At 63.7% G+C, this 56,158-nt stretch carries 52 protein-coding genes, 2 pseudogenes and 1 riboswitch (2 of these 55 only partly in view); of the genes and pseudogenes, 31 read left to right on the forward strand and 23 right to left on the reverse strand.

The features are described 5' to 3' along the window. From BLV18_RS06880 to BLV18_RS06905, 6 genes are all read left to right on the forward strand, one after another. Positions 1–382, forward strand: the final stretch of a protein-coding gene (locus tag BLV18_RS06880; RefSeq protein WP_090357223.1) for a HAMP domain-containing sensor histidine kinase. 980 nt of this gene lie to the left of the window's left edge; only the last 382 of its 1,362 coding nucleotides appear in the window; its start codon lies beyond the left edge, outside the window; it ends in the stop codon at positions 380–382. 81 nt (positions 383–463) lie between these two features. Continuing rightward, positions 464–1,366, forward strand: coding sequence for a cysteine synthase CysM (gene cysM, locus BLV18_RS06885; RefSeq protein WP_056843139.1), 903 nt, complete (start codon positions 464–466; stop codon positions 1,364–1,366). Then, a complete protein-coding gene (rlmD, locus tag BLV18_RS06890) occupies positions 1,366–2,757 on the forward strand; it encodes a 23S rRNA (uracil(1939)-C(5))-methyltransferase RlmD (protein ID WP_090357227.1) in 1,392 nt (463 codons plus the stop codon). Before cysM ends, rlmD begins: the two co-directional genes overlap by 1 nt. A gap of 76 nt (positions 2,758–2,833) precedes the next feature. Continuing rightward, a complete protein-coding gene (relA, locus tag BLV18_RS06895; RefSeq protein ID WP_049859052.1) occupies positions 2,834–5,077 on the forward strand; it encodes a GTP diphosphokinase in 2,244 nt (747 codons plus the stop codon). Between the two features lie 37 nt (positions 5,078–5,114). Continuing rightward, the gene (mazG, locus tag BLV18_RS06900; RefSeq protein ID WP_090357229.1) at positions 5,115–5,948 is read left to right on the forward strand and encodes a nucleoside triphosphate pyrophosphohydrolase; all 834 of its coding nucleotides are present in this window, start codon (positions 5,115–5,117) and stop codon (positions 5,946–5,948) included. Between the two features lie 26 nt (positions 5,949–5,974). Then, the gene (locus BLV18_RS06905; protein WP_090357231.1) at positions 5,975–6,517 is read left to right on the forward strand and encodes a DUF2058 domain-containing protein; all 543 of its coding nucleotides are present in this window, start codon (positions 5,975–5,977) and stop codon (positions 6,515–6,517) included. 54 nt (positions 6,518–6,571) lie between these two features. Here BLV18_RS06905 and BLV18_RS06910 read toward each other — a convergent pair whose 3' ends face one another. The 5 genes from BLV18_RS06910 to purM all read right to left on the reverse strand — a co-directional run bounded on the left by BLV18_RS06910 (position 6,572) and on the right by purM (position 11,122). Then, positions 6,572–6,754: a hypothetical protein gene (locus BLV18_RS06910; RefSeq protein ID WP_049859055.1), complete on the reverse strand. Its 183-nt coding sequence runs from the start codon at positions 6,752–6,754 to the stop codon at positions 6,572–6,574. 253 nt (positions 6,755–7,007) lie between these two features. Then, on the reverse strand, positions 7,008–8,366 hold the full coding sequence (locus BLV18_RS06915) for a dicarboxylate/amino acid:cation symporter (RefSeq protein ID WP_090357233.1): 1,359 nt from the start codon (positions 8,364–8,366) through the stop codon (positions 7,008–7,010). Between the two features lie 331 nt (positions 8,367–8,697). Beyond that, positions 8,698–9,408, reverse strand: a complete 711-nt coding sequence (locus BLV18_RS06920) for a DUF3108 domain-containing protein (protein WP_090357235.1) — start codon at positions 9,406–9,408, stop codon at positions 8,698–8,700. A gap of 8 nt (positions 9,409–9,416) precedes the next feature. Next, positions 9,417–10,064 carry a phosphoribosylglycinamide formyltransferase gene (gene purN / locus BLV18_RS06925; RefSeq protein WP_090357237.1) on the reverse strand — a complete coding sequence of 216 codons (648 nt, stop codon included), beginning with the start codon at positions 10,062–10,064 and terminating at the stop codon, positions 9,417–9,419. Continuing rightward, complete coding sequence (gene purM / locus BLV18_RS06930) at positions 10,064–11,122, reverse strand: phosphoribosylformylglycinamidine cyclo-ligase (RefSeq protein WP_090357240.1); 1,059 nt, start codon at positions 11,120–11,122, stop codon at positions 10,064–10,066. The genes purN and purM overlap by 1 nt, the downstream gene beginning before the upstream one ends. A gap of 275 nt (positions 11,123–11,397) precedes the next feature. On the opposite strand from purM, the gene BLV18_RS06935 reads away from it, so the two are divergent. From BLV18_RS06935 to BLV18_RS06955, 5 genes are all read left to right on the forward strand, one after another. Then, a complete protein-coding gene (locus BLV18_RS06935; RefSeq protein ID WP_090357242.1) occupies positions 11,398–12,441 on the forward strand; it encodes a DUF2066 domain-containing protein in 1,044 nt (347 codons plus the stop codon). Between the two features lie 95 nt (positions 12,442–12,536). After that, positions 12,537–13,610 carry an AI-2E family transporter gene (locus BLV18_RS06940; RefSeq protein ID WP_090357244.1) on the forward strand — a complete coding sequence of 358 codons (1,074 nt, stop codon included), beginning with the start codon at positions 12,537–12,539 and terminating at the stop codon, positions 13,608–13,610. A gap of 152 nt (positions 13,611–13,762) precedes the next feature. After that, positions 13,763–14,467 carry a DnaA regulatory inactivator Hda gene (gene hda / locus BLV18_RS06945; RefSeq protein WP_049859062.1) on the forward strand — a complete coding sequence of 235 codons (705 nt, stop codon included), beginning with the start codon at positions 13,763–13,765 and terminating at the stop codon, positions 14,465–14,467. Positions 14,468–14,779: 312 nt separating this feature from the next. Further along, positions 14,780–15,415: a C40 family peptidase gene (locus tag BLV18_RS06950; protein ID WP_090357246.1), complete on the forward strand. Its 636-nt coding sequence runs from the start codon at positions 14,780–14,782 to the stop codon at positions 15,413–15,415. Between the two features lie 108 nt (positions 15,416–15,523). After that, a complete protein-coding gene (locus BLV18_RS06955; protein ID WP_049859064.1) occupies positions 15,524–16,069 on the forward strand; it encodes a C40 family peptidase in 546 nt (181 codons plus the stop codon). Between the two features lie 39 nt (positions 16,070–16,108). Here BLV18_RS06955 and BLV18_RS06960 read toward each other — a convergent pair whose 3' ends face one another. Continuing rightward, a complete protein-coding gene (locus BLV18_RS06960; protein WP_090357248.1) occupies positions 16,109–17,422 on the reverse strand; it encodes a PQQ-dependent sugar dehydrogenase in 1,314 nt (437 codons plus the stop codon). A gap of 120 nt (positions 17,423–17,542) precedes the next feature. Beyond that, a riboswitch (cobalamin riboswitch) is annotated at positions 17,543–17,763 on the forward strand. A gap of 152 nt (positions 17,764–17,915) precedes the next feature. Here BLV18_RS06960 and cobO point away from each other — a divergent pair. The 12 genes from cobO to BLV18_RS22575 all read left to right on the forward strand — a co-directional run bounded on the left by cobO (position 17,916) and on the right by BLV18_RS22575 (position 28,149). Beyond that, positions 17,916–18,527 carry a cob(I)yrinic acid a,c-diamide adenosyltransferase gene (gene cobO / locus BLV18_RS06965; RefSeq protein WP_049859066.1) on the forward strand — a complete coding sequence of 204 codons (612 nt, stop codon included), beginning with the start codon at positions 17,916–17,918 and terminating at the stop codon, positions 18,525–18,527. Beyond that, on the forward strand, positions 18,524–19,858 hold the full coding sequence (locus tag BLV18_RS06970; RefSeq protein WP_090357250.1) for a cobyrinic acid a,c-diamide synthase CobB: 1,335 nt from the start codon (positions 18,524–18,526) through the stop codon (positions 19,856–19,858). Before cobO ends, BLV18_RS06970 begins: the two co-directional genes overlap by 4 nt. Beyond that, a complete protein-coding gene (gene bluB, locus BLV18_RS06975; protein ID WP_090357253.1) occupies positions 19,855–20,502 on the forward strand; it encodes a 5,6-dimethylbenzimidazole synthase in 648 nt (215 codons plus the stop codon). Before BLV18_RS06970 ends, bluB begins: the two co-directional genes overlap by 4 nt. 11 nt (positions 20,503–20,513) lie before the next feature. After that, positions 20,514–21,407, forward strand: a complete 894-nt coding sequence (cbiB, locus tag BLV18_RS06980) for an adenosylcobinamide-phosphate synthase CbiB (RefSeq protein ID WP_167375977.1) — start codon at positions 20,514–20,516, stop codon at positions 21,405–21,407. Further along, entirely contained in the window at positions 21,400–22,392 is a 993-nt protein-coding gene (gene cobD, locus BLV18_RS06985; protein ID WP_090357258.1) for a threonine-phosphate decarboxylase CobD, read from the forward strand. The genes cbiB and cobD overlap by 8 nt, the downstream gene beginning before the upstream one ends. Further along, positions 22,389–23,855, forward strand: coding sequence for a cobyric acid synthase (locus tag BLV18_RS06990; RefSeq protein ID WP_090357260.1), 1,467 nt, complete (start codon positions 22,389–22,391; stop codon positions 23,853–23,855). The genes cobD and BLV18_RS06990 overlap by 4 nt, the downstream gene beginning before the upstream one ends. Position 23,856: 1 nt before the next feature. Then, a complete protein-coding gene (gene cobU / locus BLV18_RS06995; RefSeq protein ID WP_090357261.1) occupies positions 23,857–24,378 on the forward strand; it encodes a bifunctional adenosylcobinamide kinase/adenosylcobinamide-phosphate guanylyltransferase in 522 nt (173 codons plus the stop codon). Continuing rightward, complete coding sequence (gene cobT / locus BLV18_RS07000) at positions 24,375–25,430, forward strand: nicotinate-nucleotide--dimethylbenzimidazole phosphoribosyltransferase (RefSeq protein ID WP_090357263.1); 1,056 nt, start codon at positions 24,375–24,377, stop codon at positions 25,428–25,430. Before cobU ends, cobT begins: the two co-directional genes overlap by 4 nt. Beyond that, positions 25,427–25,990, forward strand: a complete 564-nt coding sequence (gene cobC, locus BLV18_RS07005; protein ID WP_090357265.1) for an alpha-ribazole phosphatase family protein — start codon at positions 25,427–25,429, stop codon at positions 25,988–25,990. The genes cobT and cobC overlap by 4 nt, the downstream gene beginning before the upstream one ends. A gap of 11 nt (positions 25,991–26,001) precedes the next feature. Then, positions 26,002–26,721, forward strand: a complete 720-nt coding sequence (locus tag BLV18_RS07010) for an adenosylcobinamide-GDP ribazoletransferase (protein ID WP_090357266.1) — start codon at positions 26,002–26,004, stop codon at positions 26,719–26,721. A 127-nt stretch (positions 26,722–26,848) separates the two neighbouring features. Then, positions 26,849–28,027 (forward strand): MFS transporter, encoded by a 1,179-nt coding sequence (locus BLV18_RS07015; protein WP_167375914.1) that lies wholly within the window; start codon positions 26,849–26,851, stop codon positions 28,025–28,027. Further along, a complete protein-coding gene (locus BLV18_RS22575; protein WP_274603944.1) occupies positions 28,024–28,149 on the forward strand; it encodes a hypothetical protein in 126 nt (41 codons plus the stop codon). The genes BLV18_RS07015 and BLV18_RS22575 overlap by 4 nt, the downstream gene beginning before the upstream one ends. Positions 28,150–28,204: 55 nt before the next feature. Here the strand turns inward: BLV18_RS22575 and BLV18_RS07020 are convergent, their stop codons facing one another. Together BLV18_RS07020 and BLV18_RS07025 are read right to left on the reverse strand one after the other, a co-directional pair. Next, complete coding sequence (locus BLV18_RS07020; protein ID WP_056843121.1) at positions 28,205–29,467, reverse strand: OmpP1/FadL family transporter; 1,263 nt, start codon at positions 29,465–29,467, stop codon at positions 28,205–28,207. A 428-nt stretch (positions 29,468–29,895) separates the two neighbouring features. Then, on the reverse strand, positions 29,896–30,117 hold the full coding sequence (locus tag BLV18_RS07025; protein ID WP_049859078.1) for a hypothetical protein: 222 nt from the start codon (positions 30,115–30,117) through the stop codon (positions 29,896–29,898). A gap of 875 nt (positions 30,118–30,992) precedes the next feature. Here BLV18_RS07025 and BLV18_RS22725 point away from each other — a divergent pair. The 7 genes and pseudogenes from BLV18_RS22725 to BLV18_RS07055 all read left to right on the forward strand — a co-directional run. Continuing rightward, positions 30,993–31,679, forward strand: a pseudogene (locus BLV18_RS22725) (PAS domain-containing protein); the annotation flags it as partial. Positions 31,680–31,778: 99 nt separating this feature from the next. Next, positions 31,779–32,210, forward strand: a pseudogene (locus BLV18_RS22730) (methyl-accepting chemotaxis protein); the annotation flags it as partial. Positions 32,211–32,279: 69 nt separating this feature from the next. Continuing rightward, positions 32,280–32,786, forward strand: coding sequence for a peptide-methionine (S)-S-oxide reductase MsrA (msrA, locus tag BLV18_RS07035; RefSeq protein WP_090357272.1), 507 nt, complete (start codon positions 32,280–32,282; stop codon positions 32,784–32,786). A 408-nt stretch (positions 32,787–33,194) separates the two neighbouring features. Beyond that, on the forward strand, positions 33,195–35,411 hold the full coding sequence (locus tag BLV18_RS07040; protein WP_090357274.1) for a TonB-dependent siderophore receptor: 2,217 nt from the start codon (positions 33,195–33,197) through the stop codon (positions 35,409–35,411). 246 nt (positions 35,412–35,657) lie between these two features. Further along, entirely contained in the window at positions 35,658–37,997 is a 2,340-nt protein-coding gene (locus tag BLV18_RS07045) for a TonB-dependent siderophore receptor (RefSeq protein WP_090357277.1), read from the forward strand. 84 nt (positions 37,998–38,081) lie between these two features. Next, positions 38,082–38,837 carry a precorrin-6A synthase (deacetylating) gene (gene cobF / locus BLV18_RS07050; protein ID WP_090357279.1) on the forward strand — a complete coding sequence of 252 codons (756 nt, stop codon included), beginning with the start codon at positions 38,082–38,084 and terminating at the stop codon, positions 38,835–38,837. A gap of 246 nt (positions 38,838–39,083) precedes the next feature. Next, positions 39,084–41,144 carry a hybrid sensor histidine kinase/response regulator gene (locus tag BLV18_RS07055; protein ID WP_090357281.1) on the forward strand — a complete coding sequence of 687 codons (2,061 nt, stop codon included), beginning with the start codon at positions 39,084–39,086 and terminating at the stop codon, positions 41,142–41,144. A gap of 60 nt (positions 41,145–41,204) precedes the next feature. Here the strand turns inward: BLV18_RS07055 and BLV18_RS22315 are convergent, their stop codons facing one another. The 4 genes from BLV18_RS22315 to BLV18_RS07070 form a co-directional block, all read right to left on the reverse strand. After that, a complete protein-coding gene (locus tag BLV18_RS22315) occupies positions 41,205–41,348 on the reverse strand; it encodes a hypothetical protein (protein WP_156463138.1) in 144 nt (47 codons plus the stop codon). Positions 41,349–41,524: 176 nt separating this feature from the next. After that, positions 41,525–42,463 carry a class I SAM-dependent methyltransferase gene (locus BLV18_RS07060; RefSeq protein ID WP_090357283.1) on the reverse strand — a complete coding sequence of 313 codons (939 nt, stop codon included), beginning with the start codon at positions 42,461–42,463 and terminating at the stop codon, positions 41,525–41,527. Between the two features lie 37 nt (positions 42,464–42,500). Continuing rightward, on the reverse strand, positions 42,501–43,388 hold the full coding sequence (yghX, locus tag BLV18_RS07065) for a YghX family hydrolase (protein WP_090357285.1): 888 nt from the start codon (positions 43,386–43,388) through the stop codon (positions 42,501–42,503). An 84-nt stretch (positions 43,389–43,472) separates the two neighbouring features. Further along, positions 43,473–43,682, reverse strand: a complete 210-nt coding sequence (locus BLV18_RS07070) for a DUF6434 domain-containing protein (RefSeq protein ID WP_043188013.1) — start codon at positions 43,680–43,682, stop codon at positions 43,473–43,475. Positions 43,683–43,846: 164 nt separating this feature from the next. On the opposite strand from BLV18_RS07070, the gene BLV18_RS07075 reads away from it, so the two are divergent. Further along, a complete protein-coding gene (locus tag BLV18_RS07075) occupies positions 43,847–44,503 on the forward strand; it encodes an alpha/beta family hydrolase (RefSeq protein WP_090357287.1) in 657 nt (218 codons plus the stop codon). A gap of 57 nt (positions 44,504–44,560) precedes the next feature. Here BLV18_RS07075 and BLV18_RS07080 read toward each other — a convergent pair whose 3' ends face one another. The 11 genes from BLV18_RS07080 to acnA all read right to left on the reverse strand — a co-directional run. After that, positions 44,561–46,126 (reverse strand): methyl-accepting chemotaxis protein, encoded by a 1,566-nt coding sequence (locus tag BLV18_RS07080; protein WP_090357289.1) that lies wholly within the window; start codon positions 46,124–46,126, stop codon positions 44,561–44,563. A gap of 68 nt (positions 46,127–46,194) precedes the next feature. After that, on the reverse strand, positions 46,195–46,971 hold the full coding sequence (locus BLV18_RS07085; protein ID WP_090357292.1) for a CPBP family intramembrane glutamic endopeptidase: 777 nt from the start codon (positions 46,969–46,971) through the stop codon (positions 46,195–46,197). Between the two features lie 38 nt (positions 46,972–47,009). After that, positions 47,010–47,888 (reverse strand): metal ABC transporter substrate-binding protein, encoded by an 879-nt coding sequence (locus BLV18_RS07090; RefSeq protein ID WP_090357294.1) that lies wholly within the window; start codon positions 47,886–47,888, stop codon positions 47,010–47,012. Continuing rightward, a complete protein-coding gene (locus BLV18_RS07095; RefSeq protein ID WP_090357296.1) occupies positions 47,889–48,788 on the reverse strand; it encodes a metal ABC transporter permease in 900 nt (299 codons plus the stop codon). It abuts the gene before it with no gap. Further along, entirely contained in the window at positions 48,788–49,537 is a 750-nt protein-coding gene (locus tag BLV18_RS07100) for a metal ABC transporter ATP-binding protein (protein WP_090357298.1), read from the reverse strand. Before BLV18_RS07100 ends, BLV18_RS07095 begins: the two co-directional genes overlap by 1 nt. Then, positions 49,534–50,463: a metal ABC transporter substrate-binding protein gene (locus BLV18_RS07105; protein ID WP_049859092.1), complete on the reverse strand. Its 930-nt coding sequence runs from the start codon at positions 50,461–50,463 to the stop codon at positions 49,534–49,536. Before BLV18_RS07105 ends, BLV18_RS07100 begins: the two co-directional genes overlap by 4 nt. Before the next feature lie 26 nt (positions 50,464–50,489). Then, positions 50,490–51,053 (reverse strand): DUF6162 family protein, encoded by a 564-nt coding sequence (locus BLV18_RS07110; protein WP_090357300.1) that lies wholly within the window; start codon positions 51,051–51,053, stop codon positions 50,490–50,492. After that, the gene (locus tag BLV18_RS07115; protein WP_090357302.1) at positions 51,050–51,385 is read right to left on the reverse strand and encodes a hypothetical protein; all 336 of its coding nucleotides are present in this window, start codon (positions 51,383–51,385) and stop codon (positions 51,050–51,052) included. The genes BLV18_RS07110 and BLV18_RS07115 overlap by 4 nt, the downstream gene beginning before the upstream one ends. Next, positions 51,382–51,930, reverse strand: coding sequence for a PA2404 family protein (locus BLV18_RS07120; protein ID WP_090357305.1), 549 nt, complete (start codon positions 51,928–51,930; stop codon positions 51,382–51,384). The genes BLV18_RS07115 and BLV18_RS07120 overlap by 4 nt, the downstream gene beginning before the upstream one ends. After that, entirely contained in the window at positions 51,927–53,141 is a 1,215-nt protein-coding gene (locus BLV18_RS07125; protein WP_090357307.1) for a PepSY-associated TM helix domain-containing protein, read from the reverse strand. The genes BLV18_RS07120 and BLV18_RS07125 overlap by 4 nt, the downstream gene beginning before the upstream one ends. A gap of 295 nt (positions 53,142–53,436) precedes the next feature. Next, positions 53,437–56,158: the 3' portion of an aconitate hydratase AcnA gene (gene acnA, locus BLV18_RS07130; protein WP_090357308.1), read on the reverse strand. 29 nt of this gene lie beyond the right edge of the window; only the last 2,722 of its 2,751 coding nucleotides appear in the window; its start codon lies off the right edge, out of view; it ends in the stop codon at positions 53,437–53,439.

Below are 56,158 nucleotides of genomic sequence, written 5' to 3' on the forward strand. Positions count from 1 at the left end.
GCACTGCGAAGTCGACGCCGATTGCTGGGTTCAGGGCAATCTCGACAGCCTGGCCCAGGCGCTGGAAAACCTCTTGCGCAATGCCATTCGTCACTCGCCCAGCGCCGGTCGCGTGACCTTGAGTGGTCAGCGTGATGGCGATCACTGGCTGTTGTGGCTGGAAGACGAGGGCGGGGGTGTCGCCGAGGCCGACCTGCAGAGAATCTTCGATCCCTTCACGCGCCTCGACGGATCGCGGCCCGGCGACGGGGGGTTCGGCCTCGGGCTGAGCATTGCGCGCAATGCCCTGACCCGCCAGGGCGGTGCATTGTGGGCACAGAATACCGCGCGTGGCCTGCGGCTGAACATGCGCTTGCCCGCTGCTTATGCTTTCACGCTATAAGGTGCGCACTTTGCGTGATATGGGTATCCAGCGTTTGCCGGTATGATAGGCGACCCCCGCAGTCCGGATTGCGAATACGCCATGACCCCGCAGTACCTAACGATCGCCGACTGCGTCGGCAACACGCCGCTGGTGCGCCTGCAGCGCCTGGCCGGTGAGACCAGCAACACCTTGCTGCTCAAGCTGGAAGGCAACAACCCGGCCGGTTCCGTGAAGGACCGCCCGGCGCTGTCGATGATCAGCCGCGCCGAAGAGCGTGGGCAGATCCAGCCCGGCGACACCCTGATCGAAGCGACCTCCGGCAATACCGGCATCGCGCTGGCCATGGCCGCGGCGATCAAGGGCTACAAGATGATCCTGATCATGCCCGACAACTCCACGGCCGAACGCAAGGCCGCGATGACCGCCTATGGCGCCGAGCTGATCCTGGTCACCCGCGAGCAAGGCATGGAAGGCGCGCGCGACCTGGCCGAACGCATGCAGAGCGAAGGGCGCGGCAAGCTCCTCGACCAGTTCGCCAACGGCGACAACCCCGAGGCGCACTATCGCAGCACCGGCCCCGAGATCTGGCAGCAGACCGCAGGCACCGTGACCCATTTCGTCAGTTCCATGGGCACCACCGGCACCATCATGGGCACCTCGCGCTATCTCAAGGAGCAGAACCCTGCGGTGCAGATCGTCGGCCTGCAACCCATGGAAGGCGCTGCCATTCCAGGTATCCGCCGTTGGCCGGAACAGTACCTGCCGCGCATCTATCAGGCCGACCGGGTCGACCGGATCATCGACATGGCGCAACAGGAAGCCGAGGACATGACCCGCCGCCTGGCCCGTGAAGAAGGCATCTTCTGTGGCGTGTCTTCCGGTGGCGCCGTGGCCGGCATGCTGCGCCTGTCGCGGGAAGTGAGCAATGCGGTCATCGTCGCGATCATCTGCGATCGCGGTGATCGCTACCTGTCCAGCGGCATCTTCGACGCACCCAACTGATGGCCAGAACCAAACCTGGCCTGCGCTTCCAGCCGACAGGCGGAACCCGTGCGCCGCAAGTGCCGACCGGCAAGAAACAGCGCCTGCCGATCGAGCGCCTGGCCAGCGACGGACGCGGCATCGCCTTTTTCGAAGGGCGCACCTGGTTCGTCAGCGGCGCTCTGGCCGGTGAGCAGGTCGAGGCCCGGGTGCTCAACGCCCACGGCAAGATCGTCGAAGCGCGCTGCGAGCGCGTACTGGTCGCCAGCGAGCTGCGCCGCCCGGCGCCGTGTCCGCATTTCGGCACCTGTGGTGGCTGCAGCCTTCAGCACCTGCCCCATGATCAGCAGTTGGCCCTCAAGCAGCGCCTGCTCGCCGAGCAGCTGTCGCGCGTGGCCGGCATCGAGCCGCAGGAGTGGGCTGCGCCGCTGAGCGGGCCCGAGCTGGGCTATCGCCGGCGTGCTCGGCTGGCCGTGCGTTGGGACCCCAAGGCCCGTCACCTGGCGGTGGGATTCCGCGCGGCGGCGAGCCAGGATATCGTCGACATCACCCAGTGCCAGGTGCTGGTACCTGCCCTGCAACCGGTCGTCGAACAGCTGCCGACGCTGCTGCGCAGCTTTGCCAAGCCCCAGGTGATCGGCCACGTCGAGCTGTACGCAGGGACTTCACTGGCGCTGCTGCTTCGCCACACCGCCGCGCTGGCCGATACTGACCTGCAAGCGCTGAAGGCTTTCTGCGCCGCCGCGAGCCTGCAACTGTGGCTGCAGGGCGAAGGCGAGCCAGCGCCCGTGCAGGCGGACGCCTCGCTGGGCTTCGCCCTGGCGCCCTGGAGCCTTGAGCTGGCCTACCGGCCGGCCGACTTCGTCCAGGTCAATGCGGCGGTCAACGACGCAATGATCGCGCAGGCGCTGGACTGGCTGGCGCCCACCCCCCAGGAGCGGGTCCTTGACTTGTTCTGCGGGCTGGGCAACTTCGCCTTGCCGCTGGCCCAGCGCTCGCGTGAGGTGGTGGCAGTCGAAGGGGTCGCGGCCATGGTGCAGCGGGCTGCCGACAACGCCGCCAGCAACAATTTGCATAACACTGACTTTTACCAGAGCGACCTGTCGCAGCCTCTGGACGCCGCCGAGTGGGCCCGCGAGGGTTTTTCTGCGGTACTCTTGGATCCACCTCGAGATGGCGCGTTCGAGGTGGTGCGCACGATCCGTGCACTGGGTGCGCAACGCTTGGTGTATGTCTCCTGTAACCCGGCAACTTTGGCCCGCGACACGGTCGAATTGTTGAGGCAGGGCTACAGGCTAAAACGAGCCGGGATCCTCGACATGTTTCCGCAGACCGCGCATGTCGAGGCCATGGCGTTATTTGAAGCGGGCCAGGACGGCCCGTCCAATCCGACTGGCGCGCGAAACGCCTGATCGATGCCGGCCCAGCATCGGTCATAGCCAGCGACTGTTGATGCGCTTCGGCGTGTTGTAGGGAAAGGTAAGCAACATGGTACAGGTGAGAGCACACCAGCCGATCAATACGGACGGCAGTATCAATCTCGATGCATGGCTGGATCATATCGTCAGCGTCGATCTGGTGCTGGATCGCGAAGCCCTGAAGCAGGCCTGTGAATTCGCCCAGGCCGCCGAGCTGCAGGGCAACCCGGCCCAGCACTCCTGGGCCGACGGCACCTCCTGTTTCCAGGCGGGCCTGGAGATCGCCGAAATCCTCGCCGATCTCAAGCTCGACCAGGATTCATTGATGGCCGCAGTGATCTACCGGGCCGTCCGCGAGGGCAAGGCCAGCCTTGAAGACGTCGGCCGACGCTTCGGCAGCACCGTGTCCAAGCTCATCGACGGCGTGCTGCGCATGGCCGCCATCAGCGCCAGCCTCAGCCCGCGACAGTCCATGGTGCTGGGCTCGCAGGTGCAGGTCGAGAACCTGCGCAAGATGCTCGTGGCCATGGTCGACGACGTCCGCGTCGCATTGATCAAGCTCGCCGAGCGCACCTGCGCGATCCGCGCGGTGAAAGGCGCCGACGATGAAAAACGCAACCGGGTCGCGCGCGAGGTGTTCGACATCTACGCGCCACTGGCGCATCGCTTGGGCATCGGCCACATCAAGTGGGAGCTCGAAGACCTTTCGTTTCGCTACCTGGAGCCCGATCAGTACAAGCAGATCGCCAAGCTGCTGCACGAACGCAGGCTGGATCGCGAGCGCTTCATCACCGAGGTGATGAGCCAGTTGCACAACGAGCTGCTCGAGACCGGGGTCAAGGCCGACATCAGCGGGCGGGCGAAACACATCTATTCCATCTGGCGCAAGATGCAGCGCAAGGGCCTGGAATTCAGCCAGATCTACGATGTGCGCGCAGTGCGCGTGCTGGTCCCGGAAATGCGCGACTGCTATACCGCGCTGGGGATCGTCCACACGCTGTGGCGGCACATTCCCAAGGAGTTCGACGACTACATCGCCAACCCCAAGGAAAACGGCTATCGCTCGCTGCACACGGCGGTGATCGGTCCCGAGGGCAAGGTGCTGGAAGTGCAGATCCGCACCCACGCCATGCACGAGGAAGCCGAGCTGGGCGTCTGCGCGCATTGGCGCTACAAGGGCACCGACGTCAAGTCCACCTCCAACCAGTACGAAGAAAAGATCTCCTGGTTGCGCCAGGTCCTGGAATGGCACGAGGAGCTGGGCGATATCGGCGGCCTGGCCGACCAGTTGCGGGTCGACATCGAGCCTGACCGGGTCTACGTGTTCACCCCCGACGGCCACGCCATCGACCTGCCCAAGGGCGCGACCCCGCTGGACTTCGCCTACCGCGTGCACACCGAGATCGGCCACAACTGCCGTGGCGCCAAGATCAACGGCCGCATCGTCCCGCTCAACTACAGCCTGAACACCGGCGAGCAGGTCGAGATCATCACCAGCAAGCACGGCACGCCCAGCCGCGACTGGCTCAACTCCAACCTCGGCTACGTCACCACGTCCCGGGCGCGGGCCAAGATCGTCCACTGGTTCAAGCTGCAGGCACGCGACCAGAACGTCGCCGCCGGCAAGTCGCTGCTGGAGCGCGAACTCAGCCGCCTGGGCCTGCCCCAGGTCGACTTCGATCAGCTTGCCGAAAAAGCCAACCACAAAGGCGCCGAAGACATGTTCGCCGCCCTGGGTGCAGGCGATCTGCGCCTGGCCCATCTGGTCAATTCGGCGCAGCAACTGGTCGAGCCCGAGCGCGGCAATGAGCCGGTGGAACTGGTCACGCGCAAGGCCACCGGCTACAAGCCGGGCAAGCGCGGCGATATCCAGATCCAGGGCGTGGGCAACCTGATGACGCAGATGGCCGGCTGCTGCCAGCCGCTGCCCGGCGATGCCATCGTCGGCTACATCACTCAGGGGCGCGGTGTGAGCATCCACCGCCAGGATTGCGCCTCTGTGCTGCAGCTTGGCGGTCGCGAGCCGGAGCGCATCATCCAGGTCAGCTGGGGGCCGGTGCCGGTGCTGACCTATCCGGTCGACATCATCATCCGCGCCTACGACCGCTCGGGCCTGCTGCGCGACGTCTCGCAGATCCTGCTCAACGAGCGGATCAACGTGCTGGCGGTCAACACCCGCTCGAACAAGGAAGACAACACCGCGCTGATGTCGCTGACCATCGAGATCCCCGGCCTGGACGCCCTCGGGCGCCTGCTCGGCAGGATCTCGCAGCTGCCGAACATCATCGAGACACGGCGTAACCGCACGCCGTGAATTCGCGGATCCCGACACCTCTGCAACGAGTCCGAGCATGCACACACTGCAAGACCTGCTCAACCTCATGGCCCGGCTGCGTGACCCGCAGCACGGTTGCCCGTGGGATGTGAAGCAAACCTACGCCAGCATTGTCCCGTTCACCCTGGAAGAAGCCTACGAAGTGGCCGATGCCATCGAGCGCGAAGACTTCGAGCACCTCAAGGGCGAGCTCGGCGATCTATTGTTCCAGGTGGTCTATTACAGCCAGCTGGCGCGCGAGGAGGGCCGCTTCGAATTCGACGGCGTGGTCGACGGTATCACCCGCAAGCTGATTCGACGCCACCCCCACGTGTTCCCCACCGGCGATCTATACGCCGCGCTGGATACGCCGCGCCTGGACGAACACCAGGTCAAGCAACGCTGGGAAGAGATCAAGGCCCAGGAACGCGCGGAAAAAGGCGGGGTGGGTGAGCAGTTGTCCCTGCTCGATGACGTACCTGCCGCGCTGCCCGCTCTTGCGCGCGCAGCCAAGTTGCAGAAGCGCGCGGCGATGGTCGGCTTCGACTGGCCAGGGCCGTTACCGGTGCTGGACAAGGTCCGCGAAGAATTGGACGAAGTGCTTCAGGCCATGGCCGCAGACGATGCACCGGCAGTCGCCGAGGAAATCGGTGACCTGCTGTTCAGCGTGGTCAATCTGGCTCGTCACCTCAAGGTGGATCCGGAGAACGCCCTGCGCGGCGCCAACGTCAAGTTCGACCGGCGCTTCCGTTTCATCGAGCAGGCATTGCGCGACACCCACCGCAACATCGAAGATTGCACCCTGGAAGACATGGACGCCCTGTGGGGCGAGGCCAAACGTCAGGAACAGAATCTGCCCAGCTGTGGCTGAGCCGTTTTATAAGTGAGCAGAACACCATGAGCCTTTCCCTCCGCGACCAATTGTTGAAAGCTGGACTGGTCAACCAGAAGCAGGTCAAGCAAGTCAGCAAGGACAAGCAGAAACAGAAGCGCCTGGAGAACAAGGGCCAGGTCGAAATCGACGACACGCAGAAGCGCATCGCCCAGGAAGCCATGGCCGAGAAGGCGCGCCGCGACCAGGAGCTCAATCGCCAGCAGCAGGAGAAGGTCGAGGAGAAGGCACGCGCTGCCCAGGTCAAGCAACTGATCGAAGCGACCCGCCTGCCCAAGCTGGCTACCGAGGACTACTACAACTTCGTCGACGACAAGAAGGTCAAGCGCCTGTCGGTCAATAACCTGATGCGCAGCAAGCTGAGCAACGGTTCGCTGGCCATCGTCCAGCATGGAGGTGGCTACGAGGTTATCCCGCGCGAGGCTGCGCTCAAGGTGCAGGAACGCGCGCCGCAGCGCATCGTCATGCTCAACGTGGCGACCGAAGAAGTCGACTCGGCAGAAGATCCGTACGCCGCCTACAAGATTCCGGACGACTTGATGTGGTAACCCACTGAAACGACAAACCCCGCCTGAGCGGGGTTTTTCTTGCGCGGCGAACGGTCAATTCGAAGCGCGTTGGCTTTCGAGTGTTTCCAGTTCGTTCTTGTAGCTCTGAGCGTCGTTCTCGTTGTGGAACATCCCCACCAACAAGTCCTGTTGATAGACATCCCAGATCTGGATGCCTGCCGCCACGCCTTCGTGGGACATGTGGGCTTCGTCGCGTTCGGTCACTTTTACTGTCATGGGAAAGCTCCTGTCTCGAATAGCTGCCTCGAAGATCTGCACGTGGCGTGTGCAGGTCTTTGTTATAGATTTGAGTAGCTTGCTAAGTAAACAGACGATTTCTGCAACAGTTTTTTACCGAACTAGAGACAATCCGCAAACGCCCGTACGACGTGCCCTGCGGCGGATTGTCGCAGCGAGTTCACGGCGGTGAAACAAATTTCATCCAATAAAAAACCCATCCGAAGATGGGTTTTTTCAGTTCGACAGCCGGTCAGCGCAGGGTAGTGCCCTGAGTCGTGGTGTCCTGGACCGGATCGCGGCCTTCGGCCACGCCCAGATCATCTTCCGGACGACCATCGACGATGCCACGGCCACCGGAAGCCAGTTCGGTCTGCAGGACTTTCTCGTCCAGCTCGCCTACCCACTTGGCAACCACCAGGGTGGCGACAGCGTTACCGACCAGGTTGGTCAGTGCACGTGCTTCGGACATGAAGCGGTCGATACCCAGGATCAGCGCCAGGCCGGCCACCGGCAGTTGGCCTACGGCCGACAGGGTGGCGGCCAGCACGATGAAGCCCGAACCGGTGACGCCGGCTGCGCCTTTGGAGGACAGCAGCAGTACCAGCAGCAGGGTGATCTGGTGGGTGATGTCCATGGTGGTGTCGGTCGCCTGAGCGATGAACACGGCGGCCATGGTCAGGTAGATCGAGGTACCGTCCAGGTTGAACGAATAGCCAGTCGGGATCACCAGGCCTACCACGGATTTCTGTGCACCCAGGCGTTCCATCTTGATCAGCATGCGTGGCAGTGCCGATTCCGAGGAGGAAGTGCCCAGAACGATCATCAGCTCTTCACGGATGTAGCGGATGACCTTGATCACGCTGAAGCCGTGGGCGCGGCAGATGGCGCCCAGCACCAGCAGCACGAACAGTACGCAGGTGACATAGAAGCAGATCATCAACTGGCCCAGCTGCACCAGCGAACCCACGCCGTAGGCACCGATGGTGAAGGCCATGGCACCGAACGCGCCGAGCGGGGCCAGCTTCATGATCATGTTGATGATGTTGAACATGGCGTGCGCGAAGCGATCGATCAGGTCCAGCAGCGGCTTGCCGTAGGCACCCAGGCGATGCAGGGCGAAGCCGAAGATCACCGAGAACATCAGCACCTGAAGGATATCACCGTTGGCGAAGGCGCCGACGATGGTGTTCGGGATCACGTTGAGGATGAAGCCGACGATGCTCTGGTCAGCGCCTGCCGAGACATAGCTGGCAATCTTGCTGGCGTCCAGGGTCGATACGTCGACGTGCATGCCAGCACCGGGCTGGACCACGTTAACCACGACCAGGCCGATGATCAGTGCCAGGGTCGAGACGATTTCGAAGTACAGAAGGGCGTAGCCACCGGTCTTGCCGACCGACTTCATGCTCTGCATACCGGCGATACCACTGACCACGGTGCAGAAGATGATAGGGGCGATGACCATCTTGATCAGCTTGATGAAGCCGTCGCCGAAAGGCTTGAGCTTGACCGCGAACTGAGGGTAGAAGTGGCCGATCAGGATACCGATGATGATCGCGACGATCACCTGGAAATACAGCGATTTGTACAGTGGCTGACGAGTCGTCATTTGCAAGTTCCTCAAGTGTATCGCCTGGCACCCGTTCCGGAGTGGTCGCGACACCTAAAGCACGAACCCTCCTGTCTGGAGGGATTTGTTGTGGGCGAGTTGCGCATTGGCAGGCCTCTGCCGACTGTATTGCAGGTGCCGTGCCATAGTTGCGTACTGATGGCCACAGCGCGAGTGGCTGCGGCCTAGGCAGGGGTATGGTTGTCGTCACATAGCTGTACAAGTGGCGGGAATCCGCCCCAGTCGCCCCTGAAGAGCCTGCGCATGGCGGATATCCGCCCACAAAAAAGGGCCCAGCAGGGCCCTTTTCGTTTCAGTGCTATACAGCTGCTCAGCTGCCTTTCACCGATTTGCCGTCCACCGTGCCGTCCAGCAGCATGATGTTGTATTCCTTGCCATCGGTTTCCACCTGTTGCAGGCGTACCAGCAGGTAGTCCCAGTCCTTGGCGAACCAGAGCACGGTGATGCGCTTGCTCTGCGTGGGGTCACGCACACGCTCGACCTTGATCGCGTCGACCTGACCCGCCTTGGTCTCGACCTTTTCGGTGCCCAGCACGCGGAAATCGTAGGTGTCGATCTCGTCGCCATCGACCACCTGATAGCTCATGCTCTTCTTGCCGGCGGCCACGTCGTGTTGCAGGGCCAGCTGGTAAGTGGACTTGTCCAGTACGCCGTTGTTGAGCGGCAGGTTGATCGGATCGCCACGGTCGGTACCGGTGACTTTCTTGGCTGCCCAGTCGAAGTCCAGGTCGACCTTGCGGGCCTTGCCCAGGCCGCCACGTTCGAAGGTGTAGGTTTCCGGCAGCATGGCCTCTTTGTCGACACGCAGGGTGCTGACTTCGGTCAGGCTGGCGATCATCATCGAGGCCTTGAAGGCCAGGGTCCAGTCGCCACTGGCGTTCTTGCTCAAGCTGCGCTCGGCAGTGCCGCTCATGGGCAACTGCTTCCAGTCGGCGGTGTAGCTGGCGGAAAAAGGCTTGAGCTCTGCGGCATGGACCGGAAGGGCCAGCAGGGCAGCGGCGAAGAGCAGGGCGCGACGCATATAAACTCCTAGGGTCGAATCAAATGGCCACAAGCCGGCAGGGGCTGGCCATCGAGCAGTGCACCGTGTTCGTCGAGGCGCACACGGCCTTCGGCGAACCAGCGCACTGCCAGCGGGTAGATCTGGTGTTCCTGGCTATGCACCCGGTGCGCCAGGGTCTCTGGCGTGTCGGTCGACTGTACCGGAATCACTGCCTGTACGACCAGTGGTCCGCCATCGAGTTCCTCGGTGACGAAGTGCACGCTGCAGCCGTGCTCGGCATCACCTGCCTCGAGGGCGCGGCGGTGGGTATGCAGGCCTTTGTAGCGCGGTAGCAGGGAGGGATGGATGTTGAGCAGACGGCCGTGATAGTGGCGCACGAAGGACGGGCTGAGAATGCGCATGAAGCCGGCCAGCACCACCAGGTGCGGCTGGTACTGATCGATGAGATCGATCAGGGCCGCATCGAAGGCTTCGCGGTCGGCGAAACCCTGATGCTCCAGCACCCGTGCCTCGATGCCTGCATCGCGGGCGCGCTGCAGGCCGAGCGCATCGGCGCGATTGGAAATCACCGCGGCGATGCGGGCGGGGTGGCCCGCCTGCATGCTGTCCAGCAACGCCTGCAGATTACTGCCGGTGCCTGACAGCAGCACCACTACGTTACAGGTCGAAGGCATCAGTGAGCCTTGAGGTTCTTCAGTTCGACCTGAGCGGCGCCTTCGGCGGCCTGGGCGATTTCACCGATGACCCACGGCTGCTCGCCGGCACTGCGCAGGGAGGCCAGGGTCTTCTCGACGTCGGCCTGAGCCACGCAGATGACCATGCCGACACCGCAGTTCAGCACGCGGTGCATTTCGTGCTCATCGACATTGCCCTGCTGCTGCAGCCAGTCGAACACGGCAGGACGCTGCCAGCTGGCGACGTCGACCACGGCCTGGGCACCTTTTGGCAGAACGCGCGGGATGTTGTCGAGCAGGCCGCCACCGGTGATGTGGGCCATGGCCTTGACGGCGCCGGTGTCCTTGATCAGTTGCAGCAGCGGCTTGACGTAGATGCGGGTGGGCGCCATCAGCAGGTCGGTCAGCGGCTTGCCGTCGAGCTGGACGTTCTCGATGTCGGCACCGGCGACTTCGATGATCTTGCGGATCAGCGAATAGCCGTTGGAGTGTGGGCCCGAGGAGGGCAGGGCGATCAGCGCGTCGCCGTTGGCGACCTTGCTGCCGTCGATGATCTCGGCCTTCTCGACCACGCCTACGCAGAAGCCGGCCAGGTCGTAGTCTTCGCCTTCGTACATACCCGGCATTTCGGCCGTCTCGCCGCCCACCAGGGAGCAGCCGGCCAGTTCGCAACCGGCGCCGATACCGGTGACCACGGTGGCAGCGGTGTCGACGTTGAGCTTGCCGGTGGCGTAGTAGTCGAGGAAGAACAACGGCTCGGCGCCGCACACCACCAGGTCGTTGACGCACATGGCGACCAGGTCGATGCCGATGCTTTCATGGCGGTCGAGGTTCAGCGCCAGACGCAGCTTGGTGCCCACGCCGTCGGTGCCCGACACCAGTACGGGCTGCTTGTAGCCGGCCGGGATTTCGCACAAGGCACCAAAACCGCCCAGGCCGCCCATGACCTCCGGGCGCGCGGTGCGCTTGGCGACGCCTTTGATGCGTTCGACCAATGCTTCACCGGCGTCGATGTCTACACCGGCGTCCTTGTAGCTCACGGAGGGTTTATTGCTCATGATCCAGGCCTTTAAAGGAGGGAGTCGGGGGAGTCGACCGTCGTCGATCCACGAAGGCGCGCGATTTTATCAGGCTTGCCCGAACGTCACCAGCGCGGTTCGCCGGTTGTGCCCTTGCCGGCCCCGGGTCGGCCGCAGCCAAGGGGCGCGCGGGCATGCTACATTGTGTTCCCAGATATTGTGTGCCGAGATATTGTGCGTCGAGATCGACCACTGAGCTTTTTGCCGATTGCACGGTCACAGCCACAATCCGCTATTACCGTCGGGAAACGTCCATGCGTCTGCGCCACTGCCTGCTAGCCACTTGTATCACCTTGTCGAGCGTTCAGCTTCACGCCGAAACCATCAGCAACCTGTATCAGGTGCGCGAGCCTGTGGCCAGCCAGACGCCCGAGGAGCGTACCCAGGCCACGCAGCGGGCGCTGGAGACCCTGGTGCTGCGCCTGACCGGTGATGCCAAGGCGATTGCCAACCCCGGCCTGGCCAGCGTGCGCCAGGATCCGCAGCAGATCATCAGCCAGTATGGCTACGACGCCGGCCCGCCTGAGTCGCTGCAGGTCGATTTCGACATTGCCAGTACCGATAACGCCTTGCGCTCGGCCGGCCTGCCGACATGGGGCAGCAACCGCCCTTCGATCCTGGGCTGGTGGTTGAGCGACAGCGTCGAGGGGAGCAGCCTGGTTGGCGACGGGCAATCGGCCGCCGAGCCGCTGCGCCGTGCGGCTCAGCACCGCGGCCTGCCGTTGCGCCTGCCCCTGGCCGATCTCGGCGAGCAGGGCGTCGGCACCGCACAGAACATCGAGGCCAGCGATTCGGCAGCGCTGCGCAGCGCTTCCGAGCGGTACGGCGCCGATGCTCTGCTGGCCGTACATGCCCGTGAAGAAGAGGGCAAATGGTCGGGCACCTGGCGCCTGTGGCTGGGCAACCAGCGTGAGCAGGGCAAGGCCGAGGGCGCGGATCAAGCGGCCCTTGCCGATGCCGTGCTCCTGGCCGTCAGCCAGCGTTTGGCCACGCGCTTCGTCGCCAAACCCGGCGCCAGCACCGAAATGACCCTGGCGGTGGAAGGCATGAACCTGGAGCGTTACGCGCAGATGGGTCGCCTGCTTGAGTCCTACGGTGCGCGAGTGCGTACCGTGGACGGCGACAAGGTGATCTATCGCGTGACCGGCAGCGCCGAACAACTGCGCGCCCAGCTGGGTCTGGCCAAATTGCAGGAAGTGCCGTACCAGGCGCCGGTCGTACCGGTCGATGCCCAAGCCGCTCCCGGCGCACCGGCACCGGCGGCGCAACCCTCACCGGACCTGAACTTCCGCTGGTAAGTGGTCGAGAAAATGCGCCGCCGCTCGTGTGGCGCATTCGTTTCTCGCTGACTGAATCCGCTTTCAATCTCTTCTATATATAGCTGAGCTGCCTGATGACTGATATGCGCCGTTGGTTCTGGCTGGGGGCAGTGCTGCTGCTCTGCGTCTTTCTTTATGTGCTGCACCCGATTCTCTCGCCGTTCCTGGTGGGTATCCTGCTGGCCTATCTGGCCGATCCACTGGTCGACAAGCTGGAGAAATGGAAGTTGTCGCGCACCTGGGGCGTGGTGGTGGTGTTCGCCCTGTTCACGCTGCTGTTGGTCCTGGCGCTGCTGGTGCTGATTCCCATGCTCGCCAAGCAGCTCGTCAGCCTGTATCAGATGGCCCCGCAGATGCTCGACTGGCTGCAGCACACAGCGCTGCCGTGGGTGCAAACTCGACTGGGTCTGGCCGAAGGCTTCTGGAAGTTCGACCAGATCAAGGCTGCCATCAGCAGTCACATGGGGCAGACGACCGACATGGTCGGAGTGATCCTGTCCCAGGCCACCGCCTCGGGGCTGGCGCTGATGGCCTGGCTGGCCAACTTCGTGTTGATTCCGGTGGTGGCGTTCTACCTGCTGCGCGACTGGGACCTGATGATGGCGAAGATCCGCAGCCTGCTCCCGCGCCAGCGCGAAGGGCAGATCGTACGCCTGGCTGGCGAGTGTCACGAGGTGCTCGGCGCGTTCGTGCGCGGGCAGTTGCTGGTGATGTTGGCCCTGGGCGTGATCTATGCCACCGGGTTGATGCTGGTGGGGCTGCAACTGGGCCTGTTGATCGGCGTCGTGGCGGGGCTCGCGGCCATCGTGCCGTACATGGGCTTCGTCATCGGCATCGGTTCGGCGATCATCGCCGGGCTGTTCCAGTTCGGTCTGGATCCTTTCCACCTGATTGCCATCGTGGCCGTGTTCATGATCGGCCAGGCGCTCGAAGGCATGGTGCTGACGCCCCTGCTGGTGGGTGATCGCATCGGCCTGCATCCGGTGGCGGTGATCTTCGCCATCCTGGCCGGCGGCGAGCTGTTCGGTTTCACCGGTGTGCTGCTGGCCTTGCCGGTGGCGGCGGTGATCATGGTGCTGGTACGGCATATGCACGACCTGTACAAGGACTCGGACATCTATGCCGGTTCCGAGGATCCAGACCTCTGAATGCGACTGGCCGCCGGGGCCTTCAGAGGCCCCGGTAAACCGTTGATTTATCAAGCAGTGTTGCGCATTGTGCGGCTGCTCGGGCAGGTATAGACTTTGCACACTTCACATTGAGGCCCGTTGCAGCTCGATCCCAGAGCTGTTCAGCCAGCATGAAACCGATTCAGCTGCCCCTAGGTGTGCGTCTGCGGGATGACGCGACCTTCATCAATTACTACCCAGGCGCCAATGCCGCGGCACTCGGCTACGTCGAGCGCCTGTGCGAAGCCGAGGCCGGGTGGACCGAAAGCCTGATCTACCTGTGGGGCAAGCATGGGGTAGGGCGCACCCATTTGTTGCACGCTGCCTGCCTTCGGTTCGAGCAGTTGGGCGAACCGGCGGTGTACCTGCCCCTGGCCGAGCTGCTCGATCGCGGTGTGGGCATTCTCGATGACCTGGCCCAGTACGAGCTGGTCTGCCTGGATGACCTGCAGGTGGTGGCCGGCAAGCCGGAATGGGAAGAGGCCCTGTTCCACCTGTTCAACCGCCTGCGCGACAGCGGCCGCCGTTTGCTGATCGCCGCCTCTCACTCGCCTCGCGAACTGCCGGTGAAGCTCGCCGACCTCAAGTCCCGCCTGACCCTGGCTTTGATCTTCCAGATGCGTCCGCTGTCCGACGAGGACAAACTGCGCGCCCTGCAATTGCGTGCGTCGCGTCGCGGTCTGCACCTGACCGACGAGGTCGGGCATTTCATTCTCACCCGCGGCACGCGCAGCATGAGCGCGCTGTTCGACCTCCTGGAGCGTCTCGACCAGGCCTCGCTGCAGGCGCAGCGCAAGCTGACCATCCCCTTCCTCAAGGAAACGCTGGGCTGGTAGTCGGGCGGCTCGATTCAACCGCTCTATGACCTGTTTCATGGATGTTCCATTCGGTTCTAACGGAACTTGCACACCCGGTTTATCTGTATACCTGTCCAGTTCCCGTGATGGCTATGTGCGACCATTTATCGCCCAATGATTCCGGGGATTTTGGGCCATTACCGTGCAAACGCCCATCCGCCGGGCTGCAAAACGGGGCGTTAGATGTCAGCATAATTCTCCGGAGTCACATTTCGTTCGATTGAATTTGCAAATAATCGCCAGACGGGTATAGTCGCCACTTCTCAACTATTCCTTGTCACGGTCGTGCCCATGCTCAATCGCTTAGCACCCCTCGTGCCCATCGCACTGTTGACCCTTCTGGTCGGTTGCGCGGCGCAAGCCCCGGTCTCCCAGCAGCAGGTCCTGGACCCGGTCACCGCCGTCCAGCCGCATCAATCCCCCTCGAAGGCCTCGCTGGTTTTCGAAGACGAAATCACCACCGAAGACGAACTGGCCCAGTTCGACGGCAGCAAGGCCTACAGCCTGCCGATCCTGGCCGACAGCATTCTGGAGCGTGGCAAATCCCTGATCGGCACCCGCTACCGTTTCGGTGGCACAGACAAGGCGTCGGGTTTCGATTGCAGCGGTTTCATCGGTTATCTGTTTCGCGAAGAGGCGGGCATGAACCTGCCGCGTTCGACCCGCGAGATGATCAACGTCAAGGCGCCCCTGGTCGCACGCAACAAGCTCAAGCCGGGTGATCTGCTGTTCTTCAGCACCAATGGCCGCGGTCGTGTCAGCCATGCCGGCATCTACCTGGGTGATGACCAGTTCATTCACTCCAGCAGCCGCCGCAGCGGTGGTGTACGAGTCGACAGCCTGGGCGACAGCTACTGGAGCAAGACCTTCATCGAGGCCAAGCGGGCCTTGGCCATGGCGCCTGCCACGATGATCTCCAGCAAATAACAGACGCAGCGCAACGAAGCGGCGGTGAGGTGAAAACCTCAGCGCCGTTTGTGTTTTCGGGTAATGAATCTAGTCTATTACGGCAGTTGGCTCAGGATGGTTCGGTACATGTCTACCCAGGCACGCGTTTTCGCTTCAATCGCAATGGCCGCCATCCTCGCTGGGTGCGCCAGCGCGCCTCCGGCCAAAGTGGTGAGGCCCAAGGTCATCAATCCGATCGTCAAGAACCCGAACAACGACATGGTCGGCGCTGCCGACGACGTGCTGTTTCGGGCATTGGGATTGGTAGGTACACCGTACCGCTGGGGGGGTAATACACCCGACTCGGGCTTCGACTGCAGCGGCCTGATCAGCTTCGTCTACCGCGACGCCGCCGGCATCGCGTTGCCGCGCTCGACTCGGGAAATGATCGTCATGCGCTCCCCCGATGTCGACCAGTCCCACCTGCAGTCCGGTGACCTGGTGTTTTTCGCCACCAGCGGCGGCTCGCAGGTCAGCCACGCGGGGATCTATGTGGGTGAGGGACGTTTCGTGCACGCACCGTCGAGTGGCGGTACGGTCAAGCTCGATTACCTGAACAAGCCCTATTGGCAGAAAGCCTACCTCAACGCCAAGCGGGTGTTGCAACCCGGCCAGTTGGCCCGCAACCCGTGACGGCAACAGGGCGAGTCTCCTCGCCCTGTTCAATCCACATCACTTGGCGGCAGTGACTCGCCAGATCTTGTTGCCCACATCGTCTGCAACCAGTACTCCACCCTTGTGATCGGGCAATACCGCGACCGGGCGACCCATGGCCTTCTCGTCTGAATTGAGAAAGCCGCTCAGCAGATCGATCGGTTGACCGCTCGGCTTGCCGTCCACGAACGGTACGAACACCACCTTGTAACCACTGTGCGGCTTGCGGTTCCAGGAGCCATGCTGGCCAATCAGGGCGCCGGTGGTGAAAGGTGCGGGCAAGCCACTGCCGTCGGCGAAACTCAGGCCCAGCGAAGCGGTGTGCGGGCCGACTGCGTAATCGGGAGCAATGGCCTTGGCCACCAGCTCAGGATTCTGCGGCTCGACGCGCACGTCTACGTGCTGACCGTAGTAACTGTAGGGCCAGCCATAGAAGCCACCGTCCTTGACCGAAGTGATGTAGTCAGGCACCAGGTCGCTGCCGATTTCGTCACGTTCGTTCACGGCTGTCCACAGCTTGCCCGTCTTCGGTTCCCAGGCCATGCCGTTGGGGTTGCGCAAGCCGGAGGCGAAGATGCGGTGCTGGCCGGTGGCAGCGTCCACTTCCCAGATCGCTGCACGACCTTGTTCCTGATCCATGCCGTTTTCGCCAACGTTGCTGTTCGAGCCGACGGTGACGTACAGCTTCTTGCCGTCGGGGCTGGCGATGACGTTCTTGGTCCAGTGGTGGTTGAGCGTGCCGCCCGGCAGGTCAACGACTTTCTCGCCCGCGCCGCTGATCGAGGTGGCGCCGTCGGTGTACTTGAAGCGCAGCAGCTTGTCGGTGTCCGCCACATAGAAGTCGTTGCCGACCAGGGTCATGCCGAAGGGCGAGTTGAGGTTGGTGATGAAGACCGTGCGAGTTTCGGCCACACCGTCACCGTCCTTGTCGCGCAACAGGGAAATCCGGTTGGCGCTGGGCACGCCCGCGCCGGCGCGGCTCATCACCTTCTCCATGACGAAGCCACGTATGCCTTTGCTGTCGTCCGGCTTGGCCGGGGAGTTGGTTTCAGCCACCAACACGTCCCCGTTGGGCAGCACGTACAGCCAGCGTGGGTGGTCCAGGTCCGCGGCGAAGGCGGCCACTTGAGTACCGGGCGCCGCCGTGGGCTTGCCCCCTTCGGCCCAGCCGATGGCCGGTGCGATGTTGACGGTGGGGATCAGGGTCTTGTTGGGTTCGGGCAGTTTGGGCGAGGGCCCGGTCCCGTCGCTGACCTGCAACGATGACGTTTCACCACAGGCGGCGAGGCCGGCTGCCAGCAGGATCAATGTAGCGAGGCGGGTCTTGTGCATGGTCGGGCTCTCTGAGGTTTTGTTCACACAGGGTAGAGGCGTCGGGTCTGGGCAAGGTTCAACCGCGTTGTCCGTCAGCAGCGGTGGTGGATCAATTGACGCTCCGGGCGCAACCCTCTAACCTGCGCGGCTGTTCCAGGTGCTCGGCGATCAGGCGATCGACCCGAGTGAAACAGGGAAGCCGGTGCGCAGCGTTTACGCGCCATGCCGGCGCTGCCCCCGCAACGGTAGACGAGTCAAGGCTGCACACGATGCCACTGAAGCGATTCGGGAAGGCGTGTCGCCTGGGTGTACAGACCCCGCTCGTGAGCCCGGAGACCGGCCTGGCGCATTTTTTACGGCTCGTTGCAGATCCCACGATGGCGTGGGCCTGGGGCGTGCCCTGATCCATCTTCTGTCGCGCGGGGAGAGCGGCATTGACGTTCACTGTCCGGCCAGTTGGCCGCGGTGTCGCGTCGATGCCGCCTGCGCGCAGGTGTAGCGGAGAGCCACCATGAACGAAACAGCCGAGCGCGACGCCCGTCACCTGGCGCGCATGCTGCGCAAGAAAGCCGTGATCGACGAACGCATCGCCAACTCCCCCAACCAATGTGGCTTGCTGCTGGTGCTCAGCGGCAACGGCAAGGGCAAGAGCAGCTCGGCTTTCGGCATGCTCGCGCGGGCCATGGGCCACGACCTGCAGTGCGGCGTGGTGCAATTCATCAAGGGGCGCAACAGCACCGGCGAGGAGCTGTTCTTCCGACGCTTTCCCGAGCAGGTGCGCTACCACGTGATGGGCGAAGGCTTCACCTGGGAAACCCAGGATCGCCAGCGTGACATCGCGGCGGCCGAAGCGGCCTGGGAAGTCTCCAGGCAACTGCTGCGCGATCCAGCCATTGGCCTGGTGGTGCTCGACGAACTCAATATCGCGCTCAAGCACGGGTATCTCGACCTGGACACCGTGCTGAGCGATCTGCAGGCGCGTCCACCCATGCAGCATGTGATCGTCACCGGCCGTGGCGCCAAGCCCGAGCTGATCGAGCTGGCCGACACGGTGACCGAAATGGGCATGATCAAGCATGCTTTCCAGGCTGGCATCCGTGCCCAGAAGGGCATCGAGCTATGACCGAACCGCGCCAGTGCCCGGCGGTGCTGATCGCCGCGCCGGCCTCCGGGCAGGGCAAGACCACCGTCACCGCCGCTCTGGCGCGCCTGCATCGCAATCAGGGCCGCCGCGTGCGGGTGTTCAAGTGTGGCCCGGATTTTCTCGATCCGATGATCCTGGCCAGGGCCAGCGGTGCTCCGGTCTATCAATTGGACATGTGGATGGTCGGCGAGCAGGACAGCCGGCGGCTGCTGTGGGAAGCGGCCGAGGAAGCCGACATCATCCTCATCGAGGGCGTCATGGGGCTGTTCGACGGTACACCCTCGAGCGCTGACCTGGCGCGCCATTTCGGTGTTCCCGTGCTGGCGGTGATCGACGGCACGGCCATGGCGCAGACTTTCGGCGCCCTGGCGCTGGGTCTGGCCTGTTACCAGCCTGACCTGCCGTTTGCCGGGGTTTTGGCCAACCGTGTCGGCACCGTGCGCCATGCGCAGTTGCTCGAAGGCAGCCTGACCCAGGGGCTGCGCTGGTACGGGGCCTTGTCCCGGGAAACCGGGATCGAATTGCCCAGCCGCCATCTGGGGTTGGTGCAGGCCAGCGAGCTCAACGATCTGGACACCCGTCTGGATGCCGCGGCCGCAGCCCTTGCGCAGACATGCCAAGTGGCCTTGCCGCCCGCGGTCACGTTCGCCGTCCCGGTCGAACACCCAGTTGCGCGCCTGCTCGACGGCGTGCGCATCGCCGTGGCCCGCGATGCCGCTTTCGCCTTCGTCTATGACGCCAGCCTCGATGTACTACGCGACATGGGCGCCGAGCTGGTGTTCTTCTCGCCGCTGCACGATGCGCAGCTGCCAGCGTGCGACAGCCTTTACCTGCCCGGTGGCTACCCGGAGCTGCATCACCTGGTGCTCGCCGCCAATGCTTCGATGCTCGCCGACATTCGTGCCCATCACGCAGCGGACAAACCGCTGTTGGCCGAATGCGGCGGCATGCTTTACCTGCTCGACGCGCTGACCGATGTCGACGGCGCCCGCGCCGAGCTGCTGGGGTTGCTGCCGGGCGAGGCGGTCATGCAGAAACGCCTGGCCGCCCTGGCGTTGCAAGCGGTCGAGCTGCCTGAGGGCGTCCTGCGCGGGCACACCTACCACCATTCGCTGACCAGTACCGAACTGCAGCCGATCGCGCGTGGCGTGAGCCCCAATGGCGGTCGTGGCGCCGAGGCGGTTTACCGCCAGGGGCGGATGACGGCCTCCTACGTGCATTTCTATTTCCCGTCCAATCCGGCGGCGGTGGCCGGGCTGTTCGCCCCCGCTGATTGCGCGCGTGCAACCGAGCATCGGGACGCGTCATGAATCAGCCCTACAGCGACAGCGAGCGCGCCGCCATCTACCGGGTCATTGCCGAACGCCGCGACATGCGCCACTTCATCGGCGGCAGCGTGCCTCCCGCGCTGCTCGCCCGCTTACTGGCAGCTGCCCATCAAGGACCCAGTGTCGGCCTGATGCAGCCGTGGCGCTTCGTCCGCATCAGCGACCGGGCCCTGCGCGGGCGCATCCAGGCCCTGGTCGAAGAGGAGCGGCTGCGCACCGCGCAGGCCATGGGCGAGCGCTCCGACCAGTTCATGCAGCTCAAGGTCGAGGGCATCAATGACTGCGCCGAGGTGCTGGTGGCCGCGCTGATGGACGATCGCGAGCGCCATGTGTTCGGCCGTCGGACCTTGCCGGAAATGGACCTGGCCTCGGTCTCCTGCGCCATCCAGAACCTGTGGCTGGCCGCACGCGCCGAAGGCCTGGGCATGGGCTGGGTATCGCTGTTCGACCCTCAGGCCCTGGCCGAGGTGCTGGGCATGCCCGCCGGGGCCAAGCCGGTGGCGGTGCTGTGCCTGGGGCCGGTCGAGCAATTCTACGAAGCGCCCATGCTGGAACTGCAGGGCTGGGCGGCAGGCCAGCCACTCGAACAGATGCTGTACGAAAACCAGTGGGGAACATCGTTGTGAGTATCGCGTTGATGACGGTCGCCGGGGTGGCGCTCGATGCCCTCCTGGGCGAGCCGCGCAAGCACCATCCGCTGGTGGCTTTCGGCCGTCTGGCCAATCGCATCGAAACACGCTTCAACCGCGCCGGGCGTGGCTGGCGCAGCCACGGCGTCACCGCCTGGTTCCTGGCCGTGGTGCCCCTGACCCTGCTGGCCACGGTGCTGTCCTGGCTGCCGCTGGTGGGCTGGCTGGTCGAGATTTTCGCGCTGTACCTGGCGCTGGGCATGCGCAGCCTGGGTGAACACGTGATGCCCGTGGCCCAGGCGCTGCGCAGCGACGACCTGGACGCTGCGCGTCACCGAGTCGGCTACCTGGTCAGCCGCCAGACCGAAGCGCTCGACGCCGAAGCGGTGGCCCGCGCCGGTACCGAATCGGTGCTGGAAAACGGCAGTGACGCCGTGTTCGCGGCCATCTTCTGGTTCGTCGTGGCCGGCGCCCCTGGCGTCGTTCTCTACCGGCTGAGCAATACGCTGGACGCCATGTGGGGCTATCGCAACGAGCGTTTCGAGCGCTTTGGCTGGGCCGCGGCGCGGATCGACGACGTGCTCAACTACATTCCGGCGCGCCTGGTCGCGCTCACCTACGCAGTCCTGGGCAAGACCCGCCTGGCCCTGCGTTGCTGGCGGCATCAGGCGCCGCAATGGGACAGCCCCAACGCCGGCCCGGTGATGGCGGCAGGCGCCGGCGCGCTCGGTGTGCAGCTGGGTGGCCCGGCGATCTACCACGGCGAACTGCATGAGCGCGCCGTGCTGGGCGAAGGCGTGCCGGCCGATGCCGACGCCATCGAGCGCGGTTGGAACCTGGTCCGGCACGGCGTCTGGCTATGGCTGCTGGTACTGTGCCTGGGAGGCTTGATCGATGCTTGAACACGGAGGGCGCTTGCGTCAGGCAGTGCTCGATTACGGCATTGCCGAAGCGGACTGGGTCGACCTGTCCACCGGTATCGCCCCCTGGGCGTTCCCCATTCCCGACATCGCGCCCCGCGCCTGGGCCCGGCTGCCGGAAAACGACGACGGCCTGGAAGACGCTGCACGCGGCTATTACGGCTTCCAGCACGTGCTGCCGGTGCCGGGTTCGCAGGCGGCGATCCAGACACTGCCACGCCTGCGTCGCAGCGGTCGGGTAGGGGTGCTGTCGCCGTGTTACGCCGAACACGCCGAAGGCTGGCGCCAGGCTGGGCATGTGGTGCGGGAAATCAACGAGGAGGAAGTCGAACACTTCATCGACAGCCTCGACGTGCTGGTCGTGGTCAATCCGAACAACCCGACCGGGCGGTTGCTGTCCACCGAGCGGCTGCTGGCCTGGAACGCCCGGTTGAACTGTCGCGGCGGCTGGCTGGTGGTCGACGAGGCCTTCATGGACAACACGCCGCAGGGCAGTCTGGCCCGGCACGGTGTGCAGCCCGGACTGATCGTGCTGCGCTCGTTCGGCAAGTTCTTCGGCCTGGCAGGCGTGCGCCTGGGCTTCGTTCTGGGCGAGCCGCGCCTGCTGAGGTCGCTGGCCGACCTGATCGGGCCCTGGGCCGTCAGCGGTCCGACACGACGATTGGGCCAGGCGTGCCTGCTCGACAAGGCGGCACAGCGTGCCCAGATTGCCCGCTGCGCGCAGGCCAGTGAGCGCCTGCTGCGGTGCCTGCAACATCACGGCCTGGCGCCTCAGGGCGGCTGCGCGCTGTTCCAGTCGGTATCGTGCGCGCAGGCCGAGCACCTGCAGGGGTTTCTGGCCCAGCGTGGCATTCTGGTGCGGCTGTTCAAACAGGACTGCCGCCTGCGCTTCGGCCTGCCCGCCGACGAGGGTGACTGGACGCGACTCGATGCTGCCCTGAGCGACTATCGGGAGCACCTGGCATGAGCACATTGATGGTCCAGGGCACGACGTCCGATGCCGGCAAAAGCACCCTGGTCACCGCGCTGTGCCGCTGGCTGACCCGCCAGGGTGTCGCCGTGGTGCCGTTCAAGCCGCAGAACATGGCCCTCAACAGCGCGGTGACCGCCGACGGCGGCGAGATCGGTCGCGCCCAGGCCGTGCAGGCCCAGGCCGCGTACCTTGAGCCGCACACCGATATGAACCCGGTGTTGCTCAAGCCCAACAGCGACACCGGTGCCCAGGTGATCATTCACGGCCGTGCCGTGACCACCATGAACGCGGTCGCCTATCACGACTACAAGGCCATCGCCATGCAGGCGGTACTGGCGTCGCACCAGCGTTTGAGCGACACGTACGATGTGGTGATGGTCGAAGGCGCCGGGTCGCCGGCCGAGATCAACCTGCGCGCCGGCGACATCGCCAACATGGGCTTTGCCGAAGCGGTCGACTGCCCGGTGCTGCTGATCGCCGACATCAACCGTGGCGGCGTCTTCGCCCATCTGGTCGGCACCCTGGAATTGCTGTCGCCCAGTGAGCAGGCCCGAGTGCAGGGCTTCATCATCAATCGCTTTCGCGGCGACATCGCCTTGCTCCAACCTGGCCTGGATTGGCTGGAAGCCCGCACCGGCAAGCCAGTGATCGGTGTGCTGCCCTACGTCATGGACCTGCACCTGGAAGCCGAAGACGGCCTGGATCGGCGTCAGTCGGGCAAGGCCGACACCGTGCTCAAGGTGATCGTGCCGGTGCTGCCACGCATCAGCAACCACACCGATTTCGATCCGCTGCGCCTGCATCCGCAGGTCGATCTGCAGTTCATCGGCGCAGGTGACGATATCCCCCCTGCTGACCTGATCATCCTGCCCGGCTCCAAGAGCGTGCGCGCCGATCTGGCCCACCTGAGGGCCCAGGGTTGGGAAGAAGCGATCACCCGCCATCTGCGTTACGGCGGCAAGGTGCTGGGGATCTGCGGCGGACTGCAGATGCTCGGCACGCGCATCGATGACCCCTTGGGGCTCGAAGGCGCCGCCGGTTCCAGTGCAGGCCTGGGCCTGCTGGAGTTCACTACCCAATTGCATGCCGAAAAACAGCTGCGCAACGTCACTGGCCTACTGAGCCTCGAACAGGCTGCCGTCAGCGGCTACGAGATTCACGCCGGCGTCACCGTCGGCGCGGCGCTCGAGCGTCCGGCCGTGCAACTGAGTGATGGTCGGCGCGACGGCGCGATCAGCGCGGACGGGCAGATCCTGGGCACGTACCTGCATGGACTGTTCGAAGCGCCCCAGTCGTCCGTGGCACTGCTGCGCTGGGCGGGGCTCGCCGACGTGCAATCGGTGGACTACCACGCGCTGCGCGAAGCGGACATCGAGCGCCTGGCCGATCTGGTCGAGCGGCATCTGGACACCGCTCGCCTGCGTGAACTGTGTAGCCTGCCCGGCGGGAGTGACTGACATGCTGCAACTGATTCTGGGTGGCGCCCGCTCGGGCAAGAGCCGCCTGGCTGAACGCCTGGCTGCCGACAGCCAGCTCGAGGTGATCTACATTGCGACCAGCCAACCGCTGGACGGCGAGCTCGACCAACGTGTGGCTTTGCACCGTGCACGTCGTCCCGATCACTGGGGGCTGGTGGAAGAGCCCTTGGCCCTGGCGCAGGTGCTGCGCACCCAGGCGCGGGCGGATCGCTGTCTGCTGGTCGATTGCCTGACCCTGTGGTTGACCAACCTGCTCATGCTCGACGATGCACAGCGTCTGCGCGCAGAGCGCGAAGCGCTGCTTGACACCTTATCCAGCCTGCCGGGTGAGATCCTCTTCGTGAGCAACGAAACCGGCCTGGGCGTGGTGCCCTTGGGCGAGCTGACCCGGCGCTTCGTCGACGAGGCCGGCCTGCTGCACCAGGCGTTGGCCGAACGTTGCGAGCGGGTGGTGTTCACCGTGGCCGGCCTTCCCATGATACTCAAAGGACCTGCGTTATGAACTCAGCCTGGTGGCTGCAAACTGCCCGTGCACCCGATGCGGACGTTCATCGTCAGGCGCTCGAGCGTCAGCAGCAGTTGACCAAGCCGGCCGGCTCGCTGGGCGCGCTCGAGCAGGCCGCCGTGCAACTGGCGGCGCTGCAAGGTCGACTCAAACCTTCGGTCGAACAGGTTTGGATCACGGTGTTCGCTGCCGATCATGGCATCGTCGCCGAGGGTGTCTCACCCTATCCGCAGGAAGTCACCGCGCAGATGGTGCACAACTTCGTCAACGGCGGGGCGGCCATCAGCGTGTTGGCTCGTCGCCTGGCAGCGCGCCTGGAGGTCGTGGATCTGGGGACCGCCACGCCACTCAACGACCTGCCCGGCGTGCAGCATGTGCGCATCGCCGCCGGTACGCGCAATTTCATCGAAGCTTCAGCGATAAGCTTCGAGCAAGGCCTGCAGGCACTTCAGGCCGGTCGCGACAGCGTGTTGCGAGCCAAGGCCGGCGGCAGCGAACTGTTCATCGGCGGTGAAATGGGCATCGGCAACACGACGTCCGCCACCGCCCTGGCCTGCGCGTCCCTGGCGTGCGCGGTGGCCGACCTGGCAGGGCCGGGCACGGGCCTGGACGCTGCCGGTGTGGCGCACAAGGTGCAGGTCATCGAGCGGGCCCTGGAGGTTCACGCCGACCTGCCCGACGAGCCCCTGCAACGCTTGTTCTGCTTCGGCGGCTTCGAAGTCGCCGCGCTGGTCGGCGCTTACCTGGCCTGTGCCCAGGAGGGCATTGCGGTCCTGGTCGACGGCTTCATCTGCAGCGTCGCTGCGCTGGTGGCGGTGCAGTTGAATCCGTCCATTCGGCCTTGGCTGCTGTTCGCGCACAACGGCGCCGAGCCGGGCCATCGTCACGTACTCGCGGCGCTCGACGGGCAACCGTTGTTGCAGCTTGGCTTGCGTCTGGGCGAGGGCAGCGGTGCGGCACTGGCGGTGCCGCTGTTGCGCCTGGCGTGCGACCTGCACGGGCAGATGGCGACCTTCGCCGAAGCCGCCGTGGCGGACCGCCCGGCATGACCCTGCACCTGGACCTGCTGCGCCATGGCGAAACCGAGATCGGCGGCTTTCGCGGCAGCCTCGATGATGCCCTGACCGAACGCGGCTGGGCGCAGTTGCATGCGGCAGTCGCCGAGCGCTCCGGCTGGGACCGGATCGTCAGTTCGCCATTGCAGCGCTGTGCACGCTTTGCCCAAGTGCTGGCCGAACAACGCGGGCTGCCGCTGAGCATCGAGGCTGGTTTGCAAGAGCTGCACTTCGGTGCCTGGGAAGGGTTGAGCGCCGCGCAGTTGATGCAGACCGATGAAGCTGGCCTGGGCCTGTTCTGGAACGATCCCTATGGGTTCACGCCGCCCGACGGCGAGCCCATGCTGGATTTCTCCGCGCGCATCCATGCCGCGTTGAGCAGGCTGCACCTGCAGTATCCGGGCGAGCGGTTGCTGCTGGTGGTGCACGGTGGGGTCATGCGCCTGCTGCTGGCTGAAGCGCGCGGCCTGCCACGTGAACAGCTGCTCCAGGTCGAGGTCGGCCACGGTGCCTTGTTCAGCGTGACGATGGCGGCCGACGGCCGCTTGAGCTAGCGGTCCTGAGCATGCTGCCCTTCTGGATCGCCCTGCAGTTTCTCAGCAGTCTGCCAGTGCGCTTGCCTGGCATGCCCAGTGCACAGGCATCGGGCCGTTCGCTGTTGTTCTATCCGGCCGTAGGGCTGCTGTTCGGCGCGCTTCTGTGGGGCGCCAACGCTCTGCTCGCTGGGACGCCGATGCTTCTGCATGCGGCAGTGTTGCTGACGCTGTGGGTGATGCTCAGCGGCGGCCTGCACCTGGACGGGCTTGCGGACAGCGCGGATGCCTGGCTGGGTGGATTCGGCGACCGCGAACGCACCTTGCTGATCATGAAGGACCCGCGCAGCGGACCCATGGCCGTGGTCACCCTGGTGCTGGTGCTGCTGCTCAAGTTCTGCGCGCTGCTGGCCTTGCTCGAACACGGCCAGCAGGCCGCGCTGATCCTGGCTCCGGTGCTGGCGCGAGCCGCCATGCTCGGCCTGTTCATGAGCACGCCGTACGTGCGTGCCGGTGGGCTGGGCCAGGCGTTGGCCGACCACTTGCCACGCCGTGCCGGGCGTTGGGTATTGGGCGCTGTCGCGATCGCCAGTCTGGGGTTCTGTGGGGTCTGGATCAGCCTGTGGGTGCTGGTGGGCTTTTGGGCATTGCGGCGCCAGATGATCCGGCGCCTGGGTGGCACCACAGGTGATACCGCCGGTGCCATGCTCGAATTGCTTGAACTGCTGGTGCTGCTCGTCGCCGCGCTATAGACATCACCCTTCATGGCCGTGAACGGGATGCTGCCTGTCGGCGCTGAACAGGCATACAATCGGGCAGCCTATCCCTTCCTGCCCGGAGCACACAATAATGACATCGGTATGGCGTACCAGCGGCTGAGTGCTGCTCGGCGCAGCGTTGATCCTCGCCCTGTCCCTGGGCATCCGTCACGGCTTCGGCTTGTTCCTGGCGCCCATGAGCGCAGAGTTCGGCTGGGGGCGAGGCGTGTTCGCCCTGGCCATTGCCCTGCAGAACCTGATCTGGGGGCTGGCCCAGCCCTTCGCCGGCGCCTTGGCTGACCGCTTCGGCGCCGGGCGAGTGGTGGCGCTGGGTGGTGTGCTCTATGCGGTCGGCCTGGGCTGCATGGGCCTGGCCGATTCCGAGCTGAGCCTGACCCTTAGCGCAGGTCTGCTGATCGGTCTGGGGCTTTCCGGCACGTCCTTCTCGGTGATTCTGGGGGTGGTCGGGCGAGCCCTGCCAGCCGAGCACCGCAGCATGGGCATGGGCATCGCCAGCGCGGCCGGCTCGTTTGGTCAGTTCGCGATGCTGCCAGGCACCCTCGGCCTCATCAGTTGGCTGGGCTGGTCCGCAGCCTTGCTGGTGATGGGCGTGCTGGTAGCGTTCATCGTGCCGCTGGTGCGCCTGCTCAAGGACCGACCACTGCCGAGCCAAGGTCCTGAACAGACCCTGGGTCAGGCGCTGCGCGAAGCCTGCAGTCACTCGGGCTTCTGGCTGTTGGCGCTGGGCTTTTTCGTCTGTGGTTTCCAGGTGGTGTTCATCGGCGTGCACCTGCCTTCCTATCTGGTCGATCAGCACCTTCCAGCGAGCGTGGGCACCACCGTGCTCGCGCTCATCGGCCTGTTCAACATTGTCGGCACCTACACTGCCGGCTGGCTGGGCGGTCGTATGTCCAAGCCGCGCTTGCTCACCGCGTTGTACCTGCTGCGTGCCGTGGTGATCGTGCTGTTTCTGTGGTTCCCGGTGACCACCTTCAGCGCCTGTCTGTTCGGCATGGCGATGGGCTTGCTCTGGCTGTCCACGGTTCCCTTGACCAATGGCACGGTGGCGACCCTGTTCGGCGTGCGCAACCTGTCGATGCTCGGTGGGATCGTGTTTCTCTTTCACCAGTTGGGGGCGTTTCTCGGCGGCTGGCTGGGCGGTCTGGTGTACGACCAGACCGGCAGCTATGACTTGGTCTGGCAACTGTCGATTGCCCTGAGCCTGCTTGCAGGAGCGCTCAATTGGCCGGTGCGCGAGCGGCCTGTTGCACGGCTGCAAGCGCAGGGTGCGACGGCATGAACAGGTTGCGAAGTTTGCAACTGGCTGTGGCGGCCGTCCTGCTGGGGCTGCTGGGATTGGCGTGGTGGGGCTGGCAGCAGGGCGGTCTGGCCTTGCTGCAGCTGAACATGAGCCTGTGCTGAGCCTGAACATGAAAAAGCCCCGAACGTGTCGGGGCTTTTGCGGTGAACCGATCGATCAGAAACGATAGGTCACGGAAGTGCCGAAGCCATGTGCGCTGTTCTCGTACTTGGCCTGGTAGGCACCCTTGGTGGCGCTGACCAGATTGATCTTCGTGTCTTCTTCCTTCAGATAGGAATAGGCGAAGTCGAAGGTCAGATCGTCGGTCGGGCTCCAGCCAGCACCAAAGCTGAGAATGGCGCGGTCACCCGTCGGGATGCGTGGCGAGCGGTTGGTGTTGTTGGTCGGGGATTGGTCGACCGAGAAGCCTGTGCGCAGCGTCCACTGCTTGTTCAGCTTGTAGGCGGCGCCCACGGCATGGGACCAGGTGTCATGCCAGTTCTGCTCTTCGGTGATGGTGCCGATCGAGGGACGCAGCAGTGCAGGCACGCCGTCGTTCTCGACCGAAATTTCCTTCAGGCGACTCCAGCGGGTCCAGGTGCTGCCTGCGTACAGGGTCCAGTCCTGGTTGAGCTCGTGGGTGACCGAGAAGTCCACCGACTCAGGCGTGTCGATGTCCAGCGAGGCGTCGTATTTGCTGCCGTTGAACGGCCCGAAACCCGAACCTTCGACCTTGGTATGGCCATCGAGCTTGTACTTGACCTTGGAGTGGTAGGTCAGGCCCAGGCGGGTGTCGTCAGTGGCCTGCACGAGCACGCCGACGTTGAAGCCCACGGCGGTGTCGTCGCCCTTGATCTTGACTTCGCCGTCGTTACGGCCGGGTGTGGCGCGGTTCAGCGTGGCCGACGTCAGCTCGCCTTCGAGGCGGTTGATGGTCGGGCCGAAGCCGATCGAGACGCGGTCGTTGAAGGCATAGCTGATGGTGGGCTGCAGGGTGACGACGGCCACATGGCTCTTGTCAGCCCAGTAGCGGCCAGCGAAGCCGCTTTCATAGTCGGTGACCAGGCCGAACGGGGCGTAGAGGCCCAGACCGACGGTCCAGTTGTCATCCAGCGGTTTGACGTAGTAGCCCATCGGAACGCCAACGAACGGCACCATGTCGCCGTCGTTGCTGCCGCCGAAGGTCCCGCGTCCGCTGAGGTCGGTCTTGGCGACGATGGCTGCGGCGCCGACGCTGACCTGTTCACGCTTGATACGCGACATGCCGGCCGGGTTGCCATAGACGGTGCTGGCGTCTTCGGCGGATGACGAGCGCCCGGCGAAGCCGGTGCCCATGCCGCTGATGCTTTGTTCGTTGAGGGCGAAGCCGGCAGCGAAGAGTTGGCCGGATGCCAGAGTGACAGCGAGGCCGAGAGTGGTCTTGAGCATTAGTCTTTTCATTGTTTTAACTCTAGGGGGGCACTGAGGCGCAAGCTACCAACATTTTGATCGCAACGCTATAGCCTGAAACACTCCGGCTAGAGCGGTTTTGTAGGACAATCCGACCAGATTTCGCGCGCGTTCCAATTCGTTCGGCATGCTGCCTTTGCCTGTGGTGCCCGTGCTGCGGGCACGAAAGGGCTTCTGGCAGGTCAGGTCGAGCCGTCTAGACCGGTCACTTGGGGTTGTACTCGGGAAAAAAGAACTGACGTCAGAATTACGCCGGACCTGACATTCGGTTTCACAGAGGGTTCAATGCAAGACGGGTGTGCGGTAACTTGCGTTTACAGTTGGTCGTCACAAATGGCCGCAATGCCATGCGCCTAAGGTCAAATCCCGGGCAAGAAAAAGCCCCGGATGTCGGGGCTTTTCGTGCGTCGCCGCAGCGATCAGGCAACCAGTGCCTGACGCGTACGTTCGATCACGGCCTGCAGCGGTTCTGCACTGGAATACTGTTCCGGGTACAGACGCTCGCTGTGACGGGCAATGCCGTGCTCGTTGACGATGGTGAAGCTGAAGCAGCCTTTGCGCGCTGCCATGATCAGGCAGTTCATCGGAGCAAAGGCGTGGGTGAGGGTGCGGATAGCATCCTGGGTCTGGATATGAGTCATGTTGTTGTGTGTTCCTGCAATGGTCACGACTTGGAGCCGTGATCGATAAAAACGTTCCAGTGACGCGGGCCTTTTGGCCGGGCGAAGAACCTGTCTGGAACAAGACAGTCAGTGAACAGCGCCGCTTTGATATGGCTGTTGGACTGACTGGTAGGTACTTAGGAGGGCAGGCAACATTCCGGGCTGAGGTTCATGGCCCTGGAAGCAGATCCTGATCAATCGTAGGTTGGTCGGGGCAGAGTAAGTCGCTTGATGCCGGACTTGTTCGCAAGTCGGGGGGCGTTACCTGGAGACCATCATGTTGGTCGATCCCGTGTGAACAGGGTGGTCGACCTGAATTGACTTTCAGCTTGGTACTAACGGGTCGAAGACTATCGCAGCCGGCGCAGAGTACGCAAGCTCTTTTGCAAAAAAATGCACTATGACGCCGATACAGATGCAAACGAAGCGTTGAGGGCCGCCTGTGTACGAAGATGTGTCTGTAGGGCCTGCCAAGCGCTCCTGGATCATGGCTACTCGTTATCAGTCGCTTAAGTCAATGAAAAAAAACGTCTTTTCGAGTTGGTGAAAAAATCGACAGTTTGACTTCAGGCCCCATTCCATACGGGTTTGCGAGGGGCGGGGGGGTGTTGTCCACTGACTTATCCACAGCTTCTGTGGATTGTCCCGACGGCCCGCTCTAGCTCGGGATCAGCTCGCCTTGGAGCAACAACATTTGCCGTGAACGCCTAAACCCTGGCGAGATACCGCCGATAACGTGCACATGACCCTGATGCCGGTGCCCTATGTTCAACAATAAACTCAAACAGCAACTCAGCGCCCAGGCCGACGAACTGGTGGAGCTGCGCCAACTGGTCGCCGGCATGACGAATGAAATGCTCAGCCTCGACATCGATACGTCGCTGCGCATCATCGCCTGCAACGAACTGTTCGCCACCACCCTGGGCTATACCGAGGCGCAGCTGGTGGGCCGGTTGATGACCGAGCTGGTCCCCAGTTACGTGACCAAGCTGCCTTGCTACAACAACTTCCGCTCGGCGGTGGCAGCGGGTACGTCGGTGTCCGACAACTATCGTTACCTCAAGGCCGATGGCAGCCTGGTCTGGGTCAATGCCCACTGGAAACCCATCAGAAACGCGGCGGGTGTGCTCATGCACATCAAGTGCTTTGCAACCGATGTCACCCAGAGCATGGAGAAGGCCGCGGAAAACGCCTCGTTCATCGACGCCTTGCTGCGGTCCACGGCGGTCATCGAATTCGATCTGAAAGGCAACGTGCTGTCGGCCAACGATCAGTTCATGCGCGGCATGGGCTATAACCTGGCGCAGGTGCAAGGCAAACACCATCGCATGTTCTGTCACAGCGAGGATGCCAACTCCCCGAGCTACTGCGAATTCTGGGCCAGCCTCAACCGTGGCGAGTTCGTGGCCGGACGCTTCAAGCGCTTGGACAGCATGGGTCGCAACATCTGGCTGGAAGCGACCTACAACCCGGTCTACGATACCGAGGGCAAGCTCTACAAGGTGGTCAAGTTTGCCACCGTGGTCACCGATCAGGTCGAGCGCGAAGCGGAAGTCAACCAGGCGGCGCAGACCGCCTACGATATCTCGCGCAGTACCGACACCAGCGCACAGCGGGGCGCGGTGGTGGTGACCGATACGGTGCAGACCATGCGCAAGATCGCCGACGACATGCAGTCGGCGGCAAGCGGTGTGGAGGCGCTGGGCAAGCAGTCGCTGCTGATCAGTTCGATCATCCAGACCATCAGCAGCATCGCGCAGCAGACCAACCTGCTGGCCTTGAACGCTGCCATCGAAGCGGCCCGTGCCGGCGAGCAGGGGCGTGGGTTCGCGGTGGTGGCCGATGAAGTCCGGCAGTTGGCGGGGCGCACCAGCACCGCGACCGACGAGATCGCGGCGGTGGTTCAGCAGAACCAGGCGCTGGTCGATGGCACGGTACGCGACATGGCCAACAGCAGGCTGCAGGCCGAGCAGGGCGTTCAGCTGGCCGGGCAGGCCGGTGACGTGATCGTCGAAATCCAGGATGGGGCAAAAAAGGTGGTGGAGGCGGTCGCTCGATTCACCAACCTCTGACGGCCTGTACGGCGCCTTCGCGGCGGTTGTATTAGAATGGGCGACGTTCATTCAGCGAAGGTAATCGATATGACAGTCCAGACCGAAACCGCTCTGCTGGCGGGTGGCTGCTTCTGGGGCATGCAGGACCTGATTCGTCGTTATCCAGGCGTCCTGAAAACGCGGGTCGGGTACAGCGGGGGCGATGTGCCCAACGCCACCTACCGCAACCATGGCACTCACGCTGAAGCCATCGAGATCGTTTTCGATCCCAGCGTGATCAGCTACCGCCAGATCCTCGAGTTTTTCTTCCAGATCCATGACCCGTCCACTGCCAACCGCCAAGGCAACGACGTGGGCCTGAGCTACCGTTCGGCAATCTTCTACAACAGTGAAGAACAGAAGCGTGTGGCGCTGGAGACTATCGCCGATGTCGACGCCTCGGATCTGTGGCCCGGCAAGGTCGTGACCGAGCTGGCCCCGGCGGGTGATTTCTGGGAAGCCGAGCCCGAGCATCAGGACTACCTGGAGCGTATTCCCAACGGCTACACCTGTCATTTCATACGGCCGAACTGGAAACTTCCTGCGCGCGGCTGAGCGCTACACCTCAGAAGTTAGAAACATCCAGACATAATTCCCCGACCTTGGTGCGTGCCAGGGCGGGGCGTTTGCTGTCGCAAGTCCTTTTGATTTTCTCCCCTCCCACCAGAACCCGCCCCCGCTGTGCCTTTCAGGCTATGTGTCTGCGATCACTCTGCCGATTCCTACACCTGCGTCCACTGCAAGCGCGAGTCGCGCGCTTCGAGCGCTTGCGTATGTCAAGCGCGAATCCCTGTCAGGCGTGATTAATTATCGTTTACATATTTTTTACATTTGCATAGCCTTGCCGCGCTTCCGCATTCAACGCGGTTTCGCACACAAGTTTGCGAGGTTTCCTACAGCCCGCATTTGAGTCTTCGCCCGGGGGGGGGCGGACCGCCTTGTGTGGATTCCTGAGGTCATGCCATGAATCAATTTCCGTTGCGCCCCATTGCGCTCTGCATTTCCCTGTCAATCGCCGGCCTGGCCCACGCTGCTCCGGTGCCTGAAGGTTCATCGGCACAACCTGTGGGCGGGGCGTCGACAGACACAGTGTCCAATGGCGCAGCGATCGAGCTGGGCGCGACAGCCGTGTCTGCCACCAGCAGTTCCATTGCCGGCACGAGCACCACTGAGCACTCCGGTTCCTACACCACGGGCAGCATGAGCACCGCGACCAAGCTGCCGCTGTCGATCCGTGAAACACCCCAGTCTGTCAGCGTCATCACGCGCCAACGCATGGATGACCAGGGCATGAATGACCTCAATGATGTGGTCAAGTACGCGCCGGGTATCACGTTGCGCAAGTTCGGCGGCGATCGTCAGGCGTTCCAGGCGCGCGGTTTCTCCATCGACAACATCATGTACGACGGTCTGCCAACGAGCATTGGCCAGTTCACTCTGGATACCATCGCGGGGGCAGACCTGGCCCTGTATGACCGGGTCGAAGTGGTGCGCGGCGCCACCGGCCTGATGACCGGGGCTGGTAGCCCGTCGGCGACCCTGAACCTGGTGCGCAAGCGTCCCACTGCTACGCCTCAGGTCAGCATCACCACCAGTGCTGGTACATGGGATCGCTACCGAACTCAGGTGGATGCGTCGAACCGGCTCAACGCATCCGGCACCCTGCGTGGCCGCGTTGTGGCCGCCTACGAAGACGGCAACAGCTACATCGATGAGCGCGAGAAGCAGCGTCAGACGTTCTATGGGGTCTTCGAGGCCGATCTGAGCGATGCCACGACCTGGACCCTGGGCGCTTCCAAGCAGCGTGACGATGCGACTTCGGACTGGGGCAGTCTGCCGTCCGGTCCGAATGGCGAAGACCTGCACCTGTCTCGCTCCACGTTCCTGAGCAACGACTGGGCGTATTGGGATCGGGACAACGTCAGCGTATTCACCGACGTCACCCATCGCTTCGACAACGGTTGGACGGCCAAGGCTGCCGCTGCGAAGATCTGGGCGGAGTCCAACACCTTTTCCAGCTATCTGACGGCACCGCGCAATGGCGTCTACGGGCAGGCTACGGGTGCCTACGACACCACCGACGTGCAGACCAATGTGGATGCTTCCCTGGCTGGCCCCTTCCAACTCTTCGGCCGGGAGCATCAATTGACCGTCGGTGCGAGCCGCCGTCAGGAGAAGTTCGACCAGACCGGTGGCTACTGGAACAACTCCACGCCCATCGACATCTACAATTTCGATCCCGGCGTCATTGCCAAGCCGTCGCGCACTCGCAGCGACTATCGCCTCTATGAAAGCAAGAACACGGCGACGGAAAAGGGCGTCTACGCCGCGGCGCGCTTCAACCCTCTGGACCCGCTGCATATCATCGTCGGTAGCCGGGTCAGTTGGTACGACTACGATAACCGCTCGGCGATTGGCGACTACAAGGTCACTCAGGAAGTCACCCCCTACGCCGGTGTGATCTATGACCTGAACGACACCTACTCGGTCTACGCCAGCTACACCGAGATCTTCAAGCCGCAGACGCAACAGGATGTCGGTGGCTCGGTGTTGGACCCGATGACCGGTGAAAGCTACGAAATCGGTATCAAGGGTGAGTACTTCGACGGCGGCCTGAATGCGTCGGTGGCCGCGTTCGACATGACTCAGCAGAACCGTGCCTACGTGATTGCCGATCAGCCGGCCAGCTGTCGGGCGACCAACCGCACCTGTTACGAGGCGGCCGGAGAGGTACGCAGTCGCGGGCTTGACACGGAGATCAGTGGCGCCTTCTTGCCCAACTGGCAATTTTCGGCGGCCTACACCCTCGTACTCAGCCAGTACGTGAAAGACCGCACGTATGAGAAAGGCAATCTGTTTGCCCCGAACCAGCCCAAGCATCTGTTCAAGGCTGCGACGACCTATGAGTTCGAAGGCGCACTGGACAAGCTCCGTATCGGCGCCGATGTGCTCGCGCAAAGCGCTACCTATGGCCGTGTGGGCACCGGGCATGCCGAACAGGACGCCTATGCGGTCTTGGGTCTGATGGCCGGTTACCGCTTCGACGAACACTGGGACGCTCGGGTGAACTTCAACAACGTGCTGGATGAAAGGTATTGGCAAGGCATCCCCACGGCCACGGGCAGTGGCACTTATGGCGACCCGCGCAACGTCATGCTCTCATTGAAATGGTCGCTCTGAGACGGTGATCGATCGGGCAGGCGTGCAATGCGCCTGCTTTGTTCAAGTCGTGCAGACATTCACGGCTGCATTCGGTTCCCAAACGACATAAATAATCATTTACAAAAATTTCACATTTAATTACCGTGTGCCGCGACCGCAGCCGAGCGGTCATGTCCGCAAGTTCGCCGCCGTGCCATGCCGCGGCGAGTCGCTGCCCAGGATGGGCGGGCCGCCTTGCGATCCATTCCTAGGGCATCGATATCCATGACTCACTTCCCTCAGCGCTCACTTGCGCTATGCGTTTCGCTGTTCATCGCCGGCCTGGCACAGGCGGCGCCGGTTGCCATCAATCTACCTGCGCAGCCGCTGGGCGACTCACTGCAAACCCTTGGCCGAGCCAGTGGCCTGCAGGTGGTCTACGAGCCTGCTGCCGTGACGGGCAAGACCGCGCCGCAGGTGACGGGCCAGATGGAGCCAGGCGTGGCGCTGCAGCGCTTGCTGGCGGGCAGTGGGTTGGTGGGCAGTGTGCAGGGCAACGTGGTCAGCGTGACTGCTCCCACGGCCGCTTCGGCCGGTGCCGTGGAGCTCGGCGCAACCGCAGTCTCGGCGCAGGGCAATGCCCTGGAAGGGATCGCGACGACCGAGGGTACCGGTTCCTACACCACCGGCAGCATGAACACTGCGACCAAGCTGCCGCTGTCGATTCGCGAAACACCGCAGTCGGTCACGGTCGTCACGCGTCAACGCATGGACGATCAGAACATGACCGACCTCAACGACGTGGTGAAGAACACCACAGGTGTGATCGTGCAGTCCTATGGTCCGGAACGAGTCAGCTACGTGGCGCGGGGTTTCAGCGTCGACAATCTGATGTATGACGGTCTGCCGACCGATGTGTCCACCTACACCCAGGACGTGGTGACCGGCGCCGATTCGGCGATGTTCGATCGCGTGGAAGTGGTCCGTGGCGCGACCGGCTTGATGCAAGGCGCGGGCAACCCGGCGGCGGCCATCAACATGGTGCGCAAGAAGCCCACCGCAGATCTGCAGGCCAGCGTTACCGCGAGTGCCGGGACCTGGGACCGCTACCGGACCGAAGTCGATGTGTCCGGGCCCCTGAACCAGCAGGGCAGTGTGCGAGGACGTCTGGTCAGCGCCTACCAGGATGGCAACAGCTTCCAGGATTACGTCGAGCGCGAACGCGGTGTTTTCTACGGAGTGCTCGAAGCTGACGTGACCGATGCGACCACGCTGACACTGGGCGCCTCTCATCAGGATGACAACAAGGCCAACAACTGGACGGGCCTTCCGCTCAGCGCCGCGGGCACCGATCTGCACCTGTCGCGCTCGACCTACGTCGGCCCCAAGTGGGCCTATTGGGATACCGACAACACCCAGGCGTTCGCCAACCTGCAGCACGCCTTCGATAACGGCTGGAAGATCAACCTGGCGATGAACAAGATGTGGGCGCGCATCCACATGCTCGGCGCCTACAGCTATTACAGCGGTGACGAACTCTCGTTCGGTGGCGGCAATTATATCTATACCGACGACCACAGCTCCTATGACCTCTACGCCTCAGGACCTTTCCAGCTGTTCGGGCGCGAGCATGAACTGGTGGTGGGCACCGGTTACCGTGAAGAGTTGTTCGACGGTCACGGCGGCTATGGCGATGTCACCGAGCAGAAGCCCAGTTATGATCTACAGGGCTGGACGCTCAAGACCGACAACTCTCAAGTGGGCACTTACGTGACCACTCGGTGGAACCTGGCGGACGATCTCAAGCTGATCCTGGGTGGGCGTCTGGACTGGTACGACGCCGACATCGAAAGCACCGGCGGAGCCAAGAGCGACTACAAGGTCACCCGTCATGTGACCCGCTATGCGGGGCTGGTCTACGACATCGACGATACCTACTCGGTGTACACCAGTTTCACCGACATCTTCAAACCGCAAAGTGCACTGGATGCAGGCGGATCGGTCATCGCGCCCATCGTTGGCAAGAACTACGAGATCGGTGTGAAGGGCGCGTACCTGGACGGCCGACTCAATGCCGGTGCGGCGCTGTTCCTGGTCAATCAGGAAAACCGTGCGACCAACGATCTGAGCGGCCCCAGCCCTTGCCCCAGCGCGCCGACGTCCATCTACTGTTCACGTGCCTCGGGTGAAGTGCAAAGCAAGGGTATCGACCTGGACGTCAGTGGTGCGATCACCGACAACTGGAATGCCAGTGCCGGTTACACCTACACCCACGTGATCTACAAGAAGGACGACGTCAACCAAGGCAACCGCTTCTCGCCGGAAATGCCTCGGCACCTGCTCAAGCTCAACACCACCTATCGCCTGCCGCAGTTCGAGAAGTGGCGAGTGGGCGGTACGTTGACGGCGCAGACCGAAACCCATCCCGAGGGCTATTCGAACTTCGAGCAGGACAGCTATGCCCTGGTCGACCTGATGGTGGGCTACAAGGTCAGCGAAAATGTGGATACCCGCATAAACTTCAACAATGTCTTCGACCGCAGCTATTACAGTGGTGTGGGCTTTGGCAGTTTGAATTACGGCGATCCGCGCAATGCGGTCTTCACCGTGAAGTGGACGCTGTAAGGCGCGACTCACTTGGGTAGTGGCAGTGCGTGCGGCGTCGTCACTGCCCTGGCGCTTCAGGGCTTTGTCCTTTATGGAGCTGCTGTGAAAACACTCCTCATCATCGGCATCGGTGCCGGTCATCCCGAACACATTACCGTCCAGGCCGCCCGTGCGCTGGCACGGGTCGATGTGTTCTTCCTGTTGGAAAAGGGCGAGCACAAGGGCAAGCTCAATGCCCTGCGTCGCGACATTCTGGAACGTCACACAGCGCCTGGCGCGCATCGAGTGGTCGAGGTGCTTCAGCCCGAGCGTCCGGCCGACTCGGATTATCGGGCGTCGGTGGATGTTCTGAACACGCGCAAGCGTGCGGTCTTCGAGCAACTGCTGGACTACGAAGTGGCCGATGGCGAGTGCGCTGGGGTGCTGGTGTGGGGCGATCCGTCGCTGTACGACAGTACGCTGCGCATCGTCGAGGCGATTGCTGCCGACGGGGTGCGGGCGCTGGACTATAAAGTGTTTCCCGGCGTGACCAGCGTTCAGGCGCTGACGGCGGCGCACCGGATCACCCTCAACAGCATTGCCGGCGCGGTGCAGATCACCACGGGGCGGCGTCTGGCGGCGGGGATGCCGGATGGGGTCGATACGGTGGTGGTGATGCTCGATGCGCAGGACGGCTTCCTGGCCTTGCTTGGGGAGGACCTGGATATCTATTGGGGCGCTTATGTGGGGACAGTGGATGAAGTGCTGCTGAGCGGACGGCTCGATGACATGGCCGACACCATCGTTCAGGCGCGGCAGGAGGCGCGGCGTCGGCATGGGTGGATCATGGACAGTTATCTGCTCAGGCGGCGTACCTGACACTCCGCGGCGCAGCCGGACGCGGCTCGCGCCGCTGCTACAGGGGTTGTGTTGTGGGCGGTGGGTGCGAGGGGACTGTAGCAGCGGTGCAAGCCGCGTCGGCGGAAAAGGTGATCTGTCTGATACCCCGCGGCGCAGCCGGACGCGGCTCGCGCCGCTGCTACAGGGATTTTGCGTTGCGCAGGCTTGTATTACCCCTACGTCGAGGTCACCATCAGCGCACCCTGCGTTCCGCTGTGAGCCGATATGCCGACCCAGCCTCCCGAACACCCTCGCGATCCCTGCGCGCCTGACGAGCCGAACGCTCCCGATACGGCCGAGCGCTTGCAGTTGGCCCTCGACACCGGGGCGATCGTGGGCACCTGGGTGTGGGATGTCGTAGCCGACCACTTCAGTGCCGACGACCGCTTCGCTCGTACCTTCGGCCTGTCCGCCAAGGTCTGCGCACAGGGCCTGCCACTGGAAGAGGCCATGGCCAGCGTTCACCCGCAGGATCGGCCCCGGGTCGAGGCGGCCGTGTTCGAGACGCTCGGCAACGGCGGTCATTACCGCTGCGAGTACCGAGTGCTGCAAAGCGATGGGAGCTACCGCTGGATCGAAGCCAACGGCCATGTGGAATTCGACGCAGCCGGCCGGCCGCAGCGCTTTCCCGGTGTTCTGCTGGACATTCAGAAGCGCCGCGCCGCCGAGGCCGAACGCGATCGCATGACCCACCTGCTGCGCACCTTCACCGCCGCCGTGCCGGGGGTGGTCTACGCCAAGGATCGCCAGGGGCGGATGCTGGTGGCCAACCGCGGCACCAGCGAACTCATCGGCAAACCGCCCGAGCAGTACATCGGCTGCACCGACCTGGAGTTTCTGGAAGACAAGGTCCAGGCCAGGGTGATCATGGAGACCGACCGGCGCATCATGGAAGGTCGCCACACCCAGGAAGTGGAAGAAGAAGTCCGCCTTCCCGACGGCACGGCGGCGACCTGGCTGTCGCTCAAGACACCCCTGGTGGACGAGGACGGCGAAGTCATCGGCTTGATCGGCTCGTCCATCGACGTCACGGCACGCAAGAAGGCCGAGGCTGCCGTCATGGAGCTGAACCAGACCCTCGAAGAGCGCGTGCGCATCGCCATCGCCGAACGGGAAAAGGCCGAGGCGGCGCTGCATCAGGCGCAGAAGATGGAGGCCGTGGGGCAATTGACCGGCGGCATCGCCCACGACTTCAACAACCTGCTGGCGGGCCTGTCCGGAAGCCTGGAGTTGATGCACATGCGCCTCAAGCAGGGGCGTATCGATGATCTGGAACGCTACCTTAACGTGGCCCAAGGCGCGGTCAAGCGTGCCGCGTCGCTGACCCATCGCCTCCTGGCGTTCTCCCGTCGCCAGACCCTGGCGCCGGTACCGACCGACGTCAACGCGCTGATTCGTGGCCTGGAAGAACTGGTGCGGCGTTCGGTCGGACCAGCCATCGAAGTGAGTGTGCGCGATACCTCCGCGTTATGGACCGCCCTGATTGATCCGACGCAGTTGGAAAACGCCTTGCTCAACCTGTGCATCAACGCTCGCGACGCCATGCCTGCGGGTGGCCGCATCACCATCGAAACCGCGAACCAGTGGTTGCCCTACAGTGACGAATACAATCACGAGGTGCAGGCGGGCGAGTACCTGGCGCTACACGTCACCGACAACGGCTCGGGGATGACCGACGAAGTGATGGCCAAGGTGTTCGAGCCGTTCTTCACCACCAAGCCGGTCGGCGAGGGCACCGGCCTTGGCTTGTCCATGATCTACGGCTTCGCCCGGCAATCCGGCGGACTGGTGAAGATCCAGTCGCGGCCGGGTCACGGCACTACGGTCAGCCTGTACCTGCCCAGGCATTGTGCCGGCATGGATGTCGCCCCCGTCGATGCGGGTCATGCGCCCATCGACACGGGGGGTGCCGGCGAGACGGTGCTGGTGGTCGACGACGAGGCATCGGTACGCGATGCCGTGGCCGAGTTGCTGGAAAGTCTGGGCTATGTGGTCCTGCAGGCCGCAGACAGCGCTCAGGGACGCGACCTGCTGCAGTCGACGGTGCGCATCGATCTGCTGGTGACGGACGTGGGCCTGCCGGGCGGCCTGAATGGCCGGCAGATGGCGGAACTGGGGCGGGTGACTCGACCTGGACTGCCTGTGTTGTACATCACCGGCTATGCGCAGAACCTGACCCTGGACCAATGCCATCTGCAACCGTGCACCGAGGTGCTGACCAAGCCGTTCGCGCTGGAAGCGTTGAGCGAGCGGGTGCGCACCCTGATCACCCAGCGTCAGCCTTGAAACTGGTTCTGCAGACATTAAAAAGCCCCGCCATGGCGGGGCTGCACACTACCAGCAGGCTCATCGGGTCAATCTGGCATTCAGGATCGCGTCGCGCACCAGCGGACGGCAGGCTTCGACAAAAGCGATCAACTGACTGGCCGGGATCGAGCCCAATGCACTGACAGGGGTGTGGCGGATGGTGTTATATTCCTGCGCTGACATGGCGGATACCTCTCAAGGGTTTCATTCGATGTGTCACCCGAGCCGCCGGGACTCTCACCTCCCGGTGGCTCTCTTTTACTTGGTTCGCCAGGCACGCAAAAGCGTTCAATATTTAAGATGGTCAGTCGCCGTACGGTATGTTAGGCCCACGCTGATCCTCCCTTCGCCATACTCATTCAACCCTGCACGAACACCAGCGCCTTGAGGCCGCTGGCCGGATCGATATCGGCAAACTCCGGCGGATTGTCCAGACGTCGCTCCAGACGCAGACTCGGCGCCTCGCGACGCAATTCCTCGACGAGAAACTCCGGACCCAGCGCCGGATCGTTCATGCAGGCCAGTACCACACCCGACTCGCTGAGCAGTTCCGGCAGGCGACGCAGCACCCGCTGGTAATCCTTGGTCAGCAGAAAGCTGCCTTTCTGGAACGACGGCGGGTCGATGATGACCATGTCGTATGGACCGTCCCTGCAGACTCGCGCCCAGGACTTGAACAGATCGTGCCCCAGGAAACTGACCTTGCCCAGGTCGTGACCATTGAGGTGATGGTTCTCACGTCCCCGGCTCAGGGCGGGGCGCGACATGTCCAGGTTCACCACATGGACGGCGCCACCGGCGATCGCGGCCACGGAGAACCCACAGGTGTAGGCGAACAGGTTGAGCACCCGTCGGCCCTGGGCATTTTCCCGTACCCAGTCGCGGCCGTAGCGCATGTCCAGAAACAGCCCGTTGTTCTGTTTGCGCCCCAGGTCGATACGGTACTGCAGACCGTTTTCGGTCAGGATCGCCTGCTCTTGCGCCTCGCCGACCAGCCATTGCACGTCGCTGCTGGGTAGATAGCGGTGTTGCAGGGCAAGGCTGCGCGCGCCGCTGCTGGCCCACTCCGGCGAGTCGCCGAGTTGGGTCAACAGATGTTGCAAGGCGGTCAGTTGCTCGGCCGGCGGCTCCTTGAACAGCGACACCAGCACGATGCCCTGCAGCCAATCGACCGTCAGTTGCTCAAGCCCTGGCCAGCGCCGCCCGCGGCCGTGAAACAGCCGGCGGGTTTCCAGCGGTGGCTGAGTGAGGGCCTGAAGCAGGTGTTGGTGCAAGGTGGCGACGGCGTCGGCGTTCATGGTTCAAATCACGGCTGCAAAGGGCCGGCATTCTACGTCAGCTCAGGTACTTTTCGAACCAGCCCAGAGTACGCTCCCAGGCCAGGTCGGCTGCGGCCTTATCGTAGCGAGGGGTGGAATCGTTGTGAAAGCCATGGTTGGCGCCGGGGTAGATGTACGCCTCGTAGGTCTTGCCCGCCGCCTTGAGCGCCGCCTCGTAGGCCGGCCAGCCCTCGTTGATGCGTGTGTCCAGCTCGCCGAAATGCAGGAGCAGGGGGGCCTTGATCTTCGGCACATCCTTGGCATCGGCCTGGCGACCATAGAAGGGCACCGCGCAGGCGAGCTCCGGATAGGCCACCGCTGCGGCATTGGAGACGCCACCGCCATAGCAGAAGCCGGTCATGCCGACCTTGCCGGTGCTGCCCTCATGCTGCATCAGCCATGGAATTGCGGCGAAGAAGTCGTTCATCAACTTGGTCGGGTCGACTTTCTCCTGCAAGGCTCGGCCCTTGTCGTCGTTGCCGGGGTAGCCGCCGACCGAGGTCAGCCCGTCGGGCGCCAGCGCCATATAGCCAGCCTTGGCGACCCGTCGCGCGACGTCTTCGATATAGGGGTTCAGGCCACGGTTTTCGTGCACCACCACCACGCCGGGGACCTTGCCGGTCGCCTGGGCCGGCCGCACCAGATAGCCACGCACCTGGCCGTGACCGTTCGGCGACGGGTAGGTGACGTACTCGGCAATGATCTGCGGGTCGGTGAATTCCACCTGCTGGGCCAGCGCGTAGTTGGGGCTCAGGCTGGCCAGCAATGCGCCCGCGGTCAGCCCGCCGAAAGTGAACAGCGCGGCGCGGTCGAGAAACTCGCGGCGGTTGATCTTGCCGTGAGCGTAGAAGTCGTACAGCTCGAGCAGTTCGGGGGAGAAGTCTTTGGCACTGAGGCGATCCATCGGGTACTCCTGTCGCAGGACACTGGGCGGTGAGGGTTGCACTCATTAAAGCAGCGTTTTGCCACCCGGCCACCGCTTCATGCGTCAGCGCCGATGCATCAGCTTCCAGTGATCTGCAACCTGGCCCATGGTCTTGGCCTCGCCGCTCTTGAGCCAGGCCATGAAGGCGCGGTCGAAATGAAAGCTGGGGCCACAGGCCTCGGTGAGGAAGCGCCGCACGTTTTGCGTGTTGCGATAGCCTCGGTCCAACGGGGTGTAACGAGTGATAGGCGCGCTGTGCCAGTCGAAGTTCATGAATCGCTATCCTTGGCGAAAAAGGTTGGGAAGGCGTGCCTGGATGATGGCACTGCACACGACGGCCTAGTGTAGCGCCATCCTGCATCGGGCACTGTTCCTGCGCCGCGTTTTGCCTCAGAGTCCGTAAATCGCCAATAGTGCCAAACGTCGACGGAAAGATAATGAGCGAAGACCAGTGGACCCAACGCATGCAAGACAACGGCTGGCTGTGGAATCCCGCCCAGACCGGCGCCCAGGCGCCTTGCCTGATCCTGGCGCACGGTGCCGGAGCGCCCATGGACAGCCCGTTCATGAACGCCATGGCCGAGCGTCTGGCGGCCACCGGTGTCAGCGTGGTGCGCTTCGAGTTTCCCTACATGGCCCAGCGCCGTAGTGGCGGCAGCAAACGTCCGCCCAGCCCGCAGGCGAGCCTGCTGGAGAGCTGGCGACAGGCCTACGCCCTGGTGCGTCCCCTGGTGACCGGAACCCTGGCGGTGGGCGGCAAGTCCATGGGCGGGCGCATGGCCAGCTTGCTGGCCGACGAATTGGGCGCCGATGCGCTGGTGTGCCTGGGGTATCCGTTCTACCCGGCGGGCAAACCGGAGAAACCACGTGTCGAGCACCTGGCCAAGCTGCGCACGCCGACCCTGATCATTCAGGGCGAGCGCGATGCACTGGGCAACTGCGAGACGGTGGCGGGCTATGAACTGTCGGAAGAGATCGAAATGTACTGGCTGAGCGCGGCCGACCACGATCTGAAGCCGTTGAAGGCCTCGGGGTTCAGCCACGACCAGCATCTGCAGACCGCTGCCGACCGGATCGTGGCTTTTCTGTCCTGATCTGCAGGCTGGACGCGCGCGCTGCCGTGGAGGCGGCGCCGCGCATCCAGAGGCCGATCAGCGGTTGAAGCGCTCCACCAGCGAGTACTGGCTGTTGGCGGTCTTGGTCAACTCTTCGCTGAGCAATGCCGAGTTCTGCGCCTGCTCGCTGGTTTCATCGGCCAGGTGCGAGATGGTGGTGATGTTGCGACTGATCTCTTCGGCCACCGCGCTTTGCTCTTCGGTGGCTGCGGCGATCTGGGTGGTCATGTCGGTGATGTTGGCCACCGCCTCGCTGATGCCGATCAACGCGCGGTCGGCCTCCAGGACCCGGGCCACGCCATCTTCGGCCTGACGGTGACCGGCATCCATGGTCTGTACGGCGTTGTTGGCGGTCTGCTGCAGCTTGGCAATCAGCCCGTGGATCTGCCCGGTCGATTCGCTGGTGCGTTGCGCCAGTTGGCGGACTTCATCGGCGACCACGGCAAAGCCGCGACCCATTTCGCCAGCCCGCGCCGCCTCGATGGCCGCGTTGAGCGCCAAGAGGTTGGTCTGGTCGGCGATGCCCTTGATCACATCCACCACGCCGCCGATCTCGTCGCTGTCCTTGGCCAGCTGCGTCACGGTCTGCCCGGTTTCGCCCACCACCACCGACAGCCGCTGAATCGCCTCGCGGGTTTCACCAGCGATGTCGCGGCCGCGACTGGTCAGGCGATTGGCTTCCTGAGTGGCGTCGGCGGTGCGCTGTACATGGCTGGCGACCTCTTGGGTGGTGGCTGCCATCTGGTTCACCGCCGCGGCGACCTGTTCGGTTTCCAGGCGCTGACGGTCCAGGCCTTGGGAGCTCTGGTGAGCCAGGGCGTCCGACTGTCGGGCCTGACCGGTCAGGTGTTCGGCGGTGTCCTGTAGACGGGTCAGGCAGGTCTTGAGGCGCGCTTCCTGACTGAGGATGGCCATTTCCAGACGCGCCTGGGCGCCGCGGCTGTCGGTGTACATCTGCGCGATGAGCGGGTCGGACGTGGTCTGGTCCGCCAGCTTGAGCAGGCGCTTGATGCCGCGCTGCTGCCAGCTCAGGCCGATCAGGCCCAAGGGAATCGACAGGCCTGCCGCCAGGGCGAAGCCCCACGACGTATTGAGCCAGGCGCCGATCATGAAGCTGATCTGGCTGACCAGAATGAACGGCAGCCAATCCTGTACCACCGGCATCCAGCGATCGCGGCCGGGTACTGCGGATTTGCCTTTGTTCAACCGTTCATAGAGCGCCTGGGCCCGGCGTATCTGCTCGGCGGTCGGCTTGACCCGAACCGATTCGTACCCCACCACCTGCTTGTTTTCCAGCACCGGGGTGACGTAGGCATTGACCCAGTAGTAGTCGCCGTTCTCGCAACGGTTCTTGACGATACCCATCCACGGCAGACCCTGGCGCAGGGTCGCCCACATGTGCTCGAAGACCGCCGGCGGGACGTCCGGATGGCGCACGGTGTTGTGCGGCGCGCGAATCAGTTGGTCTCGGGTGAACCCGCTGATCTCCACGAACGCGTCGTTGCAGTAGGTGATCATTCCTTGGGTGTCGGTCGTAGAAATCAGGCGCTGTTGAGCAGGGAAAGTCCGTTCGCGCTGAGTGATAGGCTGATTGTTACGCATGAGTGTCCATTCATTCCGTGGGGCTTTGACAGGTTCTCGGCCAGATCGGAAAAAGGTTGAGTCAGATTTCAGCCGGTGTGTAGCCGGGGATAGCTGAACAGCAGGAAGTGCAAAAGGTTGACCGAGAAATGGGCCAGCACTGCCGCCAGCAGGCCTCCGGCCCGATAGCACAGCCCGTAGCCAAGTCCGGCAATCGATGCCAGCAATGCCCACTGCCACCCGGCGCCGACGTGGGACAGACCGAACAGCGCGGTAGGCACGAGCAGCGAGACCGTTGCAGCGGCATCGCGGTGCGCCAGCAAGTGGCTCAAACCCTGCTGCAGATAGCCGCGAAAGAAAAGCTCTTCGACGATGCACACCAGGAGCAGATTATTGGCAGCCCACACCCAAAAAACGGCTGGCCATTTGGGCACCCACGCAACGGCATCGAGTGCCCAACCACTGCCCAAAACGATCACAGGCGTTATCAGCACCAAGGCCGCGACTTTAGGCAATGATCCGCAGCCACTCTTTAGCGTCCACGGGCACGCGAGCAGCAGCCAGAAGCCGATCAGCGGCTTGTCCATGTTCAAGTGCATGGTGAAAGCCGATGCTTCAGGGTCAAGAAAGACGGCATCGAGCACTCTGGCGTTGTCGAACCCGGGCAGCCAGTGCGCGCCCAGAGCCAGTGCCAGCGCCATGAACAGGGCATGTGCGGCAATGCGCAACCGTGGAAGACGTGTGGCCAAGCCTGCAAGTAATAACAGGGAGATAGCTGCGACGGCTGGCAGGTGCAAACTGCCATGCCACGACGCCAGGCCATACCCCAAGGCCAGCAGGCTCAACCAGACCAGGCGTTCGCTCATTCCGTGCGCGCTATGGGTGTTGCGCGAAAAAAACGGGCTCACAATGCTTGGATGACGGCGTTCATGTGCGCCTGCAGGTCGGCGATCGGGTCACCGCTTTCCTCGGCCAGTACCAGCAGTTTGCCGCCTGCGGCGGTGATGGCCGCCTTGACCGCTTCGGGGGGTTGCCGATGGTCGATGACCAGGGCGACGTCGTTGTCCTTGAGCGTCGTGCTCAGGTTCTCCAGTTGCGCGGCATCCCATTGCTCGTCGGTGAGCGCCTGGGTGGCGACCGTGTCCAGGTTGAGGCCAGCGGTCAGGTAGGCGAAGCGGTCGCTGAGGCTGATCACGCTGACATTGTCGACCTTGGCCAGGCGGGCTTCGCTGTCGGCGCTGAGCTTGAGCAGTTGCTGCTTGAGCGCGGCCAGATTGGCATCGATCCGCGGCTTGGCGGCAGGTGCCAGACGCACCAGGTCGGCAGCCATGACATCGGCCATGCGCCCCATGTTGTTGCTCGACAGCCAGGGCTGGCTGTTCAGGCCACTGACGCCGGGCTGGACGGCGATACCGGGCAGTACCCCGTCCACCGGGCGCGCCGCGTCGATCTCGACGATGCGAATGTTACTGCGGCGTGCCAGCGGGTACAGCGAATCGTCGGGCCACAGCGAGCGCAGTCCGATCACCGCATCGGCGGAGCTGGCCAGGCCGGCCAGGGCTTCTGCACCGCGGCCGGTGAAATAGGCATTCTGCCGGGAGCCGGGCAGGTTGGCCGCGGCTGCACGCTGCAGCTGCACACCGCTGTCCTTGAGCAGCAACTGGCCCAGGCCGTAGGTGATCGGCAGGCTGGCGAGGACTTTCACGGGCTCGGCGGCGAAGGCGGCGGGGGCGAGCACCACACACAGGGTCAGGGCCGCTGTCAATTTGCGCAGAATAGACATTTATCCGATGTTCCCTCTGAGGCTGGGCAAGGTGCCGCGGGCGATGGCGGCGAGGGCGAAGGCCACACCTGCGACCAGAATGATGGCGGCGCCGGAGGGTACCGGCAGATCGAAGAGGATCGGCAGCAGGATCCCGCACAGCGTGCTGAGCGTGGCGATGAGCACCGAGATCCAGAAGAACCCCTTCAGCGATTGGCTCAAGAGCCGTGCCGCCGCTGCCGGTATCACCAGCAGCGCACCGACCAGGATCGCGCCGATGACCTTGACCGCCGCCACGGTGATCAGGGTCACCAGAATCACGAACAGGTAATCCAGCGCTTTCACTGCCACGCCGCGTACGGCGGCCAGTTGCGGGTTGAAGCTGGCCAGCATGATGCGGTTGTACAGCGGCAGGCTCAGGCTCAGCACCAGCGCGCCGACCACGGCGAGTACCAGCAGGTCGTTGCCGTTCACCGTCAGCACCGAACCGAACAGCACGTTCTCGAGAATGTGCACGTTGATCTTGCCGGCCAGGGTCAGCAGCAGGCTGGCGCCCAGGGCCAGGGATACCGAGAGGAATACACCGATCAGGGTATCCGGCGCCAGGCCGGTGCGGTTGCGCAGGTAGTTGAGCACGATGCCGAACAACAGGCAGTAGCCGAACAGGCTGCCGTAAGGGCCGGTGTAGGGTTCGCCGAGCAGGATGCCGATGGCCACGCCCGTCAGTGCGGCATGGCCCACCGCTTCGGAGAAGAACGCGAAGCGCTTGACCACCACCAGGGTGCCCAGGCCGCCCAGGACCGGACCGATCAGCAGGCCGGCGATCAAGGCGTTGACCACGAACCCGTAGGCCAGCGCAGCGGGCAGGTAACCGTCCGAGGCCAGGCCCTGGATGGCCAGACGAAACTGTTCGTAGTCCATCAGGCGAGGCCTCCGGCGCGGGGATGGGTGGAGAACAGCGTCAGCAGTCGGTCCGGCGTGAGTGCCTCGGCCGGTGTGGCGTCGAACAGCACGCGGCGGTTGAGTCCGGTGACCCGGTCGGCCAGACGCTTGACGGCTTCCAGGTCATGCTCGATCCACATCACAGTAATCCCAGCCTGCTGCCAGTCCAGCAGCAGACGCTCGAACACCTGGATACCCGCCTCGTCGAGGGCAGACATGGGCTCGTCGAGAATCAGCAACTGCGGCGCCGGGATCAGGCCCTGCGCCAGCAGCACGCGCTGGCGTTCACCGCCGGACAGCGCGCCCATGCGCCGTTTGCGCTTGTCCTGCATGCCCACGCGTTCAAGCGCTTCGCCAATGGCGCCGGCATAGTGCCGGGAGAGGCCGAGAAACGCCGGGCGACGCTGGCACATGGCGGCCATGAAGTCGTCGACCGTCATCGGCAGGCCGCGGTCGAATTCCAGCGCCTGCGGCACGTAGCCGATCACGCCGGCACTGCCAGGCCATTGCAGGCTGAGTTGCCCGCGGTGGGGCATCTGCCCCAGTAGGGTCTTGATCAACGAGCTCTTGCCACCGCCGTTGGGCCCGACCAGCGCATGCACGCTGCCGCTGGCCACGCGGAAGCTGACATCGTCGAGAATCTGCGTACGGCCCAGCACCAGGCCGACCTGATCGAAATCGATGGCAGGCCCGCAGCGAGCCAGAGCGAAGGGTTCGGCTGCGGTCATGCGCCGGCCTCCTGAATCGCCCGTACCACGGTGTCGAGGTTGCCGCCCATTTCCTTCTCGTACTTGTCGGCGCTGTATTGGCCATAGGAAATGTGCGAGAGCGGGTACATCTTGACGCCCGATTCGCGCTGGATGGTTTCGACGTAGGTCGAGGGGAAATCCATCTCCGAGAAGATCACCTTGACGTCCAGTGCCCGCAACTGGTCGATGGTCTTCTTCAACTGGCTGGGGCTGGGTTCGATGCCATGGGCCGGCTCGACCACGGCAGTGACTTCCAGACCGAACTCGCGCAACAGGTAGTCATAGGCCGCGTGCACCGTGGCGACCCGCAGCTCGGCGTTGGGTGCCTGGGTCAGCTTGGCCAGGGCATCGGCACGCAGCGTGCGCAGGCGCTTGCCGTAGGCACGTGCATTGGCGGTATAGAACCTGGCGTTGTCCGGATCGAGCTTGCCCAGTTCGCGGGCAATGTTGTTGACCTGAGCAATGGACGCGCTGATGGACAGAAAGGTGTGCGGGTTGACCACCTTGCCGGCGCCGCGGGCCATGGTCCCGGTGGCGGCCAGCAGTGGCACGTCGGCATTGGCCTCGATCACGGCGATGTCAGGCTTTTCGCTGGCTTCGATCATGCGGTCGGCGAAGTCGTCATGGCCGACGCCATTGAGCACCACCACGTCCAGGCTGCCGATGCGCTTGATGTCCTCGGCCCGTGGCTCGTACGCATGGGGGTTGAACCCGGCCGGGATCAACGGCACCACCTCGGCCTTGTCGCCGACGATGTTCGCCACATAACTGTAGTAGGGGTGCAGGGTGATGCCGATGCGCAGCGGTTTGCCGTCGGCGGCCCAGGCGGTGCTGTTGAGCAGGGTACCCAGGACTGCGACGGACAGGAGTCGCAGCAACGGACGGCGGGCGATAGATCGGGGCATGGAGAATCCTGGGGAAGAGGGCGTATTCAATGGCGGTGCTGGCGGGTGACACCGGTGTCGAACTGGGCGATCACCTGTTGCCAGCCGGCGGCGGCGAGCGTCTTGTCATCCATCTGCGAAGGTGTGCTGGCTGAAGAAGCGCGATTGATCCAGACATCCGCGTCGGGCCCGTTCACCCGCAGCAGGAACGAACCGGCCACCGCGGGCGCCTGGCTCAGGCCCACATAGGAGCTCTGAACCATTTCCCACGCATGACTACCCCGGCTGACCGAGCTGGCGTCCTGGGCGAAGGGTGCGAAGCCTTCGCTGGCCAACTGCGCAGGCGTCACCGGTTCGGGCTGTTCCTCGGCGAGCAGGCGCACCTCGTCCAAGGTCACCCGCAAGTCGGCGTAGATGCCCTGTTCGGCAGGCGTCAGGTCGCGCCGTGCGTCGAGCTGATGGGCCGGCACCGCCATGGGCTCGTGGCTGACACCGTGCCAGGCCACTACGCCGGCTGCGGCCAGCAGGATGAACAGGCAGAGCAGGCCGACGTAAAGGGTTTCATGACCCGCCCCGGCAGGGCGGACGATCTGGGTGACCGGCGTACTCATGGTGCTTGGATGTCGGCTTGGTCGATTTCCACGACATGGCCGGGACCGGCATCGAACAGCACATAGAATTCGGCATCAGGACGCTTGAAGGTCACCGTCGAATCGCTGCCCAGCTTGCCGGGCACCAGAATGCTTTCGTCATAGCCGACCACGTCCAGGGTCACCCCCGGCGCGCCGCTGCCATCGGAGAACCCCCCTGTGCAGCGAATCTGCTGGTCGTCGATCTGCTTGCATTCGCACATGGGGTTGTGGGCCAGGGCAACACCGCTGCAGGCGGCGGCGAGCAGCCCGAGTATGAGGGCGGGCCAGCGGGTGAATGAAACGCGGATCATGGTTGGATTCCTTGGCGGTTCTTCAGCCAAGCCACCGTTTCGGGCGACGCCTGGCTCAAGGGAATGGAGGTCTGATGCATGGAGCCGTCCCAGCCTTCCATGGTGATCCACAGCTGCGCATCGGTCTCGGTTTTGCTCGGCACCGGCAGGCCGGCGAACATGCGATAGCCGCTGCCGAAGAAGATCACGCCCGCAGCCCTCAGGCTGCGCGGCTTGCCGATGCGCAGGTAGGTGGCCTTGACCTGATCGATGCAGGACTTGCACAGGGCAGCGGTGAAGTACTTGATGTCCTGACCGCTTTCGGCGGTCGGGCCTTCGATGCGGCGCTCGGCCAGGGTCAGGCTCCAGGGCCCGACGGCGATGTCGCCGACGGTGCGTTCGCCCAGGCCGCTGTCACCGCGATCCATGGCGTTTTCGGCGAAGTAGTGCGGCATGAACCCGAGTGGAATCAGCACCAGCAACACGTTGATGTGGAAGCGCCACTTGCGCCAGAAACGCGACAGCGGCGAGGGCGAGGGCGAGGGGGCAGTGACGACTCGGCTCACAGGCTGCGCTCCGCGGTGGTATGGGCCATCGGACGCAGGTCGCCGATGGGCATCTGCGCGGCTTCCTGGCGGTTGCTGCGCTTGAACGCCTGAGCGGTCGCCAGGGCCGTGCGCTTGCTCCAGATCATCAGGCCGCTGAGCACCATCATGCTCAGCAGCAGGCCGAAGAAGGCCCAGATGAGTTTGATCCACAGGCCCCCGAAGTCACCGGTGTGCAGCGGGCGCATGGATTCGGTGACGAACTCCAGCGTGTTGCGGTCGCCCAGCAGGTGCGAGCTGATCAGTTGCCCGGTGTAGGGGTTGATGGTGGCGGTCTGGAACATCAGCGGGTACCAGCTACGGCCGCCGACTTCCATCGGGCTGTAGGCATTGAGCGGCAGGGACACGTAGCTGGCATCCAGGTCGGGCACCTGCTGCTTGACCACGGCAATCGCCTGTTCGACCGGAATCATCGGTGCCGGGGTGCCATTGGCCACCAGCGGTACGTCGGCCCGCGCGATCACCGAGGTCACCGGCGAATAACTGGAGATGCTGATCTGGTTATCGTAGAGGATGGCGCGAATCAGGAACCACACGCCGGTGATCGCGATCACGGCGATGAACCAGATCGACCAGATGCCGCTGAGGCGATGGAAATCGCCCCAGAACACCCGGGCGCCCTGGTTCAGGCGCAGGGTGGGCTTGAGGAAGCCCTTCCAGAACTTCTTGTAGACCACCAGCCCGGTGATCAGCGACACCAGCAACGGCAGCCCGAGGAACGACACCAGGTACCAGCCCCAGGAGAAACCGTTGGTGAAGGGCACCAGCCACCAGCCATGCAGGGCGCGGGTGAAGGCCGGGAAATCGAATGCCGGACTGACGCCTTGCAGCGCGCCGGTGTAGGGGTTCACGTAGACCGTGGGTGAACGGCCGTCCGGGTAGGTCACGCTGGCGTTGACCGCGAAATAGGCGCCGTCCGGGTGGGTAAGGTTGCTGACGCGCAGTTCGGGATGATCGCGCTGGATGGCGCTCATCAACTGGTCATAGTTCAACGGCTGGGCGTCATCGGACGGCTTGTTGGCGCGCATTTCCGGATTGATCAGCCACATGATTTCGGTGCTGACCACCGCCAGCGTACCGGTGACGCACACGATCAGCACGAAGAACCAGATCGGCAGGGCCAACCAGCTGTGCACCAGAAACCAGATTTTCGAGCGGGATTTCTTGGACATGGGAAAACGTTCTCGATTCACGACACCGACAGCTGGGCAGGCTGCGGTTCCAGCGAACAGGTGGCCACCGATTTGGAAGGCCGCTATTGCACTGGATAAACAAGAATGAGAACAAGAACCAAATGAATATGAGGCGCGTTTATTTGAAACCGAATGTTTCAATCAAGTAGAAGGACCCGGACGCGGCTCGCGCCGCTGCTACAGAAACTTGAGATCCCTGTAGCAGCGGCGCAAGCCGCGTCGGCGTTACACACGGTGTCGCAAATTCACCACGTACAAGCCAGGCGTGGCTCAATCACACCACCGGATTACCAATCAACTGACGCAGCACATAATGCAGGATCCCACCGGAGCGGAAATACTCCACCTCATTGAGTGTGTCGATCCGGCACAGCAGCTCCACGGTTTCTTCCTGGCCACCTTCGCGACGGATGAGCAGGTCCAGACGCATGTGGGGCTGCAGATGCGCCCCCGTCAAACCAACGATATCCAGCGTCTCCTGCCCGGTCAGCCCCAGGCTCTTGCGGCTCTGGCCGTTGGTGAATTGCAGCGGCAGCACACCCATGCCGACCAGGTTGGAGCGGTGGATGCGCTCGAAGCTCTCGGCCACCACGGCCTTGACGCCGAGCAGGTTGGTCCCCTTGGCCGCCCAGTCGCGGCTGGAACCGGTCCCGTACTCCTGACCGGCAATGACCACCAGCGGTGTTCCCGCTGCCTGGTAGCGCATTGCTGCATCGTAGATCGGCAGTTTTTCGCCCGTCGGAATGAACAGGGTATTGCCGCCTTCTTCTCCCCCGAGCATTTCGTTGCGGATACGGATGTTGGCGAACGTGCCGCGCATCATCACTTCATGGTTGCCACGGCGCGAGCCATAGGAGTTGAAGTCTCGCGGTTCCACGCCCTTTTCGCGCAGGTAACGTCCAGCGGGACTGTCGGCCTTGATGTTGCCGGCGGGGGAGATGTGGTCAGTGGTCACCGAATCCCCCAGCAATGCCAGAATGCGGGCGTCCTTCACGTCGGCGATGACCGGGGCCGGACCGGCAATGTCCTCGAAGAAAGGCGGGTGCTGGATGTAGGTCGAATCCGCCTGCCATACATAGGTGGGCTCTTGTGACACCTCGATGGCCTGCCACTGTGCATCACCAGCGAAGACTTCGGCGTACTCCTTGTGGAACATGGCCGTATCGACCTTGGCCACGGCGTCGGCGATCTCCTGCTGAGTCGGCCAGATGTCGCGCAGGTAGACCGGCTGACCATCGGTGCCGGTGCCCAGCGGTTCGCTGCTGATGTCGGTGCGCACACTGCCGGCCAGAGCATAGGCCACCACCAGTGGCGGCGAAGCCAGCCAGTTGGTCTTCACCAGCGGATGCACCCGGCCCTCGAAGTTGCGGTTGCCCGAGAGCACCGAAGCGACGGTCAGATCGGCGCTCTGGATGGCCTGCTCGATGGGCTCGTCCAGCGGCCCCGAGTTGCCGATGCAGGTGGTGCAGCCGTAACCCACCAGATCGAAGCCCAAGGTGTCCAGGTATTGGGTCAGGCCGGCTGCCTTGTAGTAGTCGGTCACCACCTTGGAGCCCGGAGCCAGCGACGTCTTGACCCAAGGCTTGGTGGTCAGGCCTTTTTCGACCGCTTTCTTGGCCACCAGCCCGGCAGCCATCATCACGCTGGGGTTGGAGGTGTTGGTGCACGAGGTAATGGCGGCGATGACCACCGCCCCGTGTTGCAGATTGTGCGTCTGGCCACGCCAAGTGTAGGGGGTGCCCTCGGTCTGGTCGGCATTGCCGACGGCCACGCCACCGCCACCTTCGCTTTCCAGGCGGCCTTCTTCCTTGCTGGTCGGCTTGAGCTGCAGGCCGATGAAATCGTTGAACGCTGCGCTGACCTTGGGCAGTGCCACGCGGTCCTGGGGACGCTTGGGACCCGCCAGGCTGGCCTCGACCTCGCCCATGTCCAGCGCCAGGGTGTCGCTGAACACTGGCTCCTGGCCGGGCAGGCGCCACATGCCCTGGGCCTTGCAGTAGGCCTCGACCAACTGCACCGTCGCTTCCGGCCGACCGGACAGGCGCAGATAGCCCAGGGTCACGTCGTCCACCGGGAAGAAGCCACAGGTCGCACCGTACTCCGGCGCCATGTTGGCAATGGTCGCGCGGTCGGCCAGGGGCAGATCGGCCAGGCCGTCACCGTAGAATTCGACGAACTTGCCGACCACGCCTTTCTTGCGCAGCATCTGCGTCACGGTCAGCACCAGGTCGGTGGCGGTGATGCCTTCCTTGAGCTTGCCGGTGAGCTTGAAGCCGATCACTTCGGGGATCAGCATCGACACTGGCTGGCCGAGCATGGCCGCTTCGGCTTCGATGCCGCCGACGCCCCAGCCCAGCACGCCCAGGCCGTTGATCATGGTGGTGTGCGAGTCGGTCCCCACCAGGGTGTCGGGGAAGGCGTAGGTGCGACCGTCCTCTTCCTTGGTCCAGACCGTGCGGCCCAGGTACTCCAGGTTGACCTGGTGGCAGATGCCGGTACCCGGTGGCACCACGCTGAAGTTGTCGAACGCGCTCTGGCCCCAGCGCAGGAACGCATAGCGCTCACCGTTGCGCTGCATTTCGATGTCGACGTTTTCCTCGAACGCCTGTTCGCTGGCATAGCGGTCGACCATCACCGAGTGGTCGATCACCAGGTCCACCGGCGACAGCGGATTGATTCGCTGCGGATCGCCACCGGCCTTGGCCACTGCGGCGCGCATGGCAGCCAGATCGACCACGGCCGGCACCCCGGTGAAGTCCTGCATCAGTACGCGCGCCGGGCGGTACTGAATCTCGCGGTCGGAGCGGCGCTCATGCAGCCAGTCGGCGAGGGCGCGCAGGTCATCACCGGTGACGGTCTTGCCGTCTTCCCAGCGCAGCAGGTTTTCCAGCAGCACCTTGAGCGACATCGGCAGTCGTTGCAGATCGCCCAGGCTCTTGGCGGCTTCGGGCAGGCTGAAGTAGTGATAGGACGTGCCGGCAACGTCCAGGGTGTTG

Source organism: Pseudomonas coleopterorum (assembly GCF_900105555.1).
GTDB lineage: Bacteria > Pseudomonadota > Gammaproteobacteria > Pseudomonadales > Pseudomonadaceae > Aquipseudomonas > Aquipseudomonas coleopterorum.

Excerpts from the sequence above, each read along its gene's own strand:
- BLV18_RS06955 (WP_049859064.1), top strand. The coding sequence starts at position 15,524 with ATGTCTACCCAGGCACGCGTTTTCGCTTCAATCGCAATGGCCGCCATC.
- BLV18_RS07085 (WP_090357292.1), bottom strand. The coding sequence starts at position 46,971 with ATGAGCGAACGCCTGGTCTGGTTGAGCCTGCTGGCCTTGGGGTATGGC.
- BLV18_RS07125 (WP_090357307.1), bottom strand. The coding sequence starts at position 53,141 with ATGTCCAAGAAATCCCGCTCGAAAATCTGGTTTCTGGTGCACAGCTGG.
- yghX (WP_090357285.1), bottom strand. The coding sequence starts at position 43,388 with ATGGATCGCCTCAGTGCCAAAGACTTCTCCCCCGAACTGCTCGAGCTG.
- BLV18_RS07115 (WP_090357302.1), bottom strand. The coding sequence starts at position 51,385 with ATGATCCGCGTTTCATTCACCCGCTGGCCCGCCCTCATACTCGGGCTG.
- BLV18_RS07100 (WP_090357298.1), bottom strand. The coding sequence starts at position 49,537 with ATGACCGCAGCCGAACCCTTCGCTCTGGCTCGCTGCGGGCCTGCCATC.
- purM (WP_090357240.1), bottom strand. The coding sequence starts at position 11,122 with ATGAGCAATAAACCCTCCGTGAGCTACAAGGACGCCGGTGTAGACATC.
- BLV18_RS07010 (WP_090357266.1), top strand. The coding sequence starts at position 26,002 with ATGCTGCCCTTCTGGATCGCCCTGCAGTTTCTCAGCAGTCTGCCAGTG.
- BLV18_RS07110 (WP_090357300.1), bottom strand. The coding sequence starts at position 51,053 with ATGAGTACGCCGGTCACCCAGATCGTCCGCCCTGCCGGGGCGGGTCAT.
- cobD (WP_090357258.1), top strand. The coding sequence starts at position 21,400 with ATGCTTGAACACGGAGGGCGCTTGCGTCAGGCAGTGCTCGATTACGGC.
- BLV18_RS07080 (WP_090357289.1), bottom strand. The coding sequence starts at position 46,126 with ATGCGTAACAATCAGCCTATCACTCAGCGCGAACGGACTTTCCCTGCT.
- BLV18_RS07040 (WP_090357274.1), top strand. The coding sequence starts at position 33,195 with ATGAATCAATTTCCGTTGCGCCCCATTGCGCTCTGCATTTCCCTGTCA.
- cobC (WP_090357265.1), top strand. The coding sequence starts at position 25,427 with ATGACCCTGCACCTGGACCTGCTGCGCCATGGCGAAACCGAGATCGGC.
- BLV18_RS06990 (WP_090357260.1), top strand. The coding sequence starts at position 22,389 with ATGAGCACATTGATGGTCCAGGGCACGACGTCCGATGCCGGCAAAAGC.
- BLV18_RS06920 (WP_090357235.1), bottom strand. The coding sequence starts at position 9,408 with ATGCGTCGCGCCCTGCTCTTCGCCGCTGCCCTGCTGGCCCTTCCGGTC.
- BLV18_RS06940 (WP_090357244.1), top strand. The coding sequence starts at position 12,537 with ATGACTGATATGCGCCGTTGGTTCTGGCTGGGGGCAGTGCTGCTGCTC.
- BLV18_RS07090 (WP_090357294.1), bottom strand. The coding sequence starts at position 47,888 with ATGTCTATTCTGCGCAAATTGACAGCGGCCCTGACCCTGTGTGTGGTG.
- BLV18_RS07105 (WP_049859092.1), bottom strand. The coding sequence starts at position 50,463 with ATGCCCCGATCTATCGCCCGCCGTCCGTTGCTGCGACTCCTGTCCGTC.
- BLV18_RS07045 (WP_090357277.1), top strand. The coding sequence starts at position 35,658 with ATGACTCACTTCCCTCAGCGCTCACTTGCGCTATGCGTTTCGCTGTTC.
- BLV18_RS06960 (WP_090357248.1), bottom strand. The coding sequence starts at position 17,422 with ATGCACAAGACCCGCCTCGCTACATTGATCCTGCTGGCAGCCGGCCTC.
- mazG (WP_090357229.1), top strand. The coding sequence starts at position 5,115 with ATGCACACACTGCAAGACCTGCTCAACCTCATGGCCCGGCTGCGTGAC.
- msrA (WP_090357272.1), top strand. The coding sequence starts at position 32,280 with ATGACAGTCCAGACCGAAACCGCTCTGCTGGCGGGTGGCTGCTTCTGG.
- relA (WP_049859052.1), top strand. The coding sequence starts at position 2,834 with ATGGTACAGGTGAGAGCACACCAGCCGATCAATACGGACGGCAGTATC.
- BLV18_RS06910 (WP_049859055.1), bottom strand. The coding sequence starts at position 6,754 with ATGACAGTAAAAGTGACCGAACGCGACGAAGCCCACATGTCCCACGAA.
- BLV18_RS07060 (WP_090357283.1), bottom strand. The coding sequence starts at position 42,463 with ATGAACGCCGACGCCGTCGCCACCTTGCACCAACACCTGCTTCAGGCC.
- BLV18_RS07055 (WP_090357281.1), top strand. The coding sequence starts at position 39,084 with ATGCCGACCCAGCCTCCCGAACACCCTCGCGATCCCTGCGCGCCTGAC.
- BLV18_RS07075 (WP_090357287.1), top strand. The coding sequence starts at position 43,847 with ATGAGCGAAGACCAGTGGACCCAACGCATGCAAGACAACGGCTGGCTG.
- BLV18_RS06970 (WP_090357250.1), top strand. The coding sequence starts at position 18,524 with ATGACCGAACCGCGCCAGTGCCCGGCGGTGCTGATCGCCGCGCCGGCC.
- cobU (WP_090357261.1), top strand. The coding sequence starts at position 23,857 with ATGCTGCAACTGATTCTGGGTGGCGCCCGCTCGGGCAAGAGCCGCCTG.
- BLV18_RS07070 (WP_043188013.1), bottom strand. The coding sequence starts at position 43,682 with ATGAACTTCGACTGGCACAGCGCGCCTATCACTCGTTACACCCCGTTG.
- BLV18_RS06935 (WP_090357242.1), top strand. The coding sequence starts at position 11,398 with ATGCGTCTGCGCCACTGCCTGCTAGCCACTTGTATCACCTTGTCGAGC.
- BLV18_RS06950 (WP_090357246.1), top strand. The coding sequence starts at position 14,780 with ATGCTCAATCGCTTAGCACCCCTCGTGCCCATCGCACTGTTGACCCTT.
- hda (WP_049859062.1), top strand. The coding sequence starts at position 13,763 with ATGAAACCGATTCAGCTGCCCCTAGGTGTGCGTCTGCGGGATGACGCG.
- cbiB (WP_167375977.1), top strand. The coding sequence starts at position 20,514 with ATGACGGTCGCCGGGGTGGCGCTCGATGCCCTCCTGGGCGAGCCGCGC.
- cobT (WP_090357263.1), top strand. The coding sequence starts at position 24,375 with ATGAACTCAGCCTGGTGGCTGCAAACTGCCCGTGCACCCGATGCGGAC.
- BLV18_RS22315 (WP_156463138.1), bottom strand. The coding sequence starts at position 41,348 with ATGTCAGCGCAGGAATATAACACCATCCGCCACACCCCTGTCAGTGCA.
- cysM (WP_056843139.1), top strand. The coding sequence starts at position 464 with ATGACCCCGCAGTACCTAACGATCGCCGACTGCGTCGGCAACACGCCG.
- rlmD (WP_090357227.1), top strand. The coding sequence starts at position 1,366 with ATGGCCAGAACCAAACCTGGCCTGCGCTTCCAGCCGACAGGCGGAACC.
- BLV18_RS06915 (WP_090357233.1), bottom strand. The coding sequence starts at position 8,366 with ATGACGACTCGTCAGCCACTGTACAAATCGCTGTATTTCCAGGTGATC.
- purN (WP_090357237.1), bottom strand. The coding sequence starts at position 10,064 with ATGCCTTCGACCTGTAACGTAGTGGTGCTGCTGTCAGGCACCGGCAGT.
- BLV18_RS07095 (WP_090357296.1), bottom strand. The coding sequence starts at position 48,788 with ATGGACTACGAACAGTTTCGTCTGGCCATCCAGGGCCTGGCCTCGGAC.
- BLV18_RS07020 (WP_056843121.1), bottom strand. The coding sequence starts at position 29,467 with ATGAAAAGACTAATGCTCAAGACCACTCTCGGCCTCGCTGTCACTCTG.
- cobO (WP_049859066.1), top strand. The coding sequence starts at position 17,916 with ATGAACGAAACAGCCGAGCGCGACGCCCGTCACCTGGCGCGCATGCTG.
- BLV18_RS07025 (WP_049859078.1), bottom strand. The coding sequence starts at position 30,117 with ATGACTCATATCCAGACCCAGGATGCTATCCGCACCCTCACCCACGCC.
- bluB (WP_090357253.1), top strand. The coding sequence starts at position 19,855 with ATGAATCAGCCCTACAGCGACAGCGAGCGCGCCGCCATCTACCGGGTC.
- BLV18_RS22575 (WP_274603944.1), top strand. The coding sequence starts at position 28,024 with ATGAACAGGTTGCGAAGTTTGCAACTGGCTGTGGCGGCCGTCCTGCTG.
- BLV18_RS06905 (WP_090357231.1), top strand. The coding sequence starts at position 5,975 with ATGAGCCTTTCCCTCCGCGACCAATTGTTGAAAGCTGGACTGGTCAAC.